The organism is Streptomyces viridochromogenes DSM 40736 (genome assembly GCF_000158955.1).
Taxonomy (GTDB): Bacteria; Actinomycetota; Actinomycetes; order Streptomycetales; family Streptomycetaceae; genus Streptomyces; species Streptomyces venetus.
In genome coordinates this window covers 66,016-123,003 of record NZ_GG657757.1, presented here as the reverse complement: position 1 = coordinate 123,003, position 56,988 = coordinate 66,016, and the positions used below count along the sequence as shown (strand labels likewise).

The following is a 56,988-nucleotide window of genomic DNA, read 5'->3' as shown; positions in this document are numbered from 1 at the left end:
CGAGGACCTGCTGGTCCTCGCCGTCCGGTCAAAGGAGGTTCACCTGCGCCACCCGTGGCTTCTGGACATCCCCACCGAACCGCTCCGACTCGGACCCAACGGCCTCGACCACCTCGAATACGCCCTGCGCGCACTGGCCCCCACGGCCCTGTCCGAGCAGTCGAAATTGCAGACCATCGGCCTCCTGAACGCACTCGTGACCCAGTTCGCCCGAGCCGAACTGGACGGGCGACGCTCTCCCACGACCCGACGAAAGGCCCAGGCCGCCTACCTGATCAAGGCCGCCGCCACGGGACGCCACCCGCTCGTAGCACAGGCATTGGCCGACCAAGCGGCCTCCGACGCCGCCCCCCGCCCCCAGACCCAGTTCATACCACTCCTGCGCCGAGTGCTCGTCGGCCTGACCAGCTGAGCCGGGGCGCAGCCCGTGCGTCAGTCATTCCCGTCGAAGCCCAAGGTGTCGTACAACAGGTTGCAGCGGGCCTTGCTGGTCAGAGGCGCGGTGGTGCCCAGGCACACATAGGCGCCGGCGTAGTCGACGTAACCGGACCACGCCCACGAGGTGGCCCCAGAGGTGCTGACCGTGTCCGTGGCACGCAGGATCTGACGGTCGAAGCCCTCGCCGGGGTACTGGTAGACCACCCACAAGCGCGCGGCTACGCCGTCGCCGTTGACCAGGTCCTTGACCCAGTTCTGCCCCGTGTTGGTCTCGAAGTAGCCGTTGTCCTCGTCGTAGCAGAAGCTGGCCCGCCCGGACGCGCCGTTCGCGCCCGAGGAGTTCCGCACGTAGTCGACCTCGTCGTAGCAGATCGTCCTGGCACTGGCCTGCGGTGCCGTCAGCAGCAGAGAAGCGCCGGCCATCAGCACGGCCGCAGACGCCGCCACCTTGGATTGCAGGCGTATGGGGAGTTTCCTCATTCGTGTCTCTCCTTCAACTGTGGTCTCGCTGTCGCATTGCAAGCGGGCGAGGCCCATGAACGCGTTGGACGGGAACGTGCAGTTCACGGTGCCGGAAGGGGTGTCGGCAAACCTTCGGAATAGCTTGATTCCGTCTGGAATCGCAGGTGGGTGGCGCCCAGAGTGTGGCGTGGAGACGATCGGGTGTCGCAGGAGGGGTGATGGCCGTCCGCTTCGCAATCCTGGGGACCATCGAGGTACGGCGGGACGGGGTCGCGATCGATGTGGGGCATGCGATGCAGCGGCGCGTGCTGGCGGCGCTGCTCGTCGACGCGGACCGGGCGGTGTCGGTCGACGCCCTGGTGGACCGGGTGTGGGGGCACGCCGAGCCGGTGCACGGCCGGCGGAAGCTGTACGGATACGTCTCCCGGCTGAGGCATGCACTGGCGGCCGACGGTACGGCCATCACGCGGGAGCGGGGCGGCGGCTACCGGCTGGCGGTCGAGCCCTCGGTGGTCGACGCACACCGCTTCCGCGAACTGTCCGGCCGGGCCCGAAAGACGGGGTGTGACGGGCAGGCCGAGGTTCTGTGGCGCGAAGCCCTGGCATTGTGGCGAGGCAGCGCGTTCGCGGGGGTGGACACCCCGTGGTTCAACGCACAGCGCCACCTCCTCGACGGCGAGCGGCTGGCCGCCCAGCTGGAGCTGGTCGATGTGCGGCTGCGCCTTGCACAGCACGACGGGATGGTGAGCGAACTGGCCGCCCGGGCCGAGGCGTATCCGCTCGACGAACGGGTGATCGGGCAACTGATCCTGGCCCTGTACCGGTGCGGACGGCAGGCCGAAGCACTGGAGACGTACGAGCGCGCCCGGCGCCGGCTCGCCGACGAGCTGGGTGTCGACCCCGGGGCGGCGTTGCGGCGGCTGTACGAACAAATCCTCGCCGGCGACCCGGAGCCGGCCGCGCCCCGCTCCGCTGCGCCGCCCGCCACCGCGAAACCGGCCGGCAAGAGCGGCACGGCGACGAACCCGCCCATGGCGCGCCAGCTCGTACCCCGGCTCCTCCCGGCGGACCTGTCACTCTTCGTCGGCCGCAAGGACGAGGTGGACGAGGCGCGCCGACTGCTCGGCGAAGAACGGCCCGGTCCCGTGACGCTGCTGGTCACCGGCGCCGCCGGGGTGGGCAAGACCGCCTTCGCGGTCCGCACGGGGCACCTGCTCGCCTCCCGCTTCCCGGACGGTCAACTCCACGCGGATCTGCGGGGCTTCGGTGACGAGCCGGCCGAGCCGTTCACGGTCCTCGGCACCTTCCTGCGCGCGCTCGGCATCCCCGGCGGTACCGTGCCCGCAGAGCTGACCGACCGCGTCCATCTCTACCGCACCCTGCTGGCAGGGCGGCAGATGCTCGTCGTCCTGGACAACGCCGCCAGTGCCCAGCAGGTGAGCGACCTCCTGCCCAGCGGTGTGGGCTGTGCCGCCGTCGTCACCAGCCGGACGACCATGGCGGAGCTGAGCGGACGCCGGCTCCCCCTGGGCGTACTGGACACCGCGACGGGGCTCGACCTGCTGCGCGAGATGCTGGGCCGGGACCGGACCGACGCGGAGCCGGACCCGGCCCGCTCCATCGTGGAGACCTGCGGTGGCCTTCCCCTTGCGGTGTGGGTCGCCGGCGCCCGGCTGGCCGCTCGACCGCACTGGCCCCTGGCCAAGGTGGCGCGCGCCCTCGCCGACGAGCAGCGCAAGCTCGACGAGCTGGCCGTCGGCCACATCGCCGTGCGGGCCAGCCTCGAACTGACCTACCAGCAGATGACCCCGGCGACACAGCGTGCTCTGCGGATGATCGCTCTGCTGCCCGGGCCGAACTTCGCCGCCTGGGCGCTGGCAGCGCTGCTGGACGCGGACCTGCCTAAGGCGGAGGCCGTCCTCGACGACCTGGTCGAAGTGCACCTGGTGCAGATCAGTTCGGCGAACGCCACCGGAATCCGCTACCAACTGCACGACCTGGTGAGGCTGTTCGCCAGGGAGCGCGCGGAGCAGGACGTCCAGGAGCAGGATCGCACGGCCGCGCTCACCCGGTTGCTCGGGGCGAGCCTCCATCTCGCCGACCTCGCCGCGGACGCCCTGAGTGTCGACTTCCAAGGCATCTCACAGCTGGACCTGGCCTCCTGGCGGCTGGCCGCCGCCGAGGCCGATCAACTGCTTGCCGATCCGCTGACCTGGTTCAACGACGAACGCCAGTTCCTCATCGACGTGGCAGAGCAGGCGCTGGACGCAACGGACGGCGTCGCACCCGCCGCCGGGCTGGCCACCGCCCTCACGACCCTCTTCCAGGTCGGCAGCCACTTCGACGACTGGGAGAGGCTCCAGAACCGCGCGCTCAAAGCGGCCCTGAGCAGCGGCGACCGGCACAGCGCCGCGAAGGTCCACCGTTGCCTCGGCGAACTCACCACCATCCTCGACCGCTATACGGAAGCACTCGACCACTTCGAACAGGCCCTGCAGCTCGCCGAGGGCCAGGGGCCCACGTACCGGGCCAGTGCCACGGCCGGGCTGGCCTATGTGCACCGGCTCCTCGGCCAGTACACCTCCGCGGCGTTCCACTTCGAGGAGGCCGCCGAGCTCGCCGAATCGGCGGGCAACGTCAACTGTCTCGTCTACGCGACCAACGGCCTCGGCGTCATCGACCTCGAGCAGGGCCGTGTCGAAGCCGCTGCTGCCCGGTTCACGAAGTGCCTGCGGGTCAGCCGGGTCGCCGGCTACCGACCGGGTGAGGCCCAGGCCCTGCGATGTCTGGGCCAGAGCCATCGCGCACTCGGCGCCTACCCGGCCGCCGCCGATGCCTACCGGCTGGCCGTCGCGATCAGTGAGGACCTCGGAGACCGCCTCAGTGCCACCCACGCGACGTGCTGGCTCGGCGATGTCCTGGTCCGGCAGGGCGAGCACCGGGAAGGCCGCCGCCTGCTGGCCCGAAGCCTGTGGAGCTACCGGGAATTCGGCAACCTCTGGGGCGAGGCGGCGACGCTGTACGCGCTCGCCGAGGCCCACCTCGCGGTGGGCCGCTCGGCACCCGCCCGCAGACGCGCCGAAGCCGCCGTCAGCCTCTGGAGACAGATCGGCTCCAGCAGGTGGCTGGCCGTCGGCCTCGACACCCTGGCCAAGGCACACGCCCTGGCCGGTGATCACGAGGCCGCGGACCGTGCCCGCGCCGAGGCCGAAGAGGTACGGACGGCTTGAGCGAGCCACCCGTCCGCCGGGGGAGACGCGGGCAACGGCCAGGCCAGGACCTCTAGGCCAGGATCTCGACGTACCCGTCGGTCCCGTGCACGCGGATCCGCTGCCCGTCCCGGATCAGCCGGGTGGCCTGCTCCACGCCCACCACGGCCGGCAAACCGTACTCCCGGGCGATCACCGCGCCATGGGTCATCAGGCCGCCCACCTCCGTCACCAGGCCGGTGATTCCGACGAACAGGGGCGACCAGCTGGGGTCCGTGTAGGCCGTGACCAGGATGTCGCCCGCTTCAAGATCGGCCTCCGCCATGTCGAGGATGACCCGGGCCCTTCCCTCGACGCTCCCGGCGGAAACGGGCAGGCCGGCCAGGGCACCGGCCGGCACGTCGTCGCGCCGGTACGCCCCGTTCACGGCCTCGCCCTCCGATGTGAGGACCCGGGGCGGTGTGAGCGCCTGGTACGACCGGAACGCCTCCTTGCGCTGCTGGATGAGCTGGTCATCCACCTGGTGTGAGCGCACGACGTCACGGAGCTCCTGGAACGTGAGGTAGAAGATGTCCTCCTTCTCAGGAACCACGTCGGCCTGCACGAGGCGCTCGGCTTCCCTCAGCAGGGCCTGCTTGTACACGAAGTAGCGGCTGATGATGCCGTACTTCGGGTACTCGCGGTACCCGATGAAGGTCCTGACCCGGTCGATCATCCGCTTGGTCTCGTCGGCCTTCTGGTCCCCGTCCGGCAGGGCCCGCAAGCGTGACAGCACGTCCTGTTCCTTCTGCTGCGCCTTCTGCCGCCCTTGCTCGAAGCGCCGCCCGGCGGCGCCCGGCTCGAAGTTCCTGACGTTGTCGAGGATCACGGGCACGACCGTGGCGGGGCGCTCGCGCCAACGAGGCCTGGTGATGTCGATCTCGCCGACGCAGCGCATGCCGTACCGGTCGAGGTAGGCCTCGATGGCGTCGCGCGCCTCGGTCCCGCCGGCGAGCTTCGCCAGCTCGTCCAGGAAGTCTTCGTCCTCGACGCCCCGCAGGAACGCCACCACGTCCGGATGAGGGCGGATCACGTCCGCGACGTCCAGCAGCGCCAGACCCATCTCCGACGTGATGTTGTCCGGAGCGGACAGCGTGAGTGTGTCAGCCGCGTTCTTCTCGCCCAGCCACTCGTGCAGCTTGTCATTCAGCCACCAGGTGGCCTGCATCCCCGCCATGATCACCTGCATGCTCAGCGGATCACTGAGGACGCGCTTGTGCTCGTCGAAGGCCTCCAGCAGGAAGTCGAACAGCTCGGGTCCGGACTTCGTCCGGATATCGCGTTCCAGGGCGGCGACGGACGCCTCGCTACGCTCGATCAGCTCGGTGACGATGGCCGGATCGGTCTCGATCGAGGTGGACGCGCCGCCGACCGGCGGCCCGCCCGGATCCGCGTCCGGGAGAGCCCGGACGAAATCCTCGAGATCGAGGACCGTCTCCAGAGCGTCCCTGACCAACGGGTCGCCTCTGCCCACGATGTCCAGGAGGCCGGCCCGGCTCGCGGGTGAGGCCAGGCGCCGGGTGACGTCCACGAACAGCCTCCCGCCGGCCTCGTGCATCGGCGCCATGGCCGTCAGCTGCCACACGGAGAGCCCGAGGGGCTTCATGGGGTCGGTCATCATCTGCTGATGACCGACGGAGACGTAGACGTGATTCTCCTGATCGCCGGTCTCCGGGATGGGGAACAGCGTCGTGATCGGCCGACTCTGAACGATCCGGAAGCCATCCTCGGCCAGGCACCATTCGATGTCCTGAGGGCGGCCGAAGTGTGCCTCGATCCGCCGCCCGAGCTGCACGAGCTGCACGACCTGCGTATCCGTCAGCGCGGGCTGCTCCTGCCGCCGCGAGTCGATCGCCACTTCCTGAGTTCCACCCGCCGGCAGTGCGTGAACGGCACGCCGCTTGGCGGCGATCGCCTTGGCGACGACTTCGTCGCCTCGCACCTTGAAGACGTCCGGGTTCACCAGGCCGGAGACCAGGGCCTCGCCGAGCCCGAAGCCGGCGTCCACGGTGGCGACTTTCCGGTTGCCCGTGACCGGGTCGGCCGTGAACAGGATGCCGGCCGCATGCGGAAGGACCATCCGCTGCACGACCACGGCCATATGAACGGCGCGGTGGTCGATGCCGTTCCGCTGACGGTAGGTCACGGCCCGTTCGGTGAACAGCGAGGCCCAGCACCGGCTGACGTGCTGGAGGATCGCCGTCGGCCCCACGATGTTCAGGTACGTGTCCTGCTGGCCGGCGAACGAGGCTGTCGGCAGGTCCTCTGCCGTCGCGCTGGACCGGACGGCGTAGGCGGCTTGCTCACCGAACCGGGCGAGAGCCCGGGTGATCGCCGCCGCCGGCTCGCCCGGGATGGCGATTTCTTCGATGGCCCGGCGAATCTGCGCGCTGAGCGTGCGGATCTCCTGCCGGTCATCCGGGTTCAAGCGCGACAGCCGTTCGAGCAGATCGTCGATCGACGGGACTTCCGCCATGATCCGCCGGAAGGCGTCCGTCGTCACGCAAAAGCCCCCCGGCACGTGGACGCCCTCGATCCCCGACAGCCCGCCCAGATGCGCACCCTTGCCGCCGACGACCGCGACCTGCGTCTCGTCGATCTCCTGAAGGTCCAACACGTACCGGTCAATCATTGCGCTGCCTCCGTGCCGGCCGTGCTCGGTCGTCCTGCACCGGTTGCCCTCATCACTGGTTCGACGTCACCGCGTCGCCCATGCGTCGACAACGACACACGCACGTCGTGCCCCCACTTTCCGTCGGTTGTGGTCTCGACGGAGGATTCTGCGCGACGCCCCGGGTCTTGCGGCAAGCCCCCCGGTGCGCTATAAGTTAAGAGTGGCAAGGAGAGGTCTCTCCTTGCCTTTGTCTTTTGGTCACATCCGACTGAATCCGGTGCCCCTCCGACCTCTGCGGCTCTCGACTCGGGCACGACCGCCGGGCCATCACCCCGTACGTGCCGACGTCAGTCGGCGTCAGATCACGTCGTCCACGGACCGGAAGGCGGCGGGGGAGAACACGGTTCCGCGCCGCACCATCGCCACCAGTCGTCCTACGCAGACCACGGTGACCTGGACCGACGCCATGCCCAGGATCGTGATCACACGCAGCGGGGTCAGTGGGAGCGACCCGTCTTCCGGGTCGTTCCCACTGACCAGCACCCAGCCGGGTAGGCCTCGCGAGTGAGCCCGGAGGCGGCCTCGGGGCGGAGTGAGCCAGCCGTCTGGTAGACGCGATCTCTCTCCGTCTTATGCCGCGGTTCCGCGGTGCGCCGCCTCATCCGGATCACCCGCCGGCCGTGTCAGCCCGTCATCCACCACTGGCCGCCGGCCGGGCTCCGTCTCGTCCAACCCCCAGTAGTGCCGGCAGTCGTCACAGCGGTACACCGCAATCCCCGCATCGATCGTCAGCACCGCACCCTGCGGGCACCCACAGCCGTCACCACGGCCCACGCACTCCAGCCCCCCGATATGCCCCATGGAGTCGACCGTGCGCCGCGCCTCACATGGTCGGCAGGGGGCTCGCCGGGGCGCACAGGCGCTCCAGCCCAGCACACCACCTCACCAACCCCCGCCAGCTGGGGCAGCATCAGGAAGAGCTCGACGCTCTTCTGCGGGATCCCGACCTTGCGGCCACGCAGGTTCGCCGGGACGACGGGCGGCGGGCCTGGCCGCAGGTACCACGGCTTCACCGGGCCACAGCTGTGGGCCCCGGGGTGCCCCGGGGCCCACAGGCTGACTGCTGACCAGTTGGTTACCAGCGATACCAGCGGCCCTTGCGGCCGCCTGTGCCCGCGCTGCGCATCACGAAGCCCAGCAGCCAGACGACCAGCACGATGACGGCGAGCCACCACAGTGCCTTCAGTGCGAATCCCGCGCCGAAGAGGACCAGCGCCAGAAGCAGGACGAGAAGCAGGGGAACCATAGTTATCAACCTCCGTTGCTCCTCGTGCCCGTCGATTCGGAGAACATACAGCCGATCTACCTGGTTTCTTCACGACTATCGCGGGAACTGGGCTCAGTTTCGTCACCAACGTTCACCTCACGGCTGCGGGGGGGGGGGCATCGCGTCCGCATCAAGCCACCCCAGGACATCGACCGCCATGACACGCCCCCCTTTGGGGCACAACATCGACACTCACCCGCGTGGCGTCGTGTTCCGTGACCTCAGGCGGGTGAGCATGTGCGGACCCAGCCCCCTCCCCGCACGAGGCGATGCGATGCCCGACCGCGCTGACCGTGTCGGCCCCGACGACGTCGCGCCAAGGGCAATCCTGCGGCGACAGCCGTCCGAGCAGTGGCTGTTCAGCGGCATCTACGGACTGGTGCTGGCCAGCGCCCTGGTGGCCGCGCTGGACGCGGGGGGCGAGGAGGCCGATCCCGGTGCGGACGCGCTGTGGCTGCTGCTCACCGCGCTGGCGTCGAGTGCCGCCCATGGGTACGCGCATGTCATCGCCCAGCGTGCGTCCCGTGACGGGTCCGCCACCGCAAGCAGACTGCGGTCGGTGCTCACCGAGTGGCCACTGGTCGTCGCCGTGCTGCCTACGGTGGCGCTGCTGCTTGCCGCGGTAGCCGGGTGGTGGGCGGAGGCCACATCTGCGGACGCGGCGTTGCTGTTCAACACCGTCGCCCTGTTCTGCCTGGGCGCCTGGGCCGCTCGCACCGCCGGGCACGGATGGGTGTCCTCGTGCCTGGCAGGGGGCCTCGATATGCTGATCGGCCTAGTGATCATCATTGCGAATTCCCTGATCCACTAGCGCGGCCGCCGGGTGGTCATGCCGACGCGGCGACGCATGTTCCGCCGTAACCCCGACAACAGTGCCAATCTCAACTTCCCCTCCATCACGGTCGACGTCCACAGACAACGTGGTCGCCGACCGCCCCGCCCGGCGGCTCCTGGTGACGCTCCCGCGCCTCTACGACGCGGCGTGCGAACACGTTGAGACATCCTCGCTGATCACCAGGAACGTTGTGACATGGGATCGCAATCGAACCAAGTGAGAGAGCGCTCGCTGCGGCAAGGCCATTCCCGTGCGCCGGAGCAGTCCGGGGCGCATGCTGAGGAATGGGGCCTTTCCGGTTTCGCCTTCCAGAACTCAGGAGCAGATCATGCCCTCCCTGCATTTTCATCTGAATTCCTCGATGAGCCCCTCCGAGGTGATGGGGGTACTGACCAACTTCAGCCCCTCGCGAGTCGAGCAGTGGCCTTCCATCGACGCCGAGCACTTCCAGGTCCATGAAAGGGGCGAGACCTGGGCTGAGGTCACTGAGGGGAACGACAAGTCGTGGGAGCACGCACGCTATGAATGGGATCCGTCACAGAACAGGGTCACCGTCACCACGCACGACTCGACGCCCTTCGGGTCGGGTGGGTGGAACTTCCAGATGACGCCCACGGGCGACGGCACCCGCGTCGACGTCGAACTCGAGCGGCATCCCAGCTCGTTCAAGGCGAAATTGCTGTCGCCGATCATCCCGCTCGCGGGACCGGTATTCCGCAAGTCCTTCAAGGAACCCCTGAAGACCGTGTAGCGACTGGGGGCCGTTGTGCCGGTGAGAGCCTGCGTCAGCGCGGGTGCGGGGTCGCCGACCTCGATCGTCGGCGGGACCGCCGTCGCCGTCAGGGACAGCGCCGAGGCCCCGGCCGACAACGCTGCCCCGAGAACCAAAGCGCGGCGGGGGCGCCGGCGGAAGGCCCGGTGGAAGCGGACCGGATCCTCGACGAGGCGCAGTGTCAGCCACGCCAGGCCCAGCGCCGCCGCGCACAGCCCGAGCGCGAGCGGCACGTCGGCCGTACCGTCGGCGCGGCCCAGCGCCGCCGGGGCTATGACCAATAGCGGCCAGTGCCACAGGTACCAGCCGTACGAGAGCCCGCCGACCCACACCAGCGGTCGCCGCTCCAGCAGCAACCCAGCGCCGTGCGGGGTGGGCACGCAGCCGCCGGCCAGGACGAGCGCGGTACCGGCGACCGGCAGCAGAGCGTGGTAGCCGGGGAAAGGCGTCGCGTCGTCGTACCAGACCGCCGCCAGCATGACGCAGGCCATGCCGAGCCAGGTCAACGGGGCCGCCAGGGCGGCGGGCAGCCGTTTCAGACGTCCTGTGCCCAGCGCCAGGAGTGCACCGGCGGCCAGTTCCCAGGCGCGGGTGAGGGAGCCGAAGTACGCCCAGGGCGCCGAGGAGTTCGTCACCAGGAGGCTCGCGGCGAACGACCCCAGGCACAGGACCCCGAGCGGCACCGCGACGAGTCGGCGCCGACCGCGGGCGACCCGCCAGGCGAGCAGCAGGAGCAGCGGCCACACCAGGTAGAACTGCTCCTCCACGGCGAGCGACCAGAAGTGCTGGAACGGCGACGGCGGACTGTTGTGGGCGAGATAGTCCGTACCGGCCGCCGCCAGCCTCAAGTTGACCGCGTACAGCGCGCTGGCGAGAGCGTCGCCCGCGTACTCGGCGAACCGCGCCTTCGACAGGAACAGCCATGTCCCACCCAGAGTGACGGCGATGACCAGGGACGATGAGGGCAGCAGCCGCAGTACCCGGCGGGCGTAGAAGGAACGGACCGACACCCGGCCGATGGTGGCGAGCTCGCGCAGCAGCAACGATGTGATGAGGAAGCCAGATATCACGAAGAAGACGTCGACACCGATGTAACCGCCGCTGACCTGGGACACGCCGGCGTGGGAAAGCACCACCAGCCCGACGGCCACCGCGCGCAACCCCTGGATGTCGAGACGCAGGGTATGGCCCTGGAGTGGTACGGATCTGCCGGCCGCCGGGACGGTACGTATCTCGGCGGACATGAGGCTCGACATCGGGGAATGACTCCTCGGTGGACTGACATGGTTCGGCCAAGAAGACCTGGCCGGCCACCCCAAGTGGGCCGGCCGGGGGAGAGGGGGACGAAAGTTCCATGCTCGCCGGGTCGGTTGAACGTAAAGCGAACATTGGGGTCAGAGTCCTGAAGAGCCGTTCGGGCGGACATACGGTGACCCCACCATCTGAGCTCTGGGAGTGGCGGGGGACCACCAGTGGAGTGGCTGAGCATCGAGAACGTCATCGCCATCGGCACGTCCGTCCTCGGTCTGCTCGTGCCCATCGCGATGTTCCTGTACGACCGCCGGGTGCCGCGCCGCAAGTTGATCGGATACCGCGTACAGATGGACAGTCCCATAGGCGACGGATCGTCCAACCCCCGCCTCGGCGACTTCGACGTTCCGAACATGGCCGACGCGTCTCTCGTCCTGCTGCGCATCGAGAACGACGGATCGCAGAGCGTCGCCGACAATGACTACACCTCGTCCGAAGTCCATGGTCTGACCGCCGAGTTCACGGGCCGAACGGTTCAGGCCGTCGCGGTCACCCAGCCGTCGGGCATCGAACACCTGAACAGTCACTTCGCGAGCGCCAACGGGTTCGAACACGTCGGCAGCACCGTGACCATCCCGCGCGTCCCGCTGAACCCTGGCGATCACTTCAAGCTGTTGGTGCTGCTCTCCGGCGGTCCGGCCGAAGGGGAGGTCAAGCTGATCGGCGGCCTCCGGGACGGCCGGGTCCACCGCAACAGCGCTCCCAAGCCGGACGAGAAGCTGCGTACGTTCAGTCTCCCGGCCCGGCTGCTCAGCGGCGGGCTGGCCCTCGCCGTGCTCTCCCTCGCCGGCATCATCGTGCTGCGCGTCGGTAACCCGATCGAGTGCGAGCAGGGCGAGTTGACCCTGACGGGCTCGACCGCCTTCGAGCCCGTCGTCCAGACGCTCGCCAAGCAGTACGAGGACAAGTGTCAGGGCGCCGACATCACTGTCGAGGCGCGGGGCAGCGAGGACGGCGTGTCCGAACTGGCACAGCTGGGTGAGCGGTCGGCGAACGCCGCCCGGTCCGTGATCGCCTTCTCGGACGGGCCGATGGGGCGGCGCTGGGACCTGACGAGGAAAAAGGTGGCACTCTCCTCCTTCACCCTCGTGGCCCACAGGGACCTCGACCTCGGCCCGCACGGACTGAGCCTTCAACAGGTGCGGGACATATATGCGGGCAGGTACCAGCGCTGGGGTCAGGTCGTCCCCGGCCGGAAGGAGATCGCCGACCTGCCGATCGTCCTGGTCAGCCGCGGGGACGAGTCGGGTACGCGGCAGATTTTCCAGGACCGGGTGCTCAAGGGGTGGGAGCGGGCGCCCAGCACGTCACTGGACTGCCGGCCGCCCGCACGGGCCGCCGACACCGTCACGCGCTGCGAACTCAGCTCGACCAGAGCCGTTCTGAACAAGATAGCGGAACAGCCCGGCGCCCTCGGCTACAGCGAAGTCGGCCTCGCCAGGCAGCGGGGCGGCAAGGTGAACCCGGTGCCCCTCGCGGGCGACTGGCCCGACGACCGGCACATCGACCTGGGCGCCGGTCCCTACCCGTACAAGGACATCGAGTACGCCTACACCTACGGCCCCCCTCGCCCCGGGTCCCTGGCCGCCGGATTCCTCGCCTACCTCGACGAGTCCATCAGCCAGAACGTCATCCGGGGCAAGGGACACCTGCCGTGCCTGCGGGAGCCGGAGCAGTGCCGGTGACGCTTCGGCCCTTCCTGCTGGACGCCTGATGCCGCGCGTGCCGAACCGTCCCCTACTGTTCTGCGCTGAACAGCAGTTGGCATGCAAACGCCTCTTCTGTGATCACGTCTACAGAACACAGTCTCCTGCGCGCAAGGTTCTCGACGCACCATCGGCATGTCCTCGACATCGACAAAGGAAGTGCTTGTGAGAACGCACCGCACTCCGTGCAGAACCGCCGCCCTCGTCCTGGCCGCCACCGTGCTCGCCCTCCTCCCCTCCGCTCAGGCCGGCGCCGAGGACGGGAGTCTGCCGACGGTCACACCCGTCAGCGAGACCCCCGCCCTCTACGACGACGAGGCGGGCGGCAACTCCGACGCCGACGATCCGGCGATCTGGCGCAACGCGGCCGACCCCGGCCGCAGCCTCGTCATCGCGACCGCCAAGGAGGGCGGCCTTCAGGTGTACGACCTGGGCGCCCGCTTGGTGCAGTCGCTCCCCGCGCCCCGCCCGCCCGCCGAGGACGACGCCCCGGGCCGGTACAACAACGTCGACCTCGTCACCGGTCTGCGCACCCCCACCGGCCGGGCCGATGTCGCCGTGGTCAGCGACCGCGGCAACGACCGACTGCGGATCTACCGCATCGACCCGTCGAAGCCCGGCGGCCCCCTGACCGACATCACCGACCCGGCCGCCGCCCCGGTCTTCTCCACCGAGCAGACCGAGATCAACGACCAGCGCACTGCGTACGGCCTCGCCACCTGGCAGGACAAGTCCACCGGGCGTGCCTACGCCCTGGTCAGCCGGCGGGAGCGGACCCGCCTCGCGCTGATGGAGCTGAAACCGACCGCGAGCGGCACCGTCGCGTACCGGAAGGTCCGCAGCCTCGATCTGCCGGCGTCCTTCCGCCTCCCGAACGGCACCTCATGGTCCCCGTGCGCCGAACCCGGCGAGCTCCCGCAGGTCGAGGGCATGGTGGTGGACCCGGCCACCGGCACGCTCTACGCCGGCCAGGAGGACATCGGCATCTGGCGGATGCGCGCCGACCTCACCACCAAGCCGGTCCTCGTGGACAAGGTCCGCGAGTACGGCGTCCCCGGCGTCTACGACGAGGCCACTGAGGAGTGCACGGTCGGCGCAGACCCCGGCTACGGAGGCGAACGGCTGTCCGCGGACGTCGAGGGCCTGACGCTGTTCCAGCAGTCGGACGGCGACGGCTACCTCTTCGCCTCCAGCCAGGGCGACGACACCTTCGCCTTGTACGACCGCGAGGTGAGCGAGGACAACGAGTACGAGGGCGGCTTCCGTGTCGGCGCGGCCTCGGCGACCCTCGACGGGTCGCAGGAGTGCGACGGCGCCGCCGTCCTGAACGCCCCGCTCGGCAGCCGCTTCCCGAACGGTCTGCTCGTCGTCCAGGACGGTCACGAGACCCCTGAGGTCCCTGACGGTGAGGGCGGCACACGTACCGCGACCGGCTTCAAGTTCGTCGACCTGGGCGATGTGGTGGAGGCCGCGGACCTGTGAGCCCCGCGGGCCTGCGACGAGGAGCAGCCGGCCCGGCGTCGGACCGGGGTAGCGAATCGGCCTGGTTCTCGCTGCGGGGCGCGGTCTGCGGCACATTCCAGGTTCGGTTTGGGGAGCGGCCCGCAATCGCTTGCTGCAAAACCGACGTTGTCTACCCAGATTCCTCGACACCATATCTGCCCTGGGTGCATGGTCACACACCCTCAACACGAAATCCGCATGAGCGTCAAGCGTGTGACGAAGGAACGAGTCGGGGAGGGTGGCCGATTAGCGCACTGCTGGCCTGCTGGTACTGCGCTGATCGGCAGTTGGGTATTGATCTGGGCACGTCAATGCGTCAGGTTCGAGGCGGACCGACACAGGTTCGGTCCGAACTCCCACACCCCCCACGAACCTGACGAGGAGAACCCTCACATGCCAGCTCGCGCATTCACACGCAGAATGCAGCTCCTCACCGCCACGGCTGTCGTCATAACCCTGACGACCCTCGGGACGGCACACGCCCAGGTGGTTCCCGAATCCGCTTCGGCCACGGGCACCGTATACGGCCTCGGCGCGAAGGGAGCCGTGCCGGGCAGCTTCGTCGTCACGCTGGACGAGAAGGTGAACAAGCCCGCGCTTGCCGAGGAGTACGGCGGCAAGCTCCAGCGCACGTACACGGCGGCCATCAACGGCTTCTCCGTCAGCGACCTCTCGTCGGCCGAAGCCAAGCGCCTCGCGGCCGACCCGTCGGTCTCCAAGGTCGTCCAGGTCAAAAAGTTCAGCATCAACGCCACTCAGGACAACCCGCCCTCCTGGGGCCTGGACCGCCTGGACCAGGCGGACACAGCCGGCGACAGCAAGTACACCTATCCCGACGCCGCGGGTGAAGGCGTGACCGCGTACGTCATCGACACCGGCGTGAGGGTGTCGCACAAGGACTTCCAGGGGCGGGCCGCCTCCGGCTTCGACGCCGTGGACAACGACAACGACGCCAGTGACGGCAACGGGCACGGCACCCATGTCGCCGGCACCATCGCCGGCGCAGCCCACGGTGTCGCCAAGAAGGCGAAGATCGTCGCCGTCCGAGTGCTCGACGACAACGGGTCCGGAACCACCGAGCAGGTCATCGCAGGCATCGACTGGGTCACCAAGAATCATCAGGGCCCGTCCGTCGCGAACATGAGCTTGGGCGGTGGCGCGGACCCGGCCCTCGACGAAGCCGTCAAGAAAGCCGTCGCCGCCGGTGTCACTTTCGGCGTCGCCGCCGGCAATGACTCCTCGGACGCCGGGCAAGGCTCCCCGGCCCATGTCAAGGAAGCCATCACAGTCGCCTCCTCGACCAAGGACGACAAGCAGTCCGACTTCTCCAACTACGGCTCGGTCGTGGACGTGTACGCCCCCGGCTCGGATGTCACCTCCGCATGGAACGACAGCGATGAAGGCACCAAGACCATCTCCGGCACATCCATGGCCACGCCGCACGTAGTAGGCGCCGCTGCCGTCTACCTGGCGGGCCACAAGGACGCCACGCCGGAACAGGTCGCCAAGGCTCTCACCGACGGCGCCACCCCCGACAAGATCTCCAACCCCTCACAGGGCACCGCGAACAAACTGCTGAGGGTCGTCGAGTAGTCATACGTGACCGGCGCCCGCCGTGCTGTCCTGACGAGGGATGGCGGGCGCCGCCCGTTGTGCGCGGTCGGTGTCCCCGGTGCGCGGTCGTTCTGGCTGGCTCAGCCTTCCGCGGCGCGCAGTGGCTCACCGACGCTCCTGAGGTGGCGCAGCGCCGCCCGGTGCGACTCGATCAGTCCGGCTTGGTGGTAAGGGACGCCCAGCTCGGCACAGTACCGTTCGGTGATGATCTGCGCCTTGGCCAGCGCCGGCGTCGGCATGCTGGGGAAGAGGTGGTGTTCGATCTGGTAGTTGAGCCCGCCCATGAAGATGTCGACCAGTACGCCTCCCCGGACATTGCGCGAGGTGAGGACCTGGCGGCGCAGGAAGTCCAGCCGTGTTCCCTCCTCGATCATCGGCATCCCCTTGTGGTTGGGCGCGAACACCGAACCGAGGTAGATCCCGAACAGGCCCTGGTGGACAGCGAGGAAGACGAGCGCTTTGGCGGGGGAGAGGACCGCGAACAAGCCGCCGAGATACACCAGAAAGTGCGCCAGGAGCAGCGTGCCCTCAAGGACTGGCCTTTTCGTCGACGGATTCCTGAGAGACCGGAAGCTGTTGAAGCTGAGATTCAATCCTTCCAGGGTCAGCAACGGGAAGAAGAGCGCAGCCTGGTGCTTCCCGACAAAACGCGGCAGCCCTCTGGCATTGCGCGCCTGCCGGCGTGACCACACGAGGATGTCGGGCGCGACGTCCGGGTCCTTGCCTTCGTGATTGGGGTTCGCATGGTGCCGGGTGTGCTTGTTCATCCACCACCCGTAACTCATGCCCAGCAGCAGGTCGGCCACCAGCAACCCACCCATCTCGCTGAGCCGTCGACGGGAGAAGACCTGTTGGTGGGCCAGATCGTGGGCAGCCAGCCCGAGCTGGCCGAAGACCACAGCCAGGGCTACGGCGACGAACAGCTGACCCCAGCTGTCCCCCAGGGCGACAAACGCGCCGACGCACCCCGCGAGAGCGAAAGCGACCAGCCCAAAACGCACCGAATAATACAGCGGGCGACGCCGTAGAAGCCCGGCCTCGGTTATACGCCGCGACAACTCGGAGAAGTCGCTCCCCCCGCGTCGCTCCTTTCGTTCCCCTCGCATCGGCTGATCCACCGGAAGCACCACAGGATTGGTCATGGATCTCAGTGTCCAGCCAACTCCCCTTCGGCAGAATGACGTTCACCCCCTGAGTGGGGGTGTGGCCAGCACCACCCCGGACCTGGGGGAAGGCCGCCGTTCATGGTCGGTGACCGCGCTCTGGAGGCCGAGCCGATGCGGCAGCGGGGCGGCCTCATGACGAGGCCGGAGTGGACGGTCGAGGGGCCGATGAAGGCCGACCGACGCCTCGAACTGTCTCAGGCGGTGGAACAACGCCAGGCCCGGACCATATTTCGCAACTGCCCCCCAAAGCACGGGAGTCCGGGCATTCTTGCCGCATGGTGCCATACCAAGATGCAGCGGGTCCGTCGGAGTCCGAGGAAGGAGCGAGGGCCTGCGCCGGTCCGCCTCCTGCTCCCGCGCAGGCGTCCGGGACCGACGACGGCAGCAGCACACCGGAGAACGTGTCTCCGCCCGAAACGGGACTCGGCGCAGCACAGACCTCGCCGCAACGGGAGTCCGAAACACCCGTGGGCGCGGACGCCTCCGAGGAGTCCGGCACCGGCCCGTACCGCGTCACCGTGCTGGATCTCGGACGGTTCACGGTCGGCGCCGTCACGGTCGTGGCGGCACTGGCCGGGCTGATCCTCGGCATTCGGGCCGAGTTGTACGCCGGCAGGGAGGATCAGCGCGCGGCAGCGGAGGAGCGCCGGTCGAAGGAGGACCGGGAGAAGGCGTACGCGAACCTCGTCGACTTCTACCGGATGGGCTCGCAGGTGATCGTGGTGAACGGAAGCTCCCGCGTCATGGCGATGCGGCTCACGCTCCCGGCGAACAAGGTGAGATGGGACCTGGACCTCCTCCAACCCTGCAAGCAGATCGCCATCCCGAACAAGGCACTGCTCGACTCCATGGCCGTGGAGCAGCCGCGGGTGAGTCTGACGGAAGGGGACCTGGCCCAGCTCCGGCTGGAGTTCATGGACCCGATGAGCAAGGCCTGGATCCGTAACAGCGGTGGAGCCCTGGCGCGCATGGACGCGTGGGTGCCGTCGGGGCGGCCCACCCTGGTGAGCTCGGAGGCATGGAATACCTCGGCGCAGGACGCACCTCAATGCGACGGGCCCTGACCCGCTGCATGCGTGAAGCACGGCTCCTCTGACCTCAGCACGCCTACCCGCCGGGCACCGTCTGGTTCGCCCGGGCCCCGCTCCCCAAGAGGACCAGGGCCCGGGCCGGGCGGTGCGGCCGTGCGTCAGGACGTGGGCGTCAGACCCGGGTGAGGCGGACCGCCACCGTCTCGCTGACCGTTACCGGCTGGTCGTAGTCCGGGTCCGTCGCCGTCGCGCGGCCCTCGACCTCGACGTCCCCCTTCTGGAAGGGGACCGAGCCGGTGGGCACGGCCGTACCCTTCCAGGCGACCGGGGCGCCCGGGGCGCAGGACACCGACGTGGAGAAGGAACCGCGGATGAGGTCCCGCTTCTTCACCTGCGTGACGTCGCCCGCCACAGTCACCTGCACCGGCTTGTTGCAGCTCACCGTGCCGTGGAAGGTGGCCTTGCCGTTGAGGGAGCTCGCGGTGCCGTCCAGGGCGATGTCGAGGCCCAGGCCGAGTTCGGCCGGCGGGGCCGGGTTCTCGATGTGGACCTCGCCGCGCGCGGCCGGGGTGCCTCCCTCACAGTGCTGCACGAAGCTGGCGTCGAGCTTCTTCACGTACCCCTGGGGGCCGAACTCCACTGCGGAGACGGTGAAGGTGCCGGTGAGCTGGTTGCAGCCGCGGCCGTTGCCGCTGAGGGACAGGCCGGGCTCGGTCCCGTCGTTGAACGGGTAGCGGGTGGCACCCGTGTAGGTCCCGGGCGTCAGGGCCTTGCCGGACGGCGCCGCGAGATCCAGGGTCCACCAGTCGCCGTTCGCTCCGTCGACGGAGACGGTGACCACCCTGTTGTCGGTGTTGCCGGAAACGTTCATGCGGTCCTGCGACGCCGTCGCGTAGGCGTAGGACTGGCCGCCGCTGATGTAGTCGTCCTCGTCGCCGCTGAAGCTGAAGGAGCCCTCGGTGACCGGCAGGGCGTGCGCTTCGGTGCCGGAAAGCAGGCCGGTGGTGCCGGTAGCCATGGCCAGCGCCAGCGCGAGGGTGGCGCTGGCGCGGGCCAGGACGCGTCTGGGCAGACTGCAATTCATGGATGTTCCCCCCTGGTGAGATGCCGTAAGTCCCGTCCGCCGACGTGATGCTTCCGCGTGCGTGCCCGCACGCTTGTCCGCGTCTTCCCGTCGGCGAGGTGAGTTTGCCAATCAGAAGGATGTGCGACAACTGTGTTTCAGGTGTGATGAGTTGATGTTTCAGCCAACGCCTGGTGCCGGCGTCGTAAGTCGGACAGGCGTGGGCTCCGTGCCTCAGGAGTCCGTGTAACCGAGATGCGGGGCGGCGGCGAAATCTGCCGCTAGGGCACTGATCGCTCACCCGCAACCGCACAAGCGAGCTCCGCACCGCGCAACCCGATCGGCCCGCGCCCCGAGATCCTGCGGTCGGGCGTGCCCCCGCCGCCCACCGCTCACCTACCAGCTCGCCGGTTTCACTCCCGGCATCCCGGTCACGGTCGCTTGGGGCACCCGGGACCTTCTGACTCCCCGGCACCAGGCCCGGCGCTAGTTCCGGCTCCTACCCGGCGCCCGCCCTGTCCGGCTGCAGTGCTGTGGTCCCTCACCCATGTCCAAACCGACGGCCCGCCCCCGCCCAACCACTCCACGGCCGGCTCATGAGACCTCCCACTTACACGGCGGCAGGCAGCGCCACCGCCCCAGCCCCCCGAGGACCTGTGCAAGAGGCCACTTGGAGGCCACTTGGACAGGGAAATTGCAACTTCGACATGGCTCGCCGAGGCAGTTACCTTCATCCGGTCTTCGGTGGTCGCCCAGGGGCGCACAGGGACTCCATCAGGCTGGACCGACCGCGACCGGATGAGTCGGTCACGCCCCACGAACCTTCGCCCCCATGCGTAAGCCACCGAACCGGGCCCACGCCAGGCAGCCCCAACCAGGGAGAGACGCATGCCCCATCTTGCTCTGTACACGTTCGGCGTCCTGAAGTCACCTCTCGCTGATCCCGGACCTCTCACGCGCGAGTTCTACGACGTTGGTGAGGGCGTCTACCGGAAGATCAGTCAGCACCCCGGATACCTCGCGCATGCTGAAGCGGCAGACGGTGACCGGGGCGCGCTTTTCGAGGCGGACTGGGGTGCATGGGGAGAGTTCGCCGTACCGACTTGGTACGGCAAGGGCCAGACAGTGGAAACCACCGCCCTGGCCGCGACCCTCTCACTCTGGACCGACCTGCGCCCCGTCTTCGAAGCCGTCTACACCGGTCTGCACCGTGAGGCCCTGAACAGGCGTTACGGCTGGTTCGAGAGGACAGGGCACCCAAATTACGTGTTCTGGTGGGTCTCCGACGGCGTGACACCCACCTGGCGGGACGGGGTTTCCCAGCTGGAGCACCTCCACGACCACGGCTCCGCGCCGCACGCCTTCACCTTCCACGACTCGTTCGCCCCGGACGGAACTCCGACCCGGATCAAAGGAGCCGTTCCCGAGGCTTAGTTCTCGCCGTGTCGGCCCAATGAGTGCCCTCCGTGAGCACATGACCCTCATCATCGCCGCAGTGCTGGCAGCAGGCCAGGACGTCCTCCACCAACCCGTACAGCCACCCCTGGGCACGTTTGCTCAAAGTGTGGCGCCCCTTCATGCGAGCCGTGATCCCTGCTGACCTGTGAAAGGACGCGTCATGTCTCTTGCTGTGACCCCCTGGACCGGCTTCGCTGCTATGTCAGGGCGCTGTGATCGAGCGCCCCGCCCACCCGGGCGGCTGCTCTGTCAGTTTCGTGAGGCGGTCGCGGACCGGGTCCGGGAACACGGTCGCACGGCCGGCTTCCTGGTCGACATGGAGGGCGAGCAGTTCCGTGGTGGCGACCGGGTCGGCATCCGCCTCCGGCTCGGCCTGCGGGTCGGGGACGACGTACATCTCGTGCGTGAAGCGCGCCTTCTTCCCCGTCGCGCCCAGCACGCGCGTACGTACCGCCAATGAGGCGCCCTCCGGCACATCCCGTAGATAGCGGATGTGGGACTCGACCGTGTACATCGAGCAGCCGGTGCTCTTGAGGTACGCGGAGTCCATGCCCGTCCGCTCCATGAGCGCGTCGGTCGCGAAGCCGAAGACCAGGACGTAGAACGCCTCGCTCATATGCCCGTTGTAGTCGATCCACTCGGGGCGCACGGTCTCGCGGAACAGCGGCAGGCGTGGCGGGTGTGGCGGCTGTGGCGGGCTCACTCGGCACCGGCCTCGGGACCGGTTTCGCTCCCGGGCAGACGTCCGGTGGCGCGCAGGACCGCGATGACACCCCGGTCGCGTTCCAAGACCAGGTCGGCGATCGTACGGCCGTCCGCGGCGTCGTCGCACCCGGCGACCACGGCGTCGTAGAGCGCCTTGTCCAGTTCCGGGGCTTCGAGGCGGGTCCAGGGGGATTTCAGGGACGGTCCGAAGTGGTCGAGCATATGGGCCATTCCGCCTTCGCCGCCCGCGAGGGCGAACGTGAGCATCGGCCCCATGATCGCCCAGCGCAGGCCCGGGCCCTCGGTGATGGACAGGTCGATGTCGCGGACCGTCGCCTCACCGCTCGCGACCATGTGCAGGGCCTCGCGCCACAGGGCCTCCTGGAGGCGGTTGGCGATGAAGCCCGGCACCTCGCGGTCCATGGTGATGACGGACTTGCCCGCCGTCTCATAGAAGCGGGACGCCCAGCGCACCGCCTCCAGGTCTGTCCGCTCCCCGCCGACGACCTCGACGAGCGGGATGAGATACGGCGGGTTGAACGGGTGTCCGACGACCAGGCGGCCTGGGGTGACCGCCTCGGTCTGCATGTCGGTCATCGGGTAGCCGGAGGTGGACGATGCGATGACCACCCCCGCGGGCGTCGCGGCGTCCAGCTTCGTCAGCAGTTCGCGTTTGAGGTCGAGCTTCTCCGGGGCGCTCTCCTGCACGAACTGCGCCTCGGAGACGGCCTCTTCGAGCGTCGCCGTGACGGTCAGCCGGCCGATCGAGGCGCCGGGGGCCAGGCCGAGTTGTTCGAGGGCGGGCCAGGCGGCCTCCACGAGTCGTCGTAGCCGGGCCTCGGCATCGGGGGCCGGGTCCCAGGCGGTGACGTCGTAGCCGCGGGCCAGGAAGTGGGCGACCCAGCCGCCGCCGATCACACCGGCGCCCACGCAGGCCACACGGCGTACCTGCTCGGGCGCACAAGTCTCCGTCATCCAGGGCTCCTTGAAAGGGGGGAGGGGTGAACCGGGGTGTGCCGCCGCTCAGCCACGCGGCTTGAGGCCGAGCTTGAGACGCGCCTCGTCGGGAGTCGCGACTCGCGCCCCGAGCGCCTCGACGATCGTCACGGCGCGCTCCACCAACTGGGCGTTGGTCGCCTTGACTCCCTTGCCCAGATAGAGGTTGTCCTCAAGGCCCACCCGCACATGTCCGCCGAGCAGCACCGACTGCGCCACCCAGGGCATCTGCATACGGCCCAGCGCGAAACTGGCCCACTGGGCGCCCTGGGGCAGCATGCTCACCATCGACTGCAGCACTCCGGGGTCCGCGGGCGCACCCCACGGGATGCCCATGCACAGCTGGAACACGGTCGGATCGTCGAGGAGCCCCTCGGCGAGCAGCTGCTTGGCGAACCACAGTTGCCCGGTGTCGAAGATCTCCAGCTCGGGCCGTACACCCAGCTCCTGGATGCGCCGGGCGCCGGTGCGCAGCATGTCGGGCGTGGAGACGTAGAGGTTCGACCCGTCCCCGAAGTTGAGCGAACCGCAGTCCAGGGTGCAGATGTCGGGCAGCAGGTCCTCGACGTGCGGCAATCGCTGCAGGCCGCCGACGAGATCGGTGCCCGGCAGCTGCTTGAGTGGCTCCTCCGGGTCGATGACGAGGTCGCCGCCCATCCCCGCGGTGAGGTTGATGACGACGTCGGTCCCGGTCTCCTTGATCCGCTCGACGACCTCGCGGTACAGCCGCGGATCGCGGGAGGGGGCTCCGGTCTCGGGATCGCGTACGTGGATGTGGACCTCGGCGGCGCCGGCTTCGGCGGCCTGCACCGCGGAGGCGGCGATCTGCTCGGGGGTGACGGGTACGTGCGGGCTCTTGCCCACAGTGTCGCCGGCGCCGGTGAGGGCGCAGGTGATGATCACGTCCTGGTTCATGGTCGCGCGGGTTCCTCTCTGAACGGAGGCAGGGGCGACGGAAGGGATGCGTCGACCCTAGCCGCGAGGAGACGGAAAACTCAATACCCCGGTTTCATGATGCGGGCGTACATCGCACGAAGTGAACGCGGGAGGCTCTCAGCGCGCCTGTGCCGCCTTCGCGATCTCGTCCGCCGCGGCCCGGGCGAGCGGGCCCAGCGCCGCGAACCGCGACTCGGGCACCCGGTCCTGCGGCCCCCAGATGCTGACCACCGCGAACGGCCGGCCCCGGCTGCCGAGCACCGGTGCGGAGACCCCGTAGAGGTTCCGCTCCATCTCGCCCACGCAGACGCTGTATCCGCGCTCCCGCGACTGTTCCAGCTCGGTCCGCAGCCGGGCCCGGTCCGTGATCGTGGTGTCCGTGTACGCGTCCAGCGGCCCGGAGAGCAGTGACTGGGCCTCCTCCTCCGGAATCCAGGCCAGCAGCGCCTTCCCCGTGGACGTGGCGTGCAGCGGCACCTGCCGGCCGAGCCACTTGGCGCTCAGCACGACGGGCGGGGTCACCTCGGCGATGTACGTCAGCCCCAGCTGTTGCACCACCGCGAGGTTGGCGGTCTCCCCCGTCTGCTCGCTGACCCGGCGCAGCGTGCCGTGCGCCCGGCGGATCAGGCCGTCGAAACCGGCGGCCGACGCCATCCGCGCGACCGCGAAACCGATCGTGTAGCGGTTGGTGACCGGGCTGCGCTCCACCAGGCCGAACTGCTCCAGCGTGGACAGCAGTCGCCAGGCCGTGGCGCGGTTGAGCCCGCACTGCGCGGCCAGATTCGAGGCCGTGTCGCCGTCCGGCGAACTGTCGGCCGTCGCCTGCAGCAGCGTGATGGCCCGCTCCAGCGACTGGACCTTGCCCGATGTTCCGCCCTGCTCGGGGACCGGTGCGGAGTTGTTGGTGTCGGTGGTGCGCTGGGACTTCGGCATGCCCATCTCATCCTCGGCTCGTGACGGTTCCGGCCCTTGACCTACCTGACTCTCATCCCCATCATCTCATCATCCGTGCGGCCATCGCGTCATATGAACGTCCTGAACGTCTTGCGATCAGAAGGCGAGGCCCAGTCCATGCCTGAAACCCACGCCCCCCACGCGATGAAGCGCAGGGATCTCCTCCGCGGCGGCGCCCTCCTCACCGCCTCCCTACCGGCCGCCGGCCTGTCCAGAGCACAAACGGTCAAGCATCTCCTGAGACCTCACACCGACACTGGGCGGCGCCCTGGGCTATGGCGGCGGCCAGGCCGGCACCGGCAGCGGGCTGCTGCGGAGCGGGCATTGAGTCGGGCGGCTGGACGGGCGCGGGAACGTTGTCCCGGGTCATGATGCTGCTCCCTTGAGCAGAGGGACCGAGGACAGCGGCCACCTGTGGTGGTGTCGTCCGCGTGGGGGGCGGTGAGCGCCTCGCGGCCGGCGCTCCTGCGGCTCTCTGCTTGAGAGCGTCCCTGTGGGGTCCCGGCCCTGCTCCAGGGTGGTGTGTTCAGCGTAGCGGCGATCGGTGCGGGTGTTGCCCCGAGTGTCTGGCGGGTGGTCATCGGTACTGCCTCCGGCGTGAGTTCGCCATAGTGGGCGGGACAGTGACAGGACTCAGGTGCTTGCGTCTCGTCCTGGCGGGCACGGCTCCTTCACCCCGTAGGGCCCGAAGTCAGGACCCGGACAGCAGCGACCGGGAGAAAAGATCCGCGCAACGACGAAGGCCCGGACGTCTCTGGTCCGGGCCTTGCGCTGCCGAAGTCCTCTGGCGGGTCAACGCCAGTAAGGGGATCGGAGACCTACCGTCTCCTCGTGCTCTCCCCGGGAACCGTCACGCTGCCCCCGAGTCGCGCCCGTTAGTCCGTTTCGCGGAGTCCAGATGCTGCTGAGCCCCCCCTCCAGGACCCGAGAATCCAGGGGTGGAGCGTGACAGTGCTAATCATGCTGCCGGGCGGGTGCGGAAGAATCCCCGAGGTGACCACCGACAGCGCCACCACCACGCTCTACGCCCAGGCCCTGCAGAGCACTGCCGCCGACCCGAGCCGCTGCGTCGTGCCGTGGGGGGCGTGATGAACAAGGCCAAGGCCGCCGCCGTTACCGTCCTCGCCGCCGGCGCGGTAGCTCTGCTGAGAAGGGCCGGCACTGGGCAACGTCCGACTAGCAGCGACCTAAACGAGTCGCTCATGGAGTCGGCGCCGACACCGCAGGAGATCGAGTTCGACGCCATCGTGCGCGTGGGTGCCGCGTTCGTCGGCGGCATCAAGGTCATCTCCACCTGGTGCTTCGGCGCGGAGATCGCAGTCCGATCCCGGTCCGGGCGAGGGGCATGGCAGGCGCATGTGCAGTACGACCCCGAAACGGGCCACGTCGACGCGTGGGGTACGTACCCGGCGTCGAATAGGCTCCGCCACTTCCGTGCAGATCTTGAGGCACGCCTAGCCGAAGCGTGGTGACATCGACCTCGCCTGCACCCGAGCTTGGCCGGTCGACTGGACGTGGCTTGCACCGGCCACGCCCTGACCGTCAGCACCCAGATCACCGACGGCTGGGTCCTGCCCGGCCTGACTCACCCTGTAATGACTGGCCACCATCGTGGACCGGATCCGCGATTACGTTGACCAGGCAGGGCTGCTCGACACCGAGGAGTTCCCCGCCATCGAGGACGACGTGACCGAGCTGCCGGGAGATCATCGGCGATGTCGAGTCCTCACTCGGCATGTGACGGTCCCGGCCGGGTGCAACAGAGTGGCTCCCAGGGCCCGCAGCCGCCCGATACCCTCAATCAGAATCGGGTGTGCCGGATGTGCTGGCTCCAGGGTGCCCGGCTGCGCCGCACTACCGGCAACCCCCGGCGCGGGCCTCGGTCATGGCGAAGACGCTCGCGCCGTGCGGCAGTTGGCCTCTGCCCAGGCGGCTCAATTCCCCGACCTGGCGGCGAGCGTACGCGAGCGCACAGCCCTGCGGGTACGTTCCGCCCTCGCTGACCGTCTGGCCCGCCTGGCTCTCGCTGGCCGCCTGCGCCCGTGCGACCCGGAGCTCGCCGCCGAGCACTTCCTCTCTCTGCTCACCGGCCCGATGGAGTACCGCCCCGACGCCGCCCCGGACACCGTCGCTGACACTGCGATAGACGTCTTCCTGCGCGCTTACGGAAAGTGACCCCCCAACCTGTGCCGATCAAAGAGGCGCGCTCTCACTGGTCGAGGCCCCGGTTGTGCATACGTGCGATGCCGCCGGCGGCCCAGAAGACACCGTCGCCGCGGCGACGGCAGTCCCGAAGGATCTTCCAGTTCTTCATCCGGGCGAAGGCGCGCTCGATGCGGGCGCGCACCCGGCGGTGTGAGACGTTGTGGTCATCCTTCCAGCCTTCGAGCCGGTCCTGGCCAGCCTTGCGACGGTGCGGCGAGGGTGCAGCGCCCGGTCCGCGTCGGCGGCTCGATGGATCCTCCTCCTGGCTGTTCAGCGGCAATTTCACCAGTCCGCTGACGGCCGCGGTGGTTGTTCTCGAACCATACGGTGGGGTCGGTGCGGGCCGACCGTGGGGCCGGTCGGGTAGCGAGACGGGCGTTCGTCGTCAAGGGCGCAGGACCAGCTTCCCCTTCGTGCGGCGGCCGAGGAGGTCCTCGTGCGCGTCGCGGGCCCGCGCCAGGTCGTACTCCGCGCCGACCAGGGGCCGCAGGCGGCGCCGCGCCGTGAGGTCGAGCAGCTCCGCCAGCTCCGCACCGCCGGCTCCGTTCCTGACGATGAGCGGGATGACCCAGAAGCCGGCGACAGCGATGTTGTCCACCGCCAGTCGGCCCGGCTCGATCGCGGCGGCTGTCTGCCGGGACGAGGCGCCGTAGGTCACCAGTCGGCCGAGGTGTCCGAGTGTGTCCAGGGCGGCGTCGAGGACGGGGCCGCCGATGGCGTCCAGGACGATGTCGACCGGATGTCCGTGGTTGGCGTCGAGGACCCGCTCCCGATAGCCGGCTGCGTCGCCGTCGATCGCCGCGTCCGCGCCGAGTTCGAGGGCGAAGGCCCGCTTCTCGTCGGACGACGCCGTGGCGATGATCCGTCCGGCCCCGAACTCCCGGGCCAGTTGGACGGCGAGACTGCCGGTCCCGCCCGCGGCCGCGTGGACCACCACGCTCTCACCGGGCCTGATGCGCGCGACCGACCGCAGCAGATGCCACGCCGTCAGCCCCTGCACGAGAACCGCCAGCGCCTCGCCCGCACCCACCCCCGGTGGCAACGCGACCAGGTGACGGTCGGCGACAACCGTCTTGGCGGCGTAACCGCCCTGCGGAACGTAGCCGAGGACTCGTCGGCCGGATTCGGTCCTGCCGACGACCTCCATCCCTGGAATACGAGGCAGGGGGCCTTGAGGGGCGTACGGACCGTCGGTGTGCTCGCCCGCGATCTGCTTGATGTCGCCGAAATTGACACCCGCGGCCTCCACCTCGACCAGAGTCTCGCCCGGCCCCGCCGACGGATCCGGCACATCGGCCTCCTCCAAGACCTCCGGGCCACCGAACCTCCCGTACCGCATGGCACGCATGAATGTCCTTCCTCGAGATCACTGGGTCCAGCCCGTCCGCAGAACTGCCCCGCAACGCTGGTCAACGGCCGAGCATGTGCGAAGTGCGGTCACCGGCCCGGGAAGCGGGCGCCCCAGGGTTCCTCTTCTAGGAGGAGCCCATTGGCCAGGCAGCTGAGGGTGCGGTATTAGCCGGCAGCACGAGGAGTTCGAGCAGCTGACCGTCCTCGTAGTGCACGCGCTGGGCATCCCAGGCAGCCTGTGTGAGCCGCGCCGTCTCGTGCAGTTTGTCGACCGCGCCGAGCAGTGCCGCGTGGTGGGGCGGCCATGAGACGTTCGCCGCGGGATCGGTGTCGGCCGTCGCCTGAAGCGTTGATGGCCGATCACGTCGTACTGGTGCGACTCGTACCTACTTGTCGGCTCCTTTTCGAGGGCTCCAGTCCCGGAACTGGCTTAGGAGCAGGGTGAGGTCGAAGGCGGGTGCGCTGTGGGTGAGGGCGCCGACGGAGATGGCGTCGACTCCGGTGAGCGCGATCGCTGTGACACTGTCCAGGCCGACGTTTCCGGAGGCTTCGATGCGGGTGGCGTGTGCCGCGCGCATCGCGACGACCTGCCGAATGTCCGGCAGGGACATGTTGTCCAGCATGATCCACTCGACCCCGGTGCGCAGCGCCTCGGCTGCCTGGGTCACCGACTCGACTTCGACCTCGACGGTGATGCCGGCGGCGTTGTGTGCGCGGACGGCTGCGACGGCGGCGCCGACCCCGCCCGCCGCGGCGATGTGGTTCTCCTTGAGCAGCACCATTGCGGCCAGGTTGAGGCGGTGATTGCTCGCCCCGGCGGTCGCGACCGCGTACTTGTCCAGGGCGCGAAGCCCGGGTGCCGTCTTGCGGGTGTCCAGGATTCGCACCGGCAGTCCGGCCACCGCGTCCACGAACGCCGCGGCGTGAGTGGCGATGCCCGACATGCGCTGCAGGAAGTTCAATGCCGTGCGCTCTCCAGTGATGATGGCGCGCGACGGTCCGGTCAGTTCCGCCAGGCTCTGTCCTGCCTGAACACGTTCTCCGTCCATTACCTGCATACTCACCTCGACCTCGTGGCCGAGCTGTCGGTAGACCTCGCCGAGAATCGGGAGGCCGGCGACCACGCCGTCTTGTCGGGCCAGGATGCGCGCGTGAGCACGAGCGTCGGCGGGCACCGCCCAGAGTGTGGTGACGTCGTCGTCGGCGCAGTCCTCAGCCAGCGCGGTTCGCACCGCCGACTCTCGGACCTGCGCATCGATTTCATTCATCGGGAGCCTCCGGTAGGGGAAACCGCGAAATTCGTGCATTCGGTGGAGTCGGTGCAGCTGCGGCGCCCGGCTTGGGTCGCAGCAGCGCTTTCACAGTCGCAGCCTTCGAACGGGCAGGGACCTGACCGCCACCGGTCTCGGCCAGGCTGCCTGAGCCGTGAGGGAACTAGCTGGTGACGCCCTTCACGGGAGCGGGCCGGTATACCCCAGAATCCTGCTGCTCTTGCGTGAAAATCCGGCTGGACCTCGTCAGTCGATGCCTTCGACGATGCGGAAGTCGCGCTCGACGCCGTCGGAGAGGGCGACCAGCGCCTCCTGGTAGGCCGCGCTCTCGCGCGCCGCGACGGCCTGCTCGAAGCTGTCGAACTCGACCAGGACGGTGCGCTCGGCGATTCCGGCGTCATGCGCCACGACCCGACCGCCACGGACGAGGGTCCGGCCGCCCCAGGGCTGGACGGCCTGACGGGCCAGCTTGTTGTAAGCAGCCAGCTTCTCAGGGTCTGAAATGGTGCGGTAGACGCTGACCCAGTAGCCCTTGGGCATGGAACCTCCAGTGTTGGGATGAGTGCATCTGACTTACGGGTTGGTCTCGGACGAGCGTCGGCGGGCGAGAGCGAGGCTTGTCAGCGTCGTGATCGCCATGGCACCGATGCCGACCAGCGCCGCGGTGGTGTAGGCGCTGTCGTCGGGGAAGAGGTGGCCGGGGCCGGTGCCCGCGGCGAGGGTCAGGCCGCCGATGGCGCTGCCCAGGGAGTACCCGACGCTGCGGACGACGTAGTTGAAGCTCATGGCGCTCGACGTCTCGCTCTTGGGGGTGACGGCCAGGATGACGCCGGGCATCGCGGCCGAGAAGCCGCCGACGCCGAAGCCGAGCACGCCCATCGCCGCGAACAGTCCGGCCAGGTCCGACCGGGCCGCCGCGAACAGGGCGAACCCGCCGCCGACCACGACGGCGCTGCCAGCCAGGAGCAGGGGGTCGGCGATTTGCTTCCGGACCCGCGGCGTGAGCTTGCCGGCGACGGACCCCAGCACCGAGAACGGGATGAGGACCAGCCCGGCGACGAAGGTCGTCAGCCCGAAGCCGTAGCCGGCACCGTGCGGCGTCTGCGCGTACCGGGTGATGAGCGTGAGCAGGAGGTACATACCGATCCCGCCGACGAACATGGCGAGGTTCGCCCCGGCGACCGCCGGGTGCCGCACCGCCCGCACATCGACCAGGGGCGTCGTGCTGCGCAGCTCGATGACGGCCCAGACGCAGAACAGCACCACCGCGACGACGGCGAGGCCCGCCGCCACGGCGAGGTGCCGGCTCCACAGATTCCGTTCGCCGGCGAGGAACAGCACCAGAAGCAGCGCAGCGGCCAGGACGACCGCGCCTGCCACATCCACGTGGGCGGAGCGGCCTTCGGGGGCTTCGGGCATAGAGCGCCACGCGGTCACGAGAGCGGCGGCGGTGACGACCAGGCCGAGGCCGTAGGCGGTCCGTACCCCGCCGAGCTCGGCGAGCAGTGCGGCCAGCGGGTAGCCGACGCCGGCCCCGATGATCGAGACCACCGAGATCAGGGCGATCACGGCGGCGCTGCGCTCCTCGGGGAGGTGGTCCCGGGCCACGCCCATCATCAGCGCCGTCAGCCCGAGCCCGACGCCCTGGGCCGCCCTGCCGGCCAGCAGCCACGTGAACGGCAGCGGCAGTACGGTGAGCGCACTGCCGGCGACGACGACCGCCAGCGTGGCGAGGATCGTGGCCCGCCGGTGCGGGCCGGCTCCGAGCCGTCCCAGGACCGGCGTGGCGACGGCGCCGCTGAGCAGCGCGACGGTCAGCGTCCACTGCGCGCTGCCGAGCGAGACGTGGAACGAGGTCGCCACGCTGGTGATGAGCGGCGCCCCGAGGCTGGCGACCGCCGCCACGACCAGAGCGATGAACATCAGGGCGGGGACCAGCAGCCGTGCCTCAGAACGCGCCACCGGGAACGCCTTCGCCGCGACCCGGCCGACCGGCTGACCGGTCACTGCTTCGGGCCTTCGCGGTTCTGGCTTTCGAGCTCTGCCAGATGCTTCAGTGCCGGAAGGGCCGCCACCATCGCCTCGACCTCGTCGCCGGTGAGCTCGCCGATCAACCGCTCGAACGCGTGGACGCCCGCCTGGCGCCGCGTCCGGACATAGGAGACGCCGGCCTCGGTCAGGCACACCAGCGTGACCCGCTTGTCGGACGCATCGCCCCGCCGCTCGACCAGGCCGGACTCCTCCATCACCCGGACCAGGGCGGTCATCGCGGGCTGGGTGACGCCCTCGACCGCGGCCAGATCGGTGATGCGCCGCGGGCCGGTCCGGTCAAGGGTGGCCAGGGTGGCGGCGGACGTGAGGCTCATGTCCCGGGGCAGGCGTCTCGCGGCCCTGGTGGCCAGGCCGTAGAGGGCTGCCCCGATGGCGGCGGACACGCCAGGAGCGGTGTCTTGACGACTCATGCTCGAAGCATAGCATTTTTATATTCATTGTTTATATAAATGGGGCGCGGGCGGCACCGCCTGTTGGGCACCCGAAGCCATCGAGATCGACGACAACTTCGGCTCCACCCTGTACGACCAAGACGAGCGCGACACCCTGCCCGCTGAGGCCCTCGCCGCCTCCCTCGGCTGCGGCGACCCGCCCGCGCTGGCCGACCTCCACGAAGGTGAACGCGTCCTGGGCCTCGGCTCCGGCGGCGGTATCGAGGTGCTGCGCGATCGACTCCGTCAGCGTCCGCGCCCTCAAAGGGGGCAACTGACGGGACCGAATAAGGAAGGTGCCGAGGGAGCCCAGCACCAGATGATCGAGGCTTTCCTGGCGTGAGCGCACGCTGAACACCGATGACGCCCTCAAAGCCGCCCACGCGGAGATCGCCAACCAGCGCGAGCGCATCGCCGAACTCCGGGGCCAGATCGCCGAGCTGCAGCAGGACTGGACAGATGCCGACGTCGTACGCATCACCACCGCCAACGTGGCCCTGCGCCGTGAGATCAACGCGTTGACGAACGACAACGAACGCCTCAGCAAGCGCCTCACGGCCGCCCGAGACAACGCTCGCTTCGCCGACCGGCGCATCGCTGCACTGGAGGCCAGCATCGCCGAGCAGCTCATGGCGCCGCCCGCCGACGGCTGAGAACGGCACGTCGCACCAGATGGTGCCCACGGCCCCGTCCGCCCGCGTAACCGCGCGGGCGGACGGGGCCAGCGCCTCACGCTGCCGGAGCGCATGAACATGCACGCTTCCGTGGTTCGCAGACGGCCGGCCACAGGCTGGTCATTCCTCTGCGTCGCGGACCAGGAGTGCGATCTGCACCCGGTTCTCGACCGTCAGCTTGGCGAACAGGCTGCCTGTGTGCGCCTTGACGGTCGCGATGCTGATGCGCAGCCGCTGGGCGATCTCTGGGTTGCCCAGTCCGTCCGCGATGGCCCGAGCGGTCTCGAGTTCTCGTTCGGTCAGTGCGGACAGCTGTTCCCGTGCGGCTTCGCGGGATGAGCTACGAGCGTGAGCGGACTGCGGACCGGTGGCTGCGGCGATCACCCGTGCCGTGGCTGCTGGAGACAGCACGGGGTTGCCGTCCGCGACGGTCCGCACCGCGTCGAGAATCTGCGGCGGTTGGGTGTCTTTGAGCACGAACCCGAGGGCTCCGGCGCGCAGTGCGCCGAGCACCAGATCGTCGGAGTCGAATGTGGTCAGCATGAGCACCCGCGGCGGCGCCGGCCGGGTGAGGAGTTCCCGGGTCGCGCTGAGACCGTCACGGCCGGGCATGCGCACGTCCATCAGTACGACGTCCGGCCGCTGCTCGTCCACCACGGTGATCGCGGCGTCCCCGTCGGCCGCCTCCGCGACGACGGTCAGGTCCTGTTCGCCGTCGATGACGAGCCGCAGCGCCATTCGCACCAGCTGTTCGTCGTCGACGATGACGACGCGCACCGGCTCCCGCTCGCCGTCCACTCAGGTTCTCTTTTCGTGGGTGGGGTCCGGCCAGGGTAGTTGCGCGGTGAGGAGATATCCGTTGTCGGGTGTGGGGTGGTGGTTGAGTTTTCCGCCGGCGAGGTTGACTCGTTCGGTGAGGCCGAGCAGGCCGAATCCCGATGCCGGTGGTTGTGCGTTTTTTGTGGTCCCCGGGGAGTTGCGGACGCTGACGTTGAGTTTGTCGCCGGCTGTCCCTTCGAGGGTGATGTGTACGTGTGTGTCCGGGGCGTGTTTGGCGGCGTTGGTCAGTCCTTCCTGGACGATCCGGTAGCAGGTTCGTCCGACGACGTCGGACGGTTGTCCCGCCACGGTTGTGGTGAGCGTGACGTCCAGTCCGGAGGCGCGGGCGTCGGCCACCAGTTCGGGGAGGCGGTCGAGGGAGGGTTGGGGTGGTTCCGGACGGCCCGAGTCGGCCCGGAGCACACCGAGGACATCCCGTAGTTCTTCCAGGGCTTGGTGGGAGCCGTCGGCGATGCCGCGGACCAGCACGCGGTTTTCCTCTGCTGTGAGGTCGCTGCGGTGGTCCAGCACTCCGGCCTGCATGGCGACCAGGGAGATCCGGTGCGCGAGCACGTCGTGCATCTCGCGGGCGATCCTGTTGCGTTCCAGAGCCCGTGCCTGCGCCGCTCGTGCGGTCTGTTCCCGTTCCGCGCTCTCCGCCCGCTCTCGCAGGGACCGCACTTCGACACGCCGCGCGCCGACGGCCATGCCCACGGCCACCGCGATGCCTGCGGTCAGTGCCGGGAACGCGAGCTGAAACCAAAGCGAGCCGGGAGGGCTCCGGACCGGGTGGAGCCCGACAGCGAACTGTGACGCGGTCACGTAGGCCAGCCCGACGACTCCGATCTCCATCGGACGGCGACGGGTGGCGAGCGAAGCCAGCGCCAGCAGCGCGGCGCCGGTAGCGAGTGCCGACGCGGGTGAGGCGATCGCGACCGTCATGGCGACGGCGAGCGGGAACCGCCGTCGCCACACAAGCGCCGTCAGGCAGCCGAGAGCCACCAGCGGATCACCGGTGACGAACCAGGAACACGTATCGGTCGCGCACCCACGCGGCAGCAGCACACCGACGGAGAGCCAGGTCGGTATGCCCACTGCCGCAGCCGCCACCAGCCGCCAGGTCTGCTGCCATCCCCCGAGCCGTGGCGCGACGTCTGTATACACCTGGCCATTGTCGCGAAGCCGTACGGCCGTTGGGTCAGACCGGGGGCTGATGTGTCCTTAGACCAGAGTCGAACCACCGTCTCGACTCTGGTCGAAGGCGATCCGAGCCGCCAGGCCGATGTGCCGGCGGCGCCGCACGGACAGACTCGTCGAGGCGGTCGGGATGGTGATCACAGCCCTGTCCGCCCCAGCGGCGATCGCCCTCGGCGATCCCCCGCGGGTCCGAGGCGAGCACGCCCGTTCCGGCGCCCCCGTGCGCCCCTCAGGAGGACATCAGATGCACCGAACCTTGTCCCTAGCCCTCGCCGCCACCGCGGTGGCGGCGGCGACCGCGATGCCGGGAGTGTCTGAGGCGGCGACGCCGGACACCGTGCGGTGGGGCCCGTGCTCGGAGAAGGCAGCCTTGCCCCGTCTGGAGTGCTCAACGCTCGAAGTCCCCCTGAACTACCGGGATCCGGACGGCCGGCAGATAGAGATCGCGATCTCCCGGCTGGCGAGCAAGGAACCCTCGCAGCGCCGCGGCGTGCTGCTGACCAATCCGGGCGGCCCTGGCATCGCGGGACTCGGCTACCCGGCCGTTCTCGCCGGCTCAGGGCTGCCGCAGGAGGTGCTGGACTCCTACGACGTGATCGGCTTCGACCCGCGTGGCGTCGGCCGCAGCACGCCGGTGACCTGCGATCTGACGCCGGAGCAGCAGGCACGCGGCAACGTCGCGCAGTACGCGCACACCGCGGCCGCTGTCGCACGGGAAGCGGGGAACGCGCGGATCGTCGCCGAGCAGTGCGCCACCTCGCGGACGGCGTGGATGCTGCCGTACACCACCACCGCGAACATCGCGCGCGACATGGACCGGATCCGGGCGGCGCTGGGCGAGCCGACGCTCTCGTACCTCGGTGCCTCCTACGGCAGCTACCTCGGTGCGGTGTACACGACGATGTTCCCGAAGCGCAGCGACCGGGTCGTGCTCGACAGCAATCCGGGCCCCGGCGGCTACGACGTCACGGCCATGCGGTTGCTCGCCCGTGGAATGGAAGACCGGTTCCCGGACTTCGCGGCGTTCGCGGCCGCGCACCCCGAGTACGGTCTGGGCACCACGCCGGAGCAGGTGAGGGCGAAGTTCTTCGATCTCGCCGAGCGGCTGGAAGCGAAACCGGTCCACGGCTTCGATGGGACGTTGTTCCGATGGATGACGTTCGAGGGCCTCTACAGCGATGCGGGCATGCCCCTGGTGGCCAAGACCTGGCAGGCACTCGACACGAACCAGCCGCCGCCGCCCAGCCCGCCGTTTCCGAACATGGAGAACCTCATGTCCGCCCGCTTTTCAGTGATATGCGGCGACGATCGATGGCCGGAGACGGTCCGGGAGTATCAGCGCAACGTCGCGGTCGACCGGCTGAAATACCCCATGCTGGGCGGGTCCACGGCCAGCATCGGACCGTGCGCCTTGTGGCCGGACAAGCGGGTCGAATGGCCGGTGCGCATCGGTGACCGGGGCCCGTCGAACGTGCTCATGGCGCAGAACGAACGCGACCCGGGGACACCGCTGGCCAGCGCCCAGAAGCTGCGGCGGGCGTTCGGGAAGCGGGCCACGATGGTGACGGCCGACCAGGGCGGGCACGGCGTCTATCCGTCCGGCCCCAACGTCTGCGCGAACGACGCGGTGACCGCGTTCCTGACCACCGGGCAACGCCCGCCGCAGGACCTCGCCTGCGCAGCCGAACCCAGCAAGTAACAGGAGTGCGGGCATGCTCAAGGAATGGCGGCACCGTCGGGCCGTGCAGCGGGTCAAGTCCGGGGACGGGCGACAGTTGAAGCGTTTCCGCTGGTGGCAGATGCTCACCCGCGCACTGTTCCATCTTCGGCTGACGGACGATGCCGGCCGACAGATGGTCTACGCCGTCGACGTCAGGCACCAGAATCAGTCGGAGGGCTACGTCAAGGCCCACCTGTACCTCGACGGCAGGCATCACGCAGAGTCCAAAGTCCCTGCCGTCTTCCCCGTCCAGGGCGGCACCGTCGACGTAAGGACGAGCGCCTTCGGGCTCAAGCGCTGCCACTACGTCACCGCCGAGGGGGCCGAGCACCAACTCGTCCCGGACCCCGCCTCCGCCGAAGGGCGCCGCGCGCACCTCGACCGCGCGCACCCCGCGCTGAGCCGCTGGATCGGTTCCTCTCGTCGATCGTGCTCGTCATCGGCCTGGTTCTCCTGATCCTTCAGCTCGCCGAACAGGTCACCCGGGCGCCGGAGGGCGTCGCCCAGTACGTCGGGACCTTCACCTCGCCCATTGGTCTATCGGCATGGGGCAACGTCGTGGTCGGGCTCGTTACTGTGGCAGCCAGCACGGAGCGGGCGCTGCGGCTGCGCTACAACTGGCTGCTCGACGGCGGGGCGGGCTGACCCGCTTCTTCGGACCGGTCGTTATGAGAGTCATTCCGTCGCTATGACGACCGCGATTTCAGCGGCCGAGGACTTGAGCACGGAGAACTTCACCTTTCAGGAGTCTGCTGGTCGCATGACGCACCGACGAGGACACCCGATCGAGTGGAACGCAGAAGAGCGGGCGTCATCGCGAACATGTCCGCTACGTTGAGAGGGATCCGCGGACGGCGGCATTCGTCGAGGGTGACGTGGACCTGGAGGTGTCCGGGACTGCTGCGCCGGATCGGAGTGGGGGCGGAGAGGCGGTACTCGGTCAGCAGCCGCCGGTGCAGCAGGGCCGCGGCGCGGACGGGGTCGGCGGGGACGGCGATGCCGCGCGGGGCTTTGAGGCCCGTCACGTGCTGGTGGCTGGTGTTGGCGGGCAGCATCGGCAGCGCCAAGTACTCGCCGGGGCGGTGGAGGCGGGGCATAACGTATAGCTGCAGGCCCCAGTGGTGGGTGAGCACGCTGCGCTGGATGTTGTCCGTTTCGAACGCGGTGTATGGCAGGGGGCCGCTGTCCCAGATCAGGTCGCTGGCCGGGTCGGTGGCGATGGGCACCGTGGCCAGGTCGGGCTGCAGCCGGGCAGGCAGTTGGCGAGCGTGCGGGTGAACTCCGTTAGGTGCAAGGGCGATTCCTCAACCGGCGAGGCGTCGGGGCGGCCGGTCGCGACGGGGGTCATGCATGGGCGTCGGTGCGCCGGCAGGTGTAGCCGATCAGTGTCGACTTGCCCGGCGTGGTCGGGACGGTGGCCGGCTGGCCGGGGCCACGCCGAACGACCGGCCCTCCAGTCACGCCGCCGAGCGGGTCAGCCCGGCGCTGCGACAGCGCGGCAAGACCCGGGACGCCAAACACTTCCTTCACCCGGACGTCGGCCCCCTCACTCTCACCTACCAGGCTTTCGACGTCCGCGAAGCGCCCGGCCAGCAGCTCGTCATCTACCATGCCGAACCAGGCAGCCCCAGCGCCCAGTCCCTCAATCTGCTCGGTTCCATCCACGCCACACGGCGTCAGCCCGACCCCCGGCGCCACCGCTAACCTCACGCTTTCCCGAAGCGGGCTGTCCGACTGGTGGTGATGAAAGCAGAAAGTGCCTCTGACCAGCGAGAGTGAGGATTGCTGAGGGCCTGGTTCCCGCCACCGCCGGAGGCACTTTCCAGGTGAAGAAGCGTATCGGGTCCTACCCGCGTGTCCGCGTCGAGGGCGGCGGTCGCGGGGTCGTCTCGCAGGCCGGTGCGGTGCTGCTGGTCGAGACGGTCCGCAAGTCCGGCCTGAATACGGCTGGTAGCCCGGAATGCACGCGAGGACTCGGGCCGTTGAACGCTGAGGAATCGGCCTCACGGACGATGGAGCCGACGAGCTGCTTTGAGTGAACGGAGCATCCATGATGGACGTTTTCATCATCGGCATCACCGGCGGCGTCGGCGGTCTGCTCGCGCAGAAACTGCGCTCGCGAGGAGACGCCGTCCGCGGGCTCGTTCGCCGAGAAGACCAGCACGCCGAGCTCGCAACGCGAGGCATGAACGCACGAGTCGGCGATCTCTCCAGCATGACCGTGGAAGAGCTGGCGGCAACGTTCGGCAGTGTCGACGCGATCGTCTTCAGCGCCGGGTCGAATGGCGGTAGCAAGGAGATCACGAAGGCTATCGACGGCGACGGGGTCGCGAAAGCGATCGAGGCGGCACGCCTGGCCGGTGTCGAGCGCTTTGCACTGGTCTCAGTGCTCCCAGAATCATGGCGGGAACGCGACCTCGGCGAGGAGGTCGAATACTACTTCGCCGTGAAGAAGGACGCAGACATCGCGCTCAGCCGCAGTGAGCTGAACTGGCTGGTTCTCCGTCCCTCCCTGCTTCTCGATGGTCCAGGAGCTGGCGCCGTGTCCCTCGGTCCAGCAGAGTTCCACGGCCAGATCGCCCGCGACGACGTTGCCGGCACCCTCGCCGAACTGCTCCACGAGCCCCGTATCGGTCGGCAGATCCTCGAACTCAACACGGGTTCGACACCGATCGAAGAGGCGGTCCGAGCGAACGTTCGCTAGCCTCGCGCTTCCACGAGGCGTCCAGCTGGTGATCAAGAATGCAGAAGGTGCCTCTGACAAAGTGCCTCTGACCAGCGAGAATGAGAATTGCTGAGGGCCTGGTTCCCGCCACCGCCGGAGGCACTTTCCAGGTGAAGAAGCGTATCGGGTTCTACCCGTTCTACCCGCGTGTCCGCGTCGAGGGCGGCGGTCGCGGGGTCGTCTCGCAGGCCGGTGCGGTGCTGCCGGCCGAGACGGTCCGCAAGTCCGGTCTGGATGCGGCGATATCGGTGGCGCTTGAGCCGTGGCGCAAGTCGCGGGCGGTGCACGATCCGGGCAAGATCCTGCTGGATGTGGCGCTCGCGGTGGCGCTGGGCGGGGACTGCCTGGCCGATGTGGGCATGTTGCGGGCCGAGCCGGCCGTGTTCGGACCGGTGGCCTCCGACCCGACGGTCTCCCGGCTGATCGGCACGCTGGCGTCGGGCGGGCAGCGGGTCCTGGCCGCCCTGCGCACCGCCCGTGCTGAAGTACGCGAACGTGTCTGGCAGGTTCGTAGGGGATGCGGCGCCGGACGCGGGTGGGCAGGTGATCGTGGACGTCGACGGGGTCCTCGTCCTGGCGCTCCGAGAAGCAGGACGCCGCCGCGACCTGGAAGAAGACCTTCGGTCACCATCCGCTGATGGGGTTCGTCGACCACGGCCGCGGCGGGTCCGGTGAGCCGGTGGTGGGCCTGCTGCGGCCCGGCAATGCGGGCTCCAGCACCGCCGCCGACCACATCGAGGCCACCAGGCTGGCCCTGGCCCAGCTGCCGAAGCGGCTCCGGCGGGGGCGGCAGACGCTGATCCGTACCGATTCCGGCGGCGGCACCGCACATAGCGGTTCATGACGTAACCGGAGCGCATGGCGATCAGGGCTGGGTCAGCAGGTCGTACACGCTCACCGCAGCTCGGGATGCGAGCGGGCTGTCGGGTCGCAGGCACACCACCGGCTGGTGATCCCACGGGCGCCGAGAGCGAGAGTCACCGCTCGCTCGGCCGGGGAGAGGGCCTTCACAATCTCGATCACCGGCAACTCACCCCGGTTTGGCGCCGCAATTGGCGACTGCGGCCGCAAGAGGACCCTGCCTACACAGCCGCATCGGTGGGGGTTCCGTCCCGCTCCGGGAGCAGCTCGGGCATCCCCTCCACCAGCACCACGACGCCGATTACCTCACCGGCCTCGGAACGGCCGACCCACACCGGGTAGGTACCGTCCCCGGTCGTCGCGAAGGACATGAGCTCGCCGCCGGAAGCCTCGTCCCAGGTGCGCTGCATGAACATGGAACCGTCGTCGATGTCCTCGTACCCGTCCAGGTCCGACTCCCCCCGGATCAGCCCCCGCTCGAAGAGCGCGATGAGCGGATCCCAGGCCCCGGCGTCGGCGAAGCAGCCGGTGGCGCCGTCGGTGTCGAAGCCGGCTATCTGCTGCTCGATGAACAGCCGGGGATCGTCATCCGGACCGAGGGCCATCTCCCAGTTCGCTGCGGGGGTCTCGCTGACGAGCAGGCGGACGGCCGTGGGTTCCGTGGTCGTGACCTCGGCGTCCCGCCACTCGCAGTGGTAGCTGAAGCGGACCCGCGCCTCGTCGAGTACGTACTCCCCGGGCGGGACGGGGACCGTAATGCGCGGCCCGTCGCCGTGGTCGATGTCCGGGCCGGAGACGGCCAGCAGCCCGCTGGGTACGCGCAGGGTGCCGACCCGGCGCGGCTCCACGACGGTCATCTCGGGGTGGTACCCGTCGGTCACGCGCACCCCGGGCCGGAACAATTCGTTGATCGGCCCGGGCTGCGCGGGACGCGGCGGACGCCAGCAGGTAGCGGGGGCGTGTCCGTCACCTGGCTCGGCTGTCTCGGCCACCTCAGCCGCCTCGAAGCCCGGCGGCTCAATGAGCCCGTGGACCTGGGCCGAGAGCAGCGGCCACTCCCCGAAGGCGGGGCGGTCCATCCAGCGCTCGTCGTCCCGGAGTCCGGGCGAGGTGACGTAGGAGCCCCCGCCCTGCCCCTGCCGCTCCTCCGTCCGTCGGCCCCTCCCGTCCGGGAAAAGGTCCACGGTGATGCGTGGGCACGCCTTGTCGAACTCCGCCATCTCCGGGTCTGTGTAGGACCAGCCGACAGAGTACCGGCGCCGTAGCCGCGACGGGTCGTCCAGCAGCCGCATGTCCAGGTCGTAGGTGCGGCGGCCCTGGGCGTCGTAGACCCACAGCCCGACGTAGTGGTCCCGCCAGGAGACGAGCCGGACTTCCAGCGGAGCCTCCCGGCCCGGCTCCTGGTACACCACCACGTACGGAAGCCCGGCGGCATCCCGCTCCCGGGCCTCCTCGGCGGATATCGGCCGCCAGGGCGCACAAGCCTCCAAGTCCCACGCCTGCGCGTACCCCACCTCGACGACCATTGCCGCTCCTCTTCCTGCAACCCGCCTTGGTTCTGTGCTGAGCTGCAAGGTAGCCGCTGCCTGTGACAACGGCCCTACTGGGCGCGCGGCGGGCCAGCTCCGGCGCCCAGACGGTCGTGCCGGTGATCCGGTCCATGACTCGCTCAGCGAGTGGCTTGCCAGCATGATCCATTGAGCCGCCAGCGCCGCTCTGTCACGGACGGCTCAGACACAGGCACTCAGTGACTCCCGAACTCATCGAGATTGGTCAAGCGACAGGGTGACGCGGTGACTCCCGAAGCCGTCGACAAACGACTCCCGTTTTCGGGCTCTGGTCCACTTCATGTGGTCGCGTACGCAGGGTGACTGTTGACCTTCGCCTGAAGGCGGTTGAATTCGCCCGAAAATCCCCCGGCTGGATGGTGGTGTGGTCGACAGTCCTTCGCCGTGAACGAAGTGCTGCCGCAGCTGAACGAGCTGCTGTTCTCCTCGGTCGAGGGCGTGTTGATGGAATCGGTCGAGACGACCGACACGGTCGTCAGGGTCGCTGCCCGTACGACCGCAGGGCAGGTGACCTGTACGGGGTGTGGGTGCTGGTCTGGGCGAATACATGGCAGCTACCTGCGTTTTCCCTCACGATCTGCCGACAGCGGGCAAGCTCGTCGTGGTGTCGTTGCGGGTGCGGCGGTTCGTCTGCGAGGAGAAATCGTGCCAGCGGAAGACCTTCGCCGAGCAAGTACCCGGCCTCACCCGTAGGTTCGGGCGACGAACCGAGCTGCTGCGGTCGACATTGGCAGTCGGCCTTGCGGTTTGCCCAGCATCTCGAACGCGACCTCGACGCCGTCATCGACGGCCTCACACTGCCCTGGAACTCCGGCGTCGTGGAAGGCCATGTCAACCGGATCAAGATGCTCAAGCGCCAGATGTTCGGCCGCGCAGGATTCGAACTCCTTCGCAAACGAGTCCTATTGGCATGACCGAGAGTCACACGACCACACGAAGTGGACCGGAGCCCGCAGTCACCTACCTAGCCAGGGCTGGGAGGACAACGCGATGAACGGCGTGCTGTAGGGCGGGCGGACGTAGGAGGGCCCCGGGCGGAGAACCGTCCGGGGCACTGTCGTCTGCCGGGCCGTCAGTCCTCGCGTTCGTACCGCCCTACACGGAGGACTTGACTACTGCCTGCGGGATCGGCCGGACTCAGTGAGCCCGGCAGATCCCGCCGACGAGGGACAAGTGGAGCCCTGCGTCCCGGCAAATGCTAAACGTAGTGGTCGTAGCCGTGACCAGTGCGCCTTTGCCCGGACGGACAAGCGGCGTACACCCCAGTCCTGTCCCCGTACCACTTGGAATAGGTGGCGTGGTACTCCCCGCCAGTGCAGAGCACGAACGTTGCGTACCTTTCCGGGCCGTTTCCGTCACACCAGCCGCGGAAGGACGTATTGGTGGCGGACATGGTCGTGCAGCGGCCGTTCCAGCCCGCTGGTGCCGATTCTCCCGCCGACGCTGTACCCGCCATGCTTCCTAGGCACAGCGCTAACGTCGCTCCGCCAACAGCGAACTGCCTCATTAAGCCGCTCACGTAGTCCCCCTGAGGTCGGTTGAGCCTGATGGCTCAGGGGCGCCACGCTTCGCGCATCCGCAGTGCTGAGTTGCTACTCGAACCAGGGACGAAGAGACGGAGCTGCTGGCCCTGGGCGACGACTTCTCCGCCATCCACATCAGCGGTCCGAAGATGGACGGCAATCGACTGGTGACCGTGTGCTCGCCGGACCACCTCACGACGGCCTCTCAGCAGATCAACGGCGGTGTCCAGCTATCCCACCACACACCACTTTCCGTGAGCCTCCACACGAAGTGGACCAGAGCCCGGGAATGGGAGTCGTTTGTCGACGACTTCGGGAGTCGCCTCCCGTAGTAGGCATGATCAATGTCGATGAGTCCGGGCGTCACTTGCAGCCCAGCGGGCGTTGTCCCTGCTAGCACCTAGCACCTAGCACCTAGCACCCAGCAGCATCGCACGTGCCCGATACCTGGTTTTGGTCTGAACCCGGTCTTGGTGGGTCAGCGGGCGAGGGAGACGGCGATCGGCTTGAATCCGTGTCGGCGCAGGATGTGGGGCACGGCCAGGATCATTGCTTCGGTGGCGCGGGCTGTGGTGATGTCGCCGAGGTCCTCGATCCGTTCGGGCTGCCAGCCCAGGTCGCCGAGCAGGCCGGTGACGGTCCTCTTCGCGTGTTCGTCGTCGCCCGAGAGATAGGCGGTCGGTGGGGTGGTCAGGGTCTCGGGAGCGGTCATGACCATGAAAAGCATAGTGTTGAGGGTCTTGACCACATGAGTGTCGGGGAGCGCGGCCTGGAGCTTCTCGGCGAGGCTGCTGCCGGGATAGCACAGGTCGCCGGGCAGGCCGTCAGCGGCGTCGTGGGTTGCGTTGGAGACGTCGATGAGGATCTTTCCGGAGAGCTCGGTGCGCAGGTCGGTGAGGCGCTCCAGGGAGCTGTCGCCGGGTGTCGCGTTGATCACGATGTCCGTGGTGCGGGCGGTGCTGCGCTGGTCGGCGAAGGCGATCCGCGGGTCGAGCCCAACGGTGCGCGCGGCGGTGTCTTCGGGGCTCCGTCCACCGATGGTGACATGGTGTCCGGCTGCGGAGAGCTTGCCGGCGAGGTTCGTGCCGACGCGGCCGGCGCCCAGGATGCCGATGTTGGTCATGCGGTGATGCTCCTTGCGGTATCGGGGCGGGGAAGAGCGGAGACGTTCGGTCAGGCGATCGGTGCGAGGACCTTGAGGGCGGCCCCGTGGATGCTGGGGGCGGCGGCCAGGAAGTCGCGGCTTCCGGTGTTCCAGGGTTCGCCCGTCAGGTCGGTGACGGTGCCTCCGGCCTCGGAGACCAGCAGGGCGCCGGCGACCAGGCCGGAGCGGACGTCGGAGAACTGCCAGAACGCGTCCATGCGTCCGGCGGCCACGTGGATGAGCTGCATCGTGGCGGGAACGGACACGCGCACGACCAGGCCGTTGATGAGCATGGCGGTGACGGAGTCACCGATTCGCCGGAAGGTGCGCTCGTCCTCGCCGGGCTTGGCCTGGCCGGTGCCGATGAGCGCGGCGCCCAGGTCGCTCTTGGCGGATACCCTCAGGGGTCGGTCGTTGAGGCGGGCACCGCCGCCGGCGACGGCGGTGTAGGTGTCGCCGGTCAGCGGCAGGTGGACGACGGTGAGTACCGGCTGGTTGTCGCGGACCAGGGTGGCGGTGACGGCCCAGTCCTCCATGCCGTGGACGTGGTTGATGTTGCCCTCGGCGGGGTCGACGACCCACCACTCCCCGGGCGGGAGTGCGCCGCCGGCCAGCTCGTCCTCGGCCCACTGCGACCCTTGCCGTGCCCGCAGCAGCGGTTCCCGCAGTACGTCCAGCACCGCGTCGTCGTTGGCGTGGATCTCGCCGACGACCTCGTCCAGACTTACGCCCCGGGCGTGCGAGGTGTGGCGGTCTCGCAGCGTGACGCCGGCGGTCTTCACCGCGGCTGTCACGTCGGACAGGAGCGTCGTGCCGGCGTCGAAAGGCATGGCTGTGCTCATGGTGAGTTCCCTGGGATCGGTCGAAGCGGGGCGGTTGTCTCGCTCCCGCACTTCGAAGGTAGGCCCCCCGATCATTAACAACAAGTGCATGCTTGTCACTTGTAGAGTTACTGCCATGCAACTGGATCTGAACCTGCTCACGGCCTTGGACGCCCTGCTGGAAGAGGGCAGTGTCGCCGGCGCGGCAGCACGCCTCCACGTCACCGCACCGGCGATGAGCCGCTCCCTGGGCCGCATCCGCAAGGCCACCGGTGACCAGATCCTGGTCCGCACCGGCCGCAGCATGGTCCCCACCACCCGCGCGCTGGCCATGCGCGCCCAGGTCCACGCCCTCGTGCAGCAGGCCCACCAACTTCTCTCCACGCAGCAGGAACTCGACCTAGCGGCTCTGGATCGGGTGTTCACCGTGCGCTGGCATGACGCCCTGACCACCGCTTGCGGCACCGCCCTGACCACGGCCGTCCACCAACAGGCCCCCGGCGTCCGACTGCGCCTGTCCGCCGAACCCGGGACGGACGACGCCGAGCTGCGCCGAGGTGAGGTCGACCTCGAATCAAGCTCCAGCTCTCCGACGCTCCCCGACATCCGCCACCGCCTCGTCGGCAGGGACCAGCTGATCGTTGCCGTCCGTCCAGGCCACCCGCTCACCGAAGGCCCGCTGAGCCTCGAACGCTACGCAGCCGCCGAACACCTCACCGTCTCGCGGCGCGGAAGCCTGCGCGACCCGATCGATGACGCCCTCACCACACGCGGCCTCGAACGACGCGTCGTCGCCGCCGGGCCCACCGCCGCCTTCGCCCTGCAACTCGCCCTCGACACCGACCTGGTCGTCACCCTCCCCGACGCGGTCACCCGCACAGCTCGGAAACAACTCGGCCTGGCCACACTGCCGCCGCCACTCCCGCTGCCCGACGTCCCCCTGTACCTGCTGTGGCACCAGCGCTACGACAACGACCGCGCCCACACCTGGCTGCGAGACCTGGCCACCGAAACCGTCCAGGCACTATTCGCACCACCGACCGCCTCTCAACAGCCCCTCACCAACCGGACCGGGCAGTGACGGATACGCCCGGGGAAAGGCCCGCGGCAGCTGACTCCCGTTCTCGGGTTCTGGCTCAGGTTCTGTGGAGGGGGCACGGCGAGTGAGCGAGCCGCTGCCGGATCGGATGCGCTCGGAGCTGGGGTGATGTGAGCTCCAGAGCCCGGTTGTCCTGTCCGGCAGCCATGTGGTCGAGCCATCGTTCGTACCAGGCGAGAAAGTCCGGGGCTGAGGAGACGTTCGGGCCCCAGAAGCCGTCCGCGTTGCCGATGAGCATGCGCCCGGTGAGAGGGCCGGTTATGCCTATGAGGACGAGATCGCTGCAGCCGCGTTCGATGACGTGCAGGAACAGGTCACCACGGCGGGTGGGGCGATAGGCCCGGCTGAATCCTCTTGAGCCCGTGCTGGCGTCTCTGGAGTTCATCGTGAAGAGCGCGCAGTCCTCCAACGGGATCAGTCCGTAGTACGGAGACGCGCCGCTGCCGCCCATGTTGGTGAGGAAGTCTCGATAGGGCTGCGGGAGTTCCACGTCATGCTCGGCCTGAAAGGCGTCTGCCTGACCTTTGGTGAGGCGGGGGCCGAGACGAAATTCGTGCCGTTCCTCCCCGAATGAGTGGCTTCGGTTGGGGGTGTAGGGGATGCGTGCCAGCTTGCGTCGCAACCGCGGGATGCGGGAGTCCATGCGAGCTCTTCTCTCGTGTCGCCCGCAATCTATCGCACGGCACCAGAGCTCATCCTGCGAGCAGGACTCGCTTCCTCAGCAGATGGAAGCCGGCCCGGCCGAACATCTGGCGCTTGAGCATCTTGATCCGGTTGACGTGTCCTTCGACGGACGGCCGGTACGTCGCCTACGGCGGACAGCTGGGCCTCGCCGCCGGACACCGGCCGGGCACCGGCGACTGGCACACCCTGGTGCACGACTTCGACCATCCCGGAGCCGTGCTCCAGCGCCCCATGTCCGCTCTGAGTAAGGCGGCCCTCACGGGCCTGCTGACCACGTCGAGCGAGGACGCCGAGGTTGAAAGCGTGCTGGACGTGGCCTGCCTGATGGCCGCCCTGTAATCCACCTTCCGATCCACGGCCACCACACCGTGACAGTCCCCGCCGAGACCGACCCGCGATCCCGTCCCATCCGTCACCCGATCGATGACCACTCTCAAAGAGCTCATTGTGTTCGCATCCGTTGCCGGCGCCCGGCCCGGAACGCAGGAGAGCCGCGTACGGGACCGGTCGGGTCCGTACACGGCTCTGCGGAGTTCGCCTCTGCGTTACTTGAATTCCAGCTCGGTGCCCTTGGGGACGGCCTGGATGTCCAGGTCAACCTTGATGTTCGAGCCGACCACGGCGATGTTGCGCGCCAGCATGGTCTGCCAGTTGATGTCGTAGTCCTCGCGGTGCAGTTCGGTCGTGGCGTGGATGGCGGCGCGGGTCTCGCCCTCCATGCCCACCCGCACGCCGTTGTACTGCGCGTCGAGGGTCACCGTGCGGGTCACCCCGTGGAGGGTGAGACCGCCCGTGATCACCCAGTTCTGGCCGCCGCGGTGCACGAAGCGGTCGCTGTAGAACTCCAGGGTCGGGAAGTTCTCCACATCGAGGAAGTCCCCGGACCGCAGGTGGTTGTCACGCATCTTGACGTTGGTGTCGATCGATGCCGCGTCGATGACGACGTGCATCGCGGTGTGCTCCATGGTGCTGCCGACCCTGATGGCCCCGGCAAAGTTGCCGAAGCCGCCGTAAACGCGGCCAAGACCGATGTGGCGGGCGGTGAAGCCTATTCGGGTGTGCGCGGCCTCGATCTCCCAGTCGCCCGGTTCGGGCAGGGGCAGCGTGGGCGCGCCATGCAGGGTGAGGTCGCCGAGCGCAACGGGCGCACCCCCCTCTCGCACGGACGCGCGTCCCAGGTGCGCGGCGAAGCCGTCCGCCGAGACCGACATGCGGTACTCGCCGACGGGGACCACGACGACGCCCCAGCCGTACGGGTCCGTCTCGCCTGCGACGACCTTGCGCCCCTGGCTGTCGTTCAGCGTGTACTGCGCCTGCACCAGGGGCTCACCGACCGGGTTGATGACGCGGAAGCTGAGGAGGCCCGCATTCTGCGGCACCGGGAGGCCCGCGAGCGCGCCCTTCTTCTGGTTCGCGACTTTTCGTCTGCCCAACAAGTGCGTGATCAATTTCGCGTGTCCCTGTACGAACGTTTACGAGCGGTGGCGTGCCCCGCTCCTGTCAAAACTGCTGGACGGAAAGGCAATCGGCCGACACCCTGCGCAGCCCGGCGCCAGCATAGACCCGTATGAGCGAGTAACTTCGCACAGGCAATCGAGCCCCCACCCGGTGCTTCAGCGGGGTCGGGGCCGCCCGACCCCTGCGACCAGGGCCGACGCCCGGTTGCACGGGCACGCGCGGTCTCGTCGGCGCGCCTTTGCTCACACAAGCTCCGGGCGATGTTCACTGAGCTCTTTCAGCGTGGCCACTGATCGGGTGACGGGTCGGTCTCCCACAACGCACGAGGCTCCCGTGCCGTTGAGAGAGGTGTTCGACGTCTCAACTCATCAGCGCAGGAGCCTCGTTGGTTCCTTATACTGCCGCACTCGACCTGCCTCACGCCCTCGTCGAGTGGGTAACCATGCTCATCGTCACCCGTGAGGGTGACCGACGCTGCAAGCTTCCGCCTCACCAGCGTGCTCTCATCTCCTGCTCGACGGCACGCTCGCCGAGCGCGACCGGGTCGGCGAGCCGACTTCTCGCACAAGCACCGCCGACACGGCGTGAACGTGCAGGTCGTCGCCGATCCCGCGGGCGAGCTGCTGTGGATCTCGCCCACACTGCCCGGACGCACCCCCAGCGGCAGGTGCGGCTCGATCAACTCCCACTCGGCATCGGTCAGGTCACCACGAGTCACGCGACCGGTCTAGCGCAGCCAGCACCCTCCTGGAGCGGGAATGTGCGGGGAACTGCGCGAGCGGCCACGACGCGGGCGCACTCGTACGAAGAAGGCGAACCCCAGGGAGCTGGGCGGGAGGCCGGGCCTACTGGAGCATGCCCCAGATGAGTTCGGTGTCGGCGTCGGTCACACCGGTCGTGGTGACGCCGGACGACGTGCCGGGGAAGCGCAGCGAGCCGTTGATGGCGCCGACGTAGAGGTCGGCCTTGCCGTCGCGGTTGGTGTCGCGGAGGCGGACCGGCTCGCCGAAGCAGTCGTTCCATGCGACATCGCCGGGGACTTCGGCGGTGTTACGGGCGAGCCACTGGGAGTTGGTGCCGGTGATCCCGCTCGCGCTGCCGCGCAGGACGTGGACGCCGCCCTCGGTCGTCTCCTGGCTGATCTTCTCTCCGTAGACGCCGATCGCGAGGTCCTTGTAGCCGTCGCCGTTGATGTCGGCGGCCGAGACGGAGGAGCCGAACAGGTCGTCGGACTCTGGGGTGCCGGCGACGTTGGTGGTGGCCTGCGTGATACGGACGGCGGTAGCGGGGCCGGTGGAGGAGCCGTACCAGATGGACACCCGGCCCTGGTAGTTGTTGTACATCTGGCTGCCCGCCGCGAGGTCCCCGTAGCCATCCTTGTTGAAGTCGGCGATCACCGCCTCGCTGGGGTCGCCGTAGTTCGTGACGAGGCGCAGGGTCTTGCCCGCGCTGAGCGGGGAGCCGCCCTTGATGAACCACGCGTCCGTGCCGAAGTTGTCGGGCTCGTCGGTGATTCCGATGATCACCAGATCGGTCTTGGAGTCCCCGTTCATGTTGCCCGAGACCAGGGACGTGGGCGCGAATCTCGTCGTCTTGTCGTGGCTGGTGACCGAGCCTGCCACACCGGTGCGCGTGATGCTGCGGTAGACGTAGGCCTTGCTCCCGCTGATCGCGGCCAGGTCCTTCTTGCCGTCCCCGTTGAAATCCCCGGCGGCGAGGTCGCGGCCGAAGCGGGCGTTCGACACCTTGGCGCCGGCGTTGGGGATCGCGGTGCCACCCGAGAGGCCGGTCGCGCTTCCCCACAGGATGACGACGCCGCCCTCGTCCGTGCGTCCGCCGACGTCCTCGCGCGACACCGACACGGCGAGGTCCCCGTATCCGTCGGCGTTGAAGTCGGCAGGCACCCGGACGTCGCCGAACTGGTCCTCCGTCTCGTCGGCGCCGGGGACACCGGGGCTGTCCTGAGTGATCAACTGGGTCTGGGTGCCGGGTCCGGAGGCGGTACCGAAGGTGATCCGGACGCCGCCGCCCTTGCTGTACTGCTCGTAGGTGTAGCTGGCGTAGTCGCGGTAGCCGTCGCCGTTGAAGTCGTCCGCGTACCTGGCCGCCGCCGCGCTGGCGGGAGGTGCCGTGAGGATGGGGGCGAGGGACGCCACGAGGAGTGCCGCGCAGGCTGCGGGGCGAATGCGCATGAAGTGTCTCCTGATGATTCTGGGCGACCGCTCCTGTGCCGATTGATTTCTCAGGGACCACAGAGACAGGAGCGGTTGATGATCAGGAGACAGTCGGACGGGGGAAAAGGTTGCAGGCGGATAGCTACGCAGGTCAGGGATCGGTCCGAACGCCCCCAGCGGAAGGTGCGGCTCGATCAACTCCACTCGGCATCGGTCAGATCACCACGAGTCACGCGACCGGTCTACCGCAGCCAGCACCCTCCTGGAGCGGGAATGACCGATCCCGTGATCGCAACTCAGAACACTCCCTAGTACTCCAGCCGTAGATCGTGATCTTGCTGCTGGAGTGTGGTGGAGAGGGGGCAGCGGTGAGTCGTCGACGACGTCGAGCTGGGCAGCGCAGGCGTCCGCTACTCGAGTCCTTCGAGACGGCGGGCCTCTTTGATCTCGCTGATCCTGGCAGCCGTCATCGGGGTCCACTCCCTCCTCTGCCCAGCGGCACGGAGGGCTTCTCCAACCTCGCTGAACTTCATGGAGGACAACACGCCCGCCCGCTCGATCAGGTCGTCCCGGGCCACGGTGGTCAGCCATGTGCACGGAGTAAAGCCTGGACGCGGGAACGCGAACCGCAGCACGCCTTCGAAGGGCAGTCCTTCCGGGGCTCCTACGGCCACTTCAACGCCCAGGCCGCTGATGTCGACGCCCGCTGGCGCAACGACCTGCATCGCGTGAAACCCGGATGACTCCTCGTCCGAGAGCAGCACGACCGGGCGTCGCTCATCGAAGTCGACCCACCAGACTTCACCGCGTTGCATGTGTCCTCCTGGCACGAGACGGCGGGCGAACGCTGCGTGCCCCGTGCGGGACACGGAAGGGATGCAGCCCGTCTTCGCACGTCGTGACCGAGGGGCGGTGAAGACGGGCGCGGCCACCGTTGATCATCGGTGTGTGAAGAGTGAAGATCATGCGGTGGGCGCGAGTCACAGCGTAGACCCTGCCCGCTGGCAGGAGGCGTTCGAAGTCCTGATGTCCCGGATGGCGGGCCGGTTCGCGCGGGTTGAACCCCGGCGTCGGGTGCGGGACTTGGTGCTGGGGCTGCTGTCGGACCTGTCGCGCAAGAACTGCTGGAGCATCGCCAAGTGGGCCGGGCAGGCCAGTCCGCATGGAATGTAGCACCTGCTCGGCCGGGCTAAGTGGGATGCCAACACCGTGCGCGATGACGTGCGCGAGTACGTGCTGGAACATCTGCACGACGACGATGCGGTGCTGGTCGTCGATGAGACCGGGGACGTGAAGAAGGGCACGCACACCGTGGGCGTCCAGCGCCAGTACACCGGCACGGCCGGGAGGATCGAAAACGCTCAGGTCGCTGTCTACCTCGTCTAGGCCGCCGCGGACCCGAGGCGATCGACCGCGAGCTGTACGTCCCGCGCTCGTGTACGTGCGACCCGGACCGCTGCCGGGCGGCCGGACTGGGCGAGGACACCGTCTTCGCGACCAATCCGGAGCTGGCCGCCCGCATGATCGGCCGGTTCCTTGACGCCGGGCACCGTGCGGGCTGGGTCGCGGGCGATGAGGTCTACGGCGGCAACCCCAAGCTGCGGGCCGCGCTGGAAGAGCGCCAGGTCGGCTACGTGCTCGCCGTTGCTTGCTCGGCCGAAGTCACACGGGCGCGGGGAAGTTCCGCGCGGATGCCCTGGCCGTGAAGGTGCCTGCGCTGCTACCTCGACCTGCGCCAGGGGCTTTCCGCCGTGGTCGGCCCGGCCACGGGTCCGACCACGGCGTAGGGCTCATGGCGAGGCAGGGTCCTCTCCGAGCAGCGGTACCTGCGCTACACCGACGTCCGTGCGGACACGGTGTGTCCGGGCCGGGTGCCTGCACCGTCCAGCACTGTCCCAGGCGACGTCGACGGCTACCTCCATCACCACGTCGGGCTCCACCGGGACGACGTCGAGCGTGCGCTGCGTCCCCCAGCCTGCTGAGAACGTCCACCCCTTCCACGGATGCGCACCCCTCGGCGGGGCCAGCTCGCCGGCCACAGCGCGGCCGGCGGCCTGGGACAGCGTGGTGCTGCGCCCGGTGTACTGCAGACGGCCTGCGGCGTCATAGCGGCCTAGCAGCACCGTGACGGAGCCGGTAACGGCGCCGATGACGGTCTCGGTGGTGATCTCGGTCGTCCGAACGGATTCGGCATGAGAGCCTCACGCCCGTGGCTACTGAAACCGAGGTGGGAGAGCTGTTGCACCAGCGCGGCTGGCGGACGGCATTCACGGTCGCTGAAAGGGTGAACGCGTGGGCCGCCTTGGTGAGCGCCATCGAGCGCGGCTACGGCGACGACATCTACGAGTACACCAACGACCTCTACTGCCGAAACTGGCTGCACGAGGCTTGGCTCCTGTTGGACGAACACATCGTCCAGCTCTGGACACCGCAGATCAAAGCTCTGGACGACCGGTACAAGGCCGCGACCATCGATGACGACGGCCAGGCACTCGACCAGCTCCACCGACTGCCCGGCCCCGAGCTGTGGTGGTGGCGGCGACACCCCCGCAGCCTCACCGGAGACCTCGGGCGTTCGCTTCGCTCGGTCGGTGCCATCGGCACCAACCCTGACACAGCATGACCCTCAGCCTCAGGGTTACGGGACAGGTCTTACAGGGTGTTGCAGAAGGCTTGATGGCGAGCATTTTGCCTGTATGGGTGGGGTGTTGAGGGCTGAGCCGGTGTGGGTGGAGACGTTCACCGGGTTGCCGATGGGGCGCTTTGAGAAGCTGCTTCGGGTGGTGCGGGAGGGAGGCGGTAACGGTCCCGGTGGTGGCCGGCCGTGGCGTCTTCCGCTGGCCGAGCGGGTGCTGCTGGTCGCCGTGTACTACCGCACGAACCTCACGATGCGGCAGCTCGCCCCGCTCTTCGGCTGCTCACCTGCCACTGTCTGCCGTGTCATCCAGCGCCTGGGACCGCTGCTTGCGCTGGAGTCGGCGCCCAGGCCGGTGCCGGGCGCCGACCGGTAATGGATCGTGGACGGCACCCTGATCCCGGTGCGTGACCGGCAGGTCGCAGCCTCCTCACGCAACTACCGGTTCTCGGCGAATGTGCAGGTCATCGTCGATGCCGACACCCGCCTGATGGTGGCATCCGCCCGGCCGGCACCCGGCAACAAGGCAGACGCACACGTCTGGCGCGAGTCGGACCTGCCGACCGTCGCGGCGGGCACGACCGTGATTGCGGACGGTGCCCACCTGGGGACCGGGCTGATCGTCCCGCACCGCAGACGAGCCGGGCGCCCCCTCCTGCGCGGCCAAGAGGAAGACAACGCCGAACACCGGCGCGTGCGGGCCCGCGGCGAGCACGCCTTCGCCCGGATGAAGAACTGGAAGATCCTGCGCGACTGCCGCCAACGGGGCGACGGCCTCCACCACGCCGTCCAGGCCGTCGCCACCATGCACAACCTCGCCATGACAGGGTGAAACAGCGGGGTCAGCCATCACCCAGACACGCCGCCACCAGGCCTTCTGCAACACCCTTTAGTGCGCCTTGTCGGCCGTGTTCCTGGGCCGCTTGTTGGGGCGGTAGCTGGGCCCGTTCATGATCACCTGGTGGCTGGTGTTGATGAGCCTGTCCAGGAGGGACTCGGCGACGGCCCGCCACCGCTCGCAGCAAGACCGTGTAGGCGATGCTGAAGATTGTCGTCTCGGCGATGTCACGCTGTAGCCCGCACGTTGCACTACCTGGTGTACGCGGTGTTCCGAGCACCTCTGAGCGGACGGAGACGTGGCCGAATGGATCCGATATGGACGGGGGCGCTCGCGATGCTTGTCCCTGTGACCACCCGACTGTGTTACCAGTGGATCAGGAGCCGGACCACGGTACGGTTGGCTCAGTTGCAGCAGCAGGGACTCAGCGAGAGGGTGCGCTGTTTGCCGCATGGCAGTCGCCTATCGGAGAGCTCCCAAGGTCGAATAGTCGTCATCGAGGTCGGCCTTGGCTCGGGAGACGGTGGACTTGAGTGAACAACGAGCGCCAGTTCAAGAGCAGTTAGTCGCATCCCGACGACCGGAACGGCTGGCGCTGCGTGTGCCTCGAAGTCGGCTGGACTTTACACTGTTCCACTCCGAGCACTTGGCGATGCTGACTCGGTTCGTGATGCGCATGGGTGCCTCTCCTCACGAGGCGGCTGAAGCCGCGCATGCTGCGTTCGTCGAAGCCTTTCCCAAGTGGTCACAGATCACGACGCCTCGGGCATGGCTGCGGACGGTCGCCACGCGGGCCTATCTGCGACAGACCGGGCTCCGTGACCAGCTAATACTCCAGCTGTAGATCGTGATCTTCAGTCAGGTGTGGGTGCTGAAGTAGGCGGCGGCAGCGTCGATGAAACGGTCGTGTGCGGCTCGTGCGGTGTCCTGCGCTGCGGTCAGCTCCTCGATGCTCGTGGCGGCATCGACCATGTCGTATGTGGCGACGACCATCGCCTGTGCGGTGGTGTGGACAGCCGGGTCGGCCACGAGGAGCCGCAGAGCAACCAGGGGGCGGGTGATGGCGGAGCGTGTGACATGAGACCTGGCTCGCAGTTCTTCCAGCTCAACGTCGCTGGCGCCGCGCAGCCGAGCCTCCCCACGCATCCACAAGGCTCGACGGTGCTCGGAGCCGGCGGAGGCGGGGGTGGTCACCGCGTCGAGCCGGTCGCGGCGCAACTGCTCGGCGGCGGCTACGCGCTCGGCGCGGCCGGCCGCCAGGTGTTGGAAGGTACCGGTGACAACTGATCCGAGGAGCGTCCCGGCGACGGCAAGGACGGTGGCGATCATCATTTGCTTTCTTGGTCGGGCGACGGGCCTCAGGAGTGCGCAGACGGGTGCGGCCACCATTGATCATCGTGAGTTGTGTGGACTTACGAAGAGACGGTGGCCGCGGGCCACAGCATAGATCCCGACCGTTGGCGGGCGGCGTTCGAGGTGGCGATGGGACGGTTTGCGGGCCGGTTCGCCAGGGCTGAACCCCGGCTGCGGGCTGGGCGGTTGGTGCTGGGGCTGCTGGCGGACCTGCCGCGCAAGAACTGCTGGACGATCGCGGAGTGGGCCGGGGAGAAGGCCCCGTACGGCATGCAGCATCTGCTGTGCCGGGCATCCTGGGACGCCGATGCCGTGCGGGACGATGTTCGCGAGTACGTCGTCGAGCACCTCCACGACGAGGCCGCAGTGCTGGTCGTGGACGAGACGGGCGACGTGAAGAAGGGCAACCGCACCGTCGGCGTCCAGCGCCAGTACACCGGCACCGCGGGGCGGATCGAGAACTCTCAGATCGCCGTCTATCTCGTCTATGCGGGGATGCGTGGACACGCGGCGGTGGACCGGGAGTTGTACGTCCCGCGTTCGTGGACGTGCGACCCCGATCGCTGCCGGGCGGCCGGGCTCGGCGAGAACACCGTCTTCGCCACCAAGCCGGAGCTGGCCCGCGTGATGATCGAACGGTTCCTGGATGCCGGGCACCGGGTCGGCTGGGTGACCGGCGACGAGGTCTACGGCGGCAACCCGAAGCTGCGATCCGCCCTGGAGGAACGCGGCTTGGGCTATGTGCTCGCGGTGGCCTGCTCGGCCGAAGTAGCCACCAAGGCAGGAATGTTCCGCGCCGATGCGCTGGCGGCGAAGCTGCCCAAGCACGCCTGGCAGAAGCTGTGGGCCGGGCGCGGCGCGAAGGGCCACCGCTTCTACGACTGGGCCGTCATCGACCTTGCCGAGGCGGCGCCGGGGCACCGTCAGCTACTGATCCGGCGCAACCGCACCACCGGCGAACTCGCCTACTACCGCTGCCATTCCGCCCGACCGGTGCCGCTGAGCACCCTGGTCAGGACGGCCGGCTCCAGGTGGCGAGTGGAGGAGACCTTCCAGACCGAGAAGGGGCTGGCCGGGCTCGATGAACACCAGGTCCGCCGCTACCCGTCCTGGATTCGCTGGGTCACCCTGGCGATGCTCGTCCACGCCTTCCTCGCCGTCGTTCTCGCCGACGAACATGCACACCGGCCAGGACCTCACGACCTGATACTGTCTCGCCCACAGGTTCGGGAACGCGGCCGACAGGCCGGGGCGCCGGTCTCGGTACGGCTTGGACATGAGCGATGCCGAGTGGGATCTGGTACGGGACCTGCTGCCGGTGCCTGGATGGCTGGCCGGTCGGGGCGGGCGACCGGAGGGCTGCTGCCACCGGCAGGTGATCGACGCGGTGCGCTACCTCGTCGACAACGGCATCAAGTGGCGGGCTATGCCCGCCGATTTCCCGCCTTGGCCACGGGTGTATGCCTTCTTCGCCCGTTGGCGGGATGCGGGACTCGTGGCCGAGCTGCACGACCGGCTGCGTGGTGCCGTCCGTGACGCCGCGGGCCGTGACCAGGAGCCGAGTGCGGCGGTCATCGATTCGCAGTCGGTGAAGGCGGACGCCACCGTCGCCCTGGCCGCGCGGGGCTTCGATGCAGGGAAGAAGATCAACGGACGCAAGCGCCACCTGCTCACCGACACGCTCGGTCTGCTGTTGGCCGTGCTGGTCACGCCGGCGTCGACCACCGACCGGGACGCCGCACGCCTCCTGCTGACGGCGGCCAGGGACCGCTTCGAGCGGCTGACGCGAGTCTGGGCCGATGGCGGCTACACCGGCCACCTCATCGACTGGAGTGCGGCACAACTTGGCGTCGTTCTCGACATCGTCCGCCGCAACGACGACATCAGCGGCTTCCAGGTGCTGCCCCGCCGCTGGGTCGTGGAACGGTCTTTCGCCTGGTGCCTGCGCAGCCGGCGCATGGTCCGTGACTACGAGCGGCGCACCGACACCAGTGAAGCCGTCATCTGCTGGTCGATGACCGTGCCCATGAGCCGCCGCCTTGCCGGCCAACGCCAGCAGCGTCGTGCTCCGGCAGCGGGGGAGGCAGCGTGAACCTGCCCGGTTTCTGCTCTACCAGCCAGCCCCGTTCCACCAGCCGCTTCAGCCGTGCCCTCGCGCCCCCGACGCGGGAGGCGGACGCACTGTCCCAGCCCAGCACTACCGCCGCCCGCCGGGCACCGAGCCCGTCGCCTCCCGCATCGACCGCG

At 68.7% G+C, this 56,988-nt stretch carries 48 protein-coding genes and 9 pseudogenes (1 of these 57 only partly in view); 26 read left to right on the top strand and 31 right to left on the bottom strand.

Annotation, left to right across the window (positions count from 1 at the left end; genetic code table 11):
* On the top strand, positions 1-412 hold the 3' portion of the coding sequence (locus tag SSQG_RS00615; RefSeq protein ID WP_003987699.1) for a TetR/AcrR family transcriptional regulator. 305 nt of this gene lie to the left of the window's left edge; 412 of the gene's 717 nt are visible here — the last part of the coding sequence; its start codon lies off the left edge, out of view; its stop codon occupies positions 410-412.
* Between the two features lie 20 nt (positions 413-432).
* Here SSQG_RS00615 and SSQG_RS00610 read toward each other — a convergent pair whose 3' ends face one another.
* Entirely contained in the window at positions 433-918 is a 486-nt protein-coding gene (locus SSQG_RS00610) for a hypothetical protein (RefSeq protein ID WP_039931702.1), read from the bottom strand.
* Positions 919-1,118: 200 nt separating this feature from the next.
* Here SSQG_RS00610 and SSQG_RS00605 point away from each other — a divergent pair, with 200 nt between their 5' ends.
* Entirely contained in the window at positions 1,119-4,130 is a 3,012-nt protein-coding gene (locus tag SSQG_RS00605; protein ID WP_003987697.1) for an AfsR/SARP family transcriptional regulator, read from the top strand.
* A 52-nt stretch (positions 4,131-4,182) separates the two neighbouring features.
* Here SSQG_RS00605 and rph read toward each other — a convergent pair whose 3' ends face one another.
* The 3 genes and pseudogenes from rph to SSQG_RS00590 all read right to left on the bottom strand — a co-directional run bounded on the left by rph (position 4,183) and on the right by SSQG_RS00590 (position 8,068).
* Positions 4,183-6,780 carry a rifamycin-inactivating phosphotransferase gene (gene rph / locus SSQG_RS00600; RefSeq protein ID WP_003987696.1) on the bottom strand — a complete coding sequence of 866 codons (2,598 nt, stop codon included), beginning with the start codon at positions 6,778-6,780 and terminating at the stop codon, positions 4,183-4,185.
* A gap of 342 nt (positions 6,781-7,122) precedes the next feature.
* A pseudogene (locus SSQG_RS00595) lies at positions 7,123-7,308 on the bottom strand (DUF2975 domain-containing protein); the annotation flags it as partial.
* A 589-nt stretch (positions 7,309-7,897) separates the two neighbouring features.
* Positions 7,898-8,068, bottom strand: a complete 171-nt coding sequence (locus SSQG_RS00590; protein ID WP_039931701.1) for a hypothetical protein — start codon at positions 8,066-8,068, stop codon at positions 7,898-7,900.
* Between the two features lie 295 nt (positions 8,069-8,363).
* Here SSQG_RS00590 and SSQG_RS00585 point away from each other — a divergent pair, with 295 nt between their 5' ends.
* Complete coding sequence (locus SSQG_RS00585) at positions 8,364-8,900, top strand: hypothetical protein (protein WP_003987693.1); 537 nt, start codon at positions 8,364-8,366, stop codon at positions 8,898-8,900.
* A gap of 543 nt (positions 8,901-9,443) precedes the next feature.
* On the opposite strand, the gene SSQG_RS00580 is transcribed toward SSQG_RS00585, so the two are convergent.
* Entirely contained in the window at positions 9,444-10,952 is a 1,509-nt protein-coding gene (locus SSQG_RS00580; protein WP_003987692.1) for an acyltransferase family protein, read from the bottom strand.
* A gap of 216 nt (positions 10,953-11,168) precedes the next feature.
* Here SSQG_RS00580 and SSQG_RS00575 point away from each other — a divergent pair, with 216 nt between their 5' ends.
* From SSQG_RS00575 to SSQG_RS00565, 3 genes are all read left to right on the top strand, one after another.
* Complete coding sequence (locus tag SSQG_RS00575) at positions 11,169-12,692, top strand: substrate-binding domain-containing protein (protein ID WP_039931700.1); 1,524 nt, start codon at positions 11,169-11,171, stop codon at positions 12,690-12,692.
* A 186-nt stretch (positions 12,693-12,878) separates the two neighbouring features.
* Positions 12,879-14,195, top strand: coding sequence for a phytase (locus SSQG_RS00570; RefSeq protein ID WP_003987690.1), 1,317 nt, complete (start codon positions 12,879-12,881; stop codon positions 14,193-14,195).
* A gap of 414 nt (positions 14,196-14,609) precedes the next feature.
* The gene (locus tag SSQG_RS00565; RefSeq protein WP_003987689.1) at positions 14,610-15,809 is read left to right on the top strand and encodes a S8 family peptidase; all 1,200 of its coding nucleotides are present in this window, start codon (positions 14,610-14,612) and stop codon (positions 15,807-15,809) included.
* Between the two features lie 101 nt (positions 15,810-15,910).
* Here the strand turns inward: SSQG_RS00565 and SSQG_RS00560 are convergent, their stop codons facing one another.
* A complete protein-coding gene (locus tag SSQG_RS00560; protein ID WP_003987688.1) occupies positions 15,911-16,972 on the bottom strand; it encodes a fatty acid desaturase family protein in 1,062 nt (353 codons plus the stop codon).
* Between the two features lie 491 nt (positions 16,973-17,463).
* Here SSQG_RS00560 and SSQG_RS00555 point away from each other — a divergent pair, with 491 nt between their 5' ends.
* Positions 17,464-18,060, top strand: coding sequence for a hypothetical protein (locus tag SSQG_RS00555; protein WP_039931698.1), 597 nt, complete (start codon positions 17,464-17,466; stop codon positions 18,058-18,060).
* A 139-nt stretch (positions 18,061-18,199) separates the two neighbouring features.
* Here the strand turns inward: SSQG_RS00555 and SSQG_RS00550 are convergent, their stop codons facing one another.
* Positions 18,200-19,111 (bottom strand): hypothetical protein, encoded by a 912-nt coding sequence (locus SSQG_RS00550; protein WP_003987686.1) that lies wholly within the window; start codon positions 19,109-19,111, stop codon positions 18,200-18,202.
* 867 nt (positions 19,112-19,978) lie between these two features.
* Between SSQG_RS00550 and SSQG_RS00545 the strand changes: the two genes are divergently transcribed.
* Positions 19,979-20,524, top strand: a complete 546-nt coding sequence (locus SSQG_RS00545) for a DUF3291 domain-containing protein (protein WP_003987685.1) — start codon at positions 19,979-19,981, stop codon at positions 20,522-20,524.
* Positions 20,525-20,750: 226 nt separating this feature from the next.
* Here SSQG_RS00545 and SSQG_RS00540 read toward each other — a convergent pair whose 3' ends face one another.
* The 4 genes from SSQG_RS00540 to SSQG_RS00525 form a co-directional block, all read right to left on the bottom strand.
* Positions 20,751-21,251 (bottom strand): thioesterase family protein, encoded by a 501-nt coding sequence (locus tag SSQG_RS00540; protein WP_003987684.1) that lies wholly within the window; start codon positions 21,249-21,251, stop codon positions 20,751-20,753.
* A complete protein-coding gene (locus tag SSQG_RS00535) occupies positions 21,248-22,228 on the bottom strand; it encodes a 3-hydroxyacyl-CoA dehydrogenase NAD-binding domain-containing protein (protein ID WP_003987683.1) in 981 nt (326 codons plus the stop codon). Before SSQG_RS00535 ends, SSQG_RS00540 begins: the two co-directional genes overlap by 4 nt.
* A gap of 48 nt (positions 22,229-22,276) precedes the next feature.
* On the bottom strand, positions 22,277-23,164 hold the full coding sequence (locus SSQG_RS00530; protein WP_003987682.1) for a 3-keto-5-aminohexanoate cleavage protein: 888 nt from the start codon (positions 23,162-23,164) through the stop codon (positions 22,277-22,279).
* A 138-nt stretch (positions 23,165-23,302) separates the two neighbouring features.
* The gene (locus SSQG_RS00525) at positions 23,303-24,118 is read right to left on the bottom strand and encodes an IclR family transcriptional regulator (protein ID WP_003987681.1); all 816 of its coding nucleotides are present in this window, start codon (positions 24,116-24,118) and stop codon (positions 23,303-23,305) included.
* Positions 24,119-25,227: 1,109 nt separating this feature from the next.
* On the opposite strand from SSQG_RS00525, the gene SSQG_RS00520 reads away from it, so the two are divergent.
* Together SSQG_RS00520 and SSQG_RS43605 are read left to right on the top strand one after the other, a co-directional pair.
* Positions 25,228-25,611, top strand: a complete 384-nt coding sequence (locus SSQG_RS00520) for a hypothetical protein (RefSeq protein WP_003987680.1) — start codon at positions 25,228-25,230, stop codon at positions 25,609-25,611.
* A gap of 139 nt (positions 25,612-25,750) precedes the next feature.
* Entirely contained in the window at positions 25,751-26,314 is a 564-nt protein-coding gene (locus SSQG_RS43605; protein WP_003987679.1) for a TetR/AcrR family transcriptional regulator C-terminal domain-containing protein, read from the top strand.
* 34 nt (positions 26,315-26,348) lie between these two features.
* Here the strand turns inward: SSQG_RS43605 and SSQG_RS40525 are convergent, their stop codons facing one another.
* The 7 genes from SSQG_RS40525 to SSQG_RS43840 all read right to left on the bottom strand — a co-directional run bounded on the left by SSQG_RS40525 (position 26,349) and on the right by SSQG_RS43840 (position 31,860).
* Positions 26,349-26,618, bottom strand: a complete 270-nt coding sequence (locus tag SSQG_RS40525; protein ID WP_338117302.1) for a transposase — start codon at positions 26,616-26,618, stop codon at positions 26,349-26,351.
* A gap of 111 nt (positions 26,619-26,729) precedes the next feature.
* Positions 26,730-27,692 (bottom strand): quinone oxidoreductase family protein, encoded by a 963-nt coding sequence (locus SSQG_RS00505; protein ID WP_003987677.1) that lies wholly within the window; start codon positions 27,690-27,692, stop codon positions 26,730-26,732.
* Between the two features lie 388 nt (positions 27,693-28,080).
* Complete coding sequence (gene nadC, locus SSQG_RS00500; protein WP_063749146.1) at positions 28,081-28,962, bottom strand: carboxylating nicotinate-nucleotide diphosphorylase; 882 nt, start codon at positions 28,960-28,962, stop codon at positions 28,081-28,083.
* Positions 28,963-29,211: 249 nt separating this feature from the next.
* On the bottom strand, positions 29,212-29,505 hold the full coding sequence (locus tag SSQG_RS00495) for a DUF1330 domain-containing protein (protein WP_003987675.1): 294 nt from the start codon (positions 29,503-29,505) through the stop codon (positions 29,212-29,214).
* 33 nt (positions 29,506-29,538) lie between these two features.
* On the bottom strand, positions 29,539-30,972 hold the full coding sequence (locus SSQG_RS00490; protein WP_003987674.1) for an MFS transporter: 1,434 nt from the start codon (positions 30,970-30,972) through the stop codon (positions 29,539-29,541).
* On the bottom strand, positions 30,969-31,331 hold the full coding sequence (locus tag SSQG_RS00485; protein WP_039934565.1) for a MarR family transcriptional regulator: 363 nt from the start codon (positions 31,329-31,331) through the stop codon (positions 30,969-30,971). The genes SSQG_RS00490 and SSQG_RS00485 overlap by 4 nt, the downstream gene beginning before the upstream one ends.
* Positions 31,332-31,458: 127 nt before the next feature.
* Positions 31,459-31,860: a hypothetical protein gene (locus SSQG_RS43840; protein WP_003987672.1), complete on the bottom strand. Its 402-nt coding sequence runs from the start codon at positions 31,858-31,860 to the stop codon at positions 31,459-31,461.
* A 79-nt stretch (positions 31,861-31,939) separates the two neighbouring features.
* On the opposite strand from SSQG_RS43840, the gene SSQG_RS41260 reads away from it, so the two are divergent.
* Positions 31,940-32,101 (top strand): hypothetical protein, encoded by a 162-nt coding sequence (locus SSQG_RS41260; RefSeq protein WP_003987671.1) that lies wholly within the window; start codon positions 31,940-31,942, stop codon positions 32,099-32,101.
* Positions 32,102-32,242: 141 nt separating this feature from the next.
* On the opposite strand, the gene SSQG_RS00470 is transcribed toward SSQG_RS41260, so the two are convergent.
* Positions 32,243-32,920 (bottom strand): response regulator transcription factor, encoded by a 678-nt coding sequence (locus SSQG_RS00470; RefSeq protein WP_003987670.1) that lies wholly within the window; start codon positions 32,918-32,920, stop codon positions 32,243-32,245.
* Positions 32,921-34,105 carry a sensor histidine kinase gene (locus SSQG_RS00465; RefSeq protein WP_003987669.1) on the bottom strand — a complete coding sequence of 395 codons (1,185 nt, stop codon included), beginning with the start codon at positions 34,103-34,105 and terminating at the stop codon, positions 32,921-32,923.
* A 277-nt stretch (positions 34,106-34,382) separates the two neighbouring features.
* Here SSQG_RS00465 and SSQG_RS00460 point away from each other — a divergent pair, with 277 nt between their 5' ends.
* Both SSQG_RS00460 and SSQG_RS00455 read left to right on the top strand, forming a co-directional pair.
* Positions 34,383-35,837 (top strand): alpha/beta hydrolase, encoded by a 1,455-nt coding sequence (locus tag SSQG_RS00460; protein ID WP_003987668.1) that lies wholly within the window; start codon positions 34,383-34,385, stop codon positions 35,835-35,837.
* A 13-nt stretch (positions 35,838-35,850) separates the two neighbouring features.
* Positions 35,851-36,503: pseudogene (locus SSQG_RS00455) on the top strand (hypothetical protein).
* A gap of 89 nt (positions 36,504-36,592) precedes the next feature.
* Here SSQG_RS00455 and SSQG_RS00450 read toward each other — a convergent pair.
* Positions 36,593-37,084 carry a hypothetical protein gene (locus SSQG_RS00450; protein WP_003987665.1) on the bottom strand — a complete coding sequence of 164 codons (492 nt, stop codon included), beginning with the start codon at positions 37,082-37,084 and terminating at the stop codon, positions 36,593-36,595.
* 268 nt (positions 37,085-37,352) lie between these two features.
* Here SSQG_RS00450 and SSQG_RS38665 point away from each other — a divergent pair.
* The 3 genes and pseudogenes from SSQG_RS38665 to SSQG_RS00435 all read left to right on the top strand — a co-directional run.
* Positions 37,353-37,562, top strand: a pseudogene (locus tag SSQG_RS38665) (transcriptional regulator); the annotation flags it as partial.
* Between the two features lie 346 nt (positions 37,563-37,908).
* Entirely contained in the window at positions 37,909-38,562 is a 654-nt protein-coding gene (locus tag SSQG_RS00440; RefSeq protein ID WP_003987662.1) for an NAD(P)H-binding protein, read from the top strand.
* A gap of 131 nt (positions 38,563-38,693) precedes the next feature.
* Positions 38,694-39,409, top strand: a pseudogene (locus tag SSQG_RS00435) (transposase); the annotation flags it as partial.
* Positions 39,410-39,665: 256 nt separating this feature from the next.
* On the opposite strand, the gene SSQG_RS00430 reads toward SSQG_RS00435, so the two are convergent.
* A complete protein-coding gene (locus SSQG_RS00430; RefSeq protein WP_003987660.1) occupies positions 39,666-40,970 on the bottom strand; it encodes a DUF4241 domain-containing protein in 1,305 nt (434 codons plus the stop codon).
* Between the two features lie 782 nt (positions 40,971-41,752).
* On the opposite strand from SSQG_RS00430, the gene SSQG_RS40255 reads away from it, so the two are divergent.
* Positions 41,753-41,926: an ISL3 family transposase gene (locus SSQG_RS40255; RefSeq protein WP_003987658.1), complete on the top strand. Its 174-nt coding sequence runs from the start codon at positions 41,753-41,755 to the stop codon at positions 41,924-41,926.
* 1,087 nt (positions 41,927-43,013) lie between these two features.
* Here the strand turns inward: SSQG_RS40255 and SSQG_RS00420 are convergent.
* Together SSQG_RS00420 and SSQG_RS00415 are read right to left on the bottom strand one after the other, a co-directional pair.
* Positions 43,014-43,658, bottom strand: a complete 645-nt coding sequence (locus SSQG_RS00420; RefSeq protein ID WP_003987656.1) for an NADPH-dependent F420 reductase — start codon at positions 43,656-43,658, stop codon at positions 43,014-43,016.
* Between the two features lie 50 nt (positions 43,659-43,708).
* Positions 43,709-44,521 (bottom strand): inositol monophosphatase family protein, encoded by an 813-nt coding sequence (locus tag SSQG_RS00415; protein ID WP_003987655.1) that lies wholly within the window; start codon positions 44,519-44,521, stop codon positions 43,709-43,711.
* A gap of 115 nt (positions 44,522-44,636) precedes the next feature.
* On the opposite strand from SSQG_RS00415, the gene SSQG_RS00410 reads away from it, so the two are divergent.
* Entirely contained in the window at positions 44,637-45,581 is a 945-nt protein-coding gene (locus tag SSQG_RS00410) for a LysR substrate-binding domain-containing protein (protein WP_003987654.1), read from the top strand.
* A 55-nt stretch (positions 45,582-45,636) separates the two neighbouring features.
* On the opposite strand, the gene SSQG_RS00405 is transcribed toward SSQG_RS00410, so the two are convergent.
* The gene (locus SSQG_RS00405) at positions 45,637-46,242 is read right to left on the bottom strand and encodes an SMI1/KNR4 family protein (protein ID WP_003987653.1); all 606 of its coding nucleotides are present in this window, start codon (positions 46,240-46,242) and stop codon (positions 45,637-45,639) included.
* 113 nt (positions 46,243-46,355) lie between these two features.
* Here SSQG_RS00405 and SSQG_RS00400 point away from each other — a divergent pair, with 113 nt between their 5' ends.
* Positions 46,356-46,622, top strand: coding sequence for a hypothetical protein (locus SSQG_RS00400; RefSeq protein ID WP_039931693.1), 267 nt, complete (start codon positions 46,356-46,358; stop codon positions 46,620-46,622).
* A 206-nt stretch (positions 46,623-46,828) separates the two neighbouring features.
* Here the strand turns inward: SSQG_RS00400 and SSQG_RS00395 are convergent, their stop codons facing one another.
* Positions 46,829-47,716, bottom strand: a complete 888-nt coding sequence (locus SSQG_RS00395; RefSeq protein WP_003987652.1) for a YceI family protein — start codon at positions 47,714-47,716, stop codon at positions 46,829-46,831.
* 410 nt (positions 47,717-48,126) lie between these two features.
* Between SSQG_RS00395 and SSQG_RS38660 the strand changes: the two are divergent.
* Positions 48,127-48,397: pseudogene (locus SSQG_RS38660) on the top strand (transposase family protein); the annotation flags it as partial.
* A 189-nt stretch (positions 48,398-48,586) separates the two neighbouring features.
* On the opposite strand, the gene SSQG_RS00390 reads toward SSQG_RS38660, so the two are convergent.
* Both SSQG_RS00390 and SSQG_RS00385 read right to left on the bottom strand, forming a co-directional pair.
* A complete protein-coding gene (locus SSQG_RS00390; protein ID WP_039931691.1) occupies positions 48,587-49,933 on the bottom strand; it encodes an FG-GAP and VCBS repeat-containing protein in 1,347 nt (448 codons plus the stop codon).
* 392 nt (positions 49,934-50,325) lie between these two features.
* Positions 50,326-50,730, bottom strand: a complete 405-nt coding sequence (locus SSQG_RS00385) for a type II toxin-antitoxin system PemK/MazF family toxin (protein ID WP_003987648.1) — start codon at positions 50,728-50,730, stop codon at positions 50,326-50,328.
* 211 nt (positions 50,731-50,941) lie between these two features.
* On the opposite strand from SSQG_RS00385, the pseudogene SSQG_RS00380 reads away from it, so the two are divergent.
* Positions 50,942-51,629: pseudogene (locus SSQG_RS00380) on the top strand (IS701 family transposase); the annotation flags it as partial.
* Positions 51,630-51,705: 76 nt separating this feature from the next.
* Here the strand turns inward: SSQG_RS00380 and SSQG_RS38655 are convergent.
* On the bottom strand, positions 51,706-52,038 hold the full coding sequence (locus SSQG_RS38655) for a hypothetical protein (protein ID WP_003987647.1): 333 nt from the start codon (positions 52,036-52,038) through the stop codon (positions 51,706-51,708).
* Between the two features lie 86 nt (positions 52,039-52,124).
* On the opposite strand from SSQG_RS38655, the gene SSQG_RS00375 reads away from it, so the two are divergent.
* The 3 genes and pseudogenes from SSQG_RS00375 to SSQG_RS42330 all read left to right on the top strand — a co-directional run bounded on the left by SSQG_RS00375 (position 52,125) and on the right by SSQG_RS42330 (position 54,232).
* Complete coding sequence (locus SSQG_RS00375; RefSeq protein ID WP_003987646.1) at positions 52,125-52,538, top strand: hypothetical protein; 414 nt, start codon at positions 52,125-52,127, stop codon at positions 52,536-52,538.
* Between the two features lie 73 nt (positions 52,539-52,611).
* A pseudogene (locus SSQG_RS00370) lies at positions 52,612-53,382 on the top strand (transposase family protein).
* Between the two features lie 529 nt (positions 53,383-53,911).
* On the top strand, positions 53,912-54,232 hold the full coding sequence (locus SSQG_RS42330) for a sigma factor (protein ID WP_338117237.1): 321 nt from the start codon (positions 53,912-53,914) through the stop codon (positions 54,230-54,232).
* Positions 54,233-54,246: 14 nt separating this feature from the next.
* Here SSQG_RS42330 and SSQG_RS00360 read toward each other — a convergent pair whose 3' ends face one another.
* The gene (locus SSQG_RS00360; protein ID WP_003987643.1) at positions 54,247-54,717 is read right to left on the bottom strand and encodes a hypothetical protein; all 471 of its coding nucleotides are present in this window, start codon (positions 54,715-54,717) and stop codon (positions 54,247-54,249) included.
* 153 nt (positions 54,718-54,870) lie between these two features.
* On the opposite strand from SSQG_RS00360, the pseudogene SSQG_RS00355 reads away from it, so the two are divergent.
* Together SSQG_RS00355 and SSQG_RS00350 are read left to right on the top strand one after the other, a co-directional pair.
* A pseudogene (locus SSQG_RS00355) lies at positions 54,871-55,905 on the top strand (IS701 family transposase); the annotation flags it as partial.
* 112 nt (positions 55,906-56,017) lie between these two features.
* Positions 56,018-56,833, top strand: coding sequence for an IS5 family transposase (locus SSQG_RS00350; RefSeq protein WP_078506752.1), 816 nt, complete (start codon positions 56,018-56,020; stop codon positions 56,831-56,833).
* Here the strand turns inward: SSQG_RS00350 and SSQG_RS42325 are convergent.
* A pseudogene (locus tag SSQG_RS42325) lies at positions 56,742-56,988 on the bottom strand (hypothetical protein); the annotation flags it as partial. The gene SSQG_RS00350 and the pseudogene SSQG_RS42325 sit on opposite strands and share 92 nt — an antisense overlap.

Bases quoted from the DNA above. Each gene is read 5' to 3' on its own strand.
- SSQG_RS00610 (WP_039931702.1), bottom strand. From the start codon at position 918: ATGAGGAAACTCCCCATACGCCTGCAATCCAAGGTGGCGGCGTCTGCG.
- SSQG_RS00605 (WP_003987697.1), top strand. From the start codon at position 1,119: ATGGCCGTCCGCTTCGCAATCCTGGGGACCATCGAGGTACGGCGGGAC.
- rph (WP_003987696.1), bottom strand. From the start codon at position 6,780: ATGATTGACCGGTACGTGTTGGACCTTCAGGAGATCGACGAGACGCAG.
- SSQG_RS00590 (WP_039931701.1), bottom strand. From the start codon at position 8,068: ATGGTTCCCCTGCTTCTCGTCCTGCTTCTGGCGCTGGTCCTCTTCGGC.
- SSQG_RS00585 (WP_003987693.1), top strand. From the start codon at position 8,364: ATGCCCGACCGCGCTGACCGTGTCGGCCCCGACGACGTCGCGCCAAGG.
- SSQG_RS00580 (WP_003987692.1), bottom strand. From the start codon at position 10,952: ATGTCGAGCCTCATGTCCGCCGAGATACGTACCGTCCCGGCGGCCGGC.
- SSQG_RS00565 (WP_003987689.1), top strand. From the start codon at position 14,610: ATGCCAGCTCGCGCATTCACACGCAGAATGCAGCTCCTCACCGCCACG.
- SSQG_RS00560 (WP_003987688.1), bottom strand. From the start codon at position 16,972: ATGACCAATCCTGTGGTGCTTCCGGTGGATCAGCCGATGCGAGGGGAA.
- SSQG_RS00550 (WP_003987686.1), bottom strand. From the start codon at position 19,111: ATGAATTGCAGTCTGCCCAGACGCGTCCTGGCCCGCGCCAGCGCCACC.
- SSQG_RS00545 (WP_003987685.1), top strand. From the start codon at position 19,979: ATGCCCCATCTTGCTCTGTACACGTTCGGCGTCCTGAAGTCACCTCTC.
- SSQG_RS00535 (WP_003987683.1), bottom strand. From the start codon at position 22,228: ATGACGGAGACTTGTGCGCCCGAGCAGGTACGCCGTGTGGCCTGCGTG.
- SSQG_RS00530 (WP_003987682.1), bottom strand. From the start codon at position 23,164: ATGAACCAGGACGTGATCATCACCTGCGCCCTCACCGGCGCCGGCGAC.
- SSQG_RS00525 (WP_003987681.1), bottom strand. From the start codon at position 24,118: ATGCCGAAGTCCCAGCGCACCACCGACACCAACAACTCCGCACCGGTC.
- SSQG_RS00520 (WP_003987680.1), top strand. From the start codon at position 25,228: ATGAACAAGGCCAAGGCCGCCGCCGTTACCGTCCTCGCCGCCGGCGCG.
- SSQG_RS00505 (WP_003987677.1), bottom strand. From the start codon at position 27,692: ATGCGTGCCATGCGGTACGGGAGGTTCGGTGGCCCGGAGGTCTTGGAG.
- nadC (WP_063749146.1), bottom strand. From the start codon at position 28,962: ATGAATGAAATCGATGCGCAGGTCCGAGAGTCGGCGGTGCGAACCGCG.
- SSQG_RS00495 (WP_003987675.1), bottom strand. From the start codon at position 29,505: ATGCCCAAGGGCTACTGGGTCAGCGTCTACCGCACCATTTCAGACCCT.
- SSQG_RS00485 (WP_039934565.1), bottom strand. From the start codon at position 31,331: ATGAGCCTCACGTCCGCCGCCACCCTGGCCACCCTTGACCGGACCGGC.
- SSQG_RS43840 (WP_003987672.1), bottom strand. From the start codon at position 31,860: ATGCGCTCGCGCTGGTTGGCGATCTCCGCGTGGGCGGCTTTGAGGGCG.
- SSQG_RS00460 (WP_003987668.1), top strand. From the start codon at position 34,383: ATGCACCGAACCTTGTCCCTAGCCCTCGCCGCCACCGCGGTGGCGGCG.
- SSQG_RS00440 (WP_003987662.1), top strand. From the start codon at position 37,909: ATGATGGACGTTTTCATCATCGGCATCACCGGCGGCGTCGGCGGTCTG.
- SSQG_RS00430 (WP_003987660.1), bottom strand. From the start codon at position 40,970: ATGGTCGTCGAGGTGGGGTACGCGCAGGCGTGGGACTTGGAGGCTTGT.
- SSQG_RS00420 (WP_003987656.1), bottom strand. From the start codon at position 43,658: ATGACCAACATCGGCATCCTGGGCGCCGGCCGCGTCGGCACGAACCTC.
- SSQG_RS00415 (WP_003987655.1), bottom strand. From the start codon at position 44,521: ATGAGCACAGCCATGCCTTTCGACGCCGGCACGACGCTCCTGTCCGAC.
- SSQG_RS00410 (WP_003987654.1), top strand. From the start codon at position 44,637: ATGCAACTGGATCTGAACCTGCTCACGGCCTTGGACGCCCTGCTGGAA.
- SSQG_RS00405 (WP_003987653.1), bottom strand. From the start codon at position 46,242: ATGGACTCCCGCATCCCGCGGTTGCGACGCAAGCTGGCACGCATCCCC.
- SSQG_RS00390 (WP_039931691.1), bottom strand. From the start codon at position 49,933: ATGCGCATTCGCCCCGCAGCCTGCGCGGCACTCCTCGTGGCGTCCCTC.
- SSQG_RS00385 (WP_003987648.1), bottom strand. From the start codon at position 50,730: ATGCAACGCGGTGAAGTCTGGTGGGTCGACTTCGATGAGCGACGCCCG.
- SSQG_RS00360 (WP_003987643.1), bottom strand. From the start codon at position 54,717: ATGATCGCCACCGTCCTTGCCGTCGCCGGGACGCTCCTCGGATCAGTT.
- SSQG_RS00350 (WP_078506752.1), top strand. From the start codon at position 56,018: ATGAGCGATGCCGAGTGGGATCTGGTACGGGACCTGCTGCCGGTGCCT.